A 57,671-nucleotide genomic window follows, 5' to 3' on the forward strand; every position below is an offset into this window, starting at 1 on the left:
TTCTGTCGGGAGGTTCCCCGGGGCCGTCCGCCGTCTCCGGCGTCCCGCATCCCCTTGGGGCACGAAGAAGATTAGGCAGGCGTGCGCCCCCCGTCAAATCGAGCCGTCCGGCTTGTCGTCCCCTGCCGCAAACCCCCTGGTCACCGCCCGTTCACCGGGGCGAGCCGCCGCCGGCGCCCCGTGCGTGTCAGTGCCATGTCAGCGCGGCCCGCCGCCGTGTCGGTGCCGTGTCAGCGGCCACGCCGAGGGTGGTCCCGCTGAACGAACGAACCATGACGACCGACCGGAAGGCGGGACATGACACGGGACTTGTCATACGTGATACGCGCCGAGGGGCTGCGCAAGAGATTCGGGGAGACGCAGGCCCTGGACGGCGTCGATCTCGAGGCGCGCCGGGGCACCGTCCTCGGGGTGCTCGGCCCGAACGGGGCGGGCAAGACCACGGCGGTGCGGGTGCTGGCGACCCTGCTCAAGCCCGATGCGGGACGCGCCGAGGTCTGCGGGTTCGACGTGGTGAAGGATGCCGCGCAGGTGCGCGCGACGATCGGGCTGACCGGCCAGTACGCCTCGGTGGACGAGGAGCTGACCGGGCTGGAGAACCTGGTGATGATCGGCCGGCTGCTGGACTTCGGGCGGGCCGAGGCGCGGGCCCGGGCGCGGGAGCTGCTCGCCGGGTTCCGGCTCGACGAGGCCGCCGGGCGCGCGGTCAAGACGTACTCGGGCGGGATGCGGCGCCGCCTGGACCTGGCGGCGAGCCTGGTCAACCGGCCCGAGGTGATCTACCTGGACGAGCCCACGACAGGGCTCGACCCGCGGGCCCGCAACGAGGTGTGGGACACCGTCCGCGCCCTGGTGAACGACGGCACCACCGTGCTGCTCACCACGCAGTACCTGGAGGAGGCGGACGAGCTGGCGGACCGGATCGTGGTGTTCGACCACGGACGGGTGATCGCCGACGGCACATCCGCCGAGCTGAAGGCGCGGGTCGGGCGGCAGACGCTGACGGTGCGGGCGGCGGAGCGGCACCGGGTGGGGCAGCTGGCCGCGATCGTCGGCGGGCTGGTCGGTGGCGAGCCGACGGCCGACGAGACGACGGGGCTGGTCACCGCGCCCGTCGCGGACCCGGACGTGCTGACGGCGCTGGTGCGGCGGCTGGACGAGGCGCGGATCGCGGTGGCCGAGCTGGCACTGCGGATGCCGAGCCTGGACGAGGTGTTCCTCACACTGACCGGTCACGTCGCCGGCGACGAGGCCGAGCGCGTCAAGGAAGGGAGCGCGGTATGACCGCGATGACGACGGTGGCCGGGGGCGTGCGCGGGGAGCCGCCCCGGCGGATCAGCCCGCGCCGGACGCTGCGGCACTCGCTGACGCTGGCCTGGCGCAACGTGGCCCAGTTGCGGCATTCGCCGGAGAAGCTGCTGGACTCGACGTTGACGCCGGTGGTGTTCCTGCTGCTGTTCCTGTACGTCTTCGGCGGGGCGGTGGCCGGTGACACGCACGCCTATCTGCAGCAACTGCTGCCGGGGCTGGTGGCGCAGATGGCGATGTTCGCCACTATGGGGCTGGGCACCGCGCTGAACGAGGACATCCACAAGGGCGTGTTCGACCGGTTCCGCAGTCTGCCGATCGCCCGGTCGGCGCCCCTGACGGGGGCCGTGATCGGGGAGACGGTGCGGTTCTGCAGCGTGATGGTGATGCTGGTGCTGTGCGGGACGCTGCTGGGGTTCCGGTTCGACAACGATCCGCTGTCGGTGCTCGCGGCGTTCGGGCTGGCGTACGTGTTCTACCTGGCGGTGTGCTGGATCTCGGTGCTGGTGGGGCTCATAGCGCCGTCGCCCGAGAGCGTGCAGGGGCTGTCGTTCATCTTCGTCATGCCGTTGACGTTCGGCAGCAGCATTCTCGTCCCCGACACCTCCACGATGCCGGGGTGGCTGGAGGCGTGGACGAAGGTGAACCCGGTGACGCATCTGGCGGACGCGGTGCGGGCGCTGACGCTGGGCGGTCCGGTCGGGAACTCGGTGTGGTACACGCTGGCGTGGGCGGCCGGAATCGTCGCGGTGACGTTCCCGCTGGCGATGCGGATGTACGCGCGTCGCGTGTGACCGGCCCGCCCGGTGGGGCCATGCCGCGCTGGGCGGCCCCGCTCCGGGCAGCACCGTTGGATGACTCCAGGGCCTCGCCCCCCAGGGCGAGGTCCTGGTCGTCCGCGTTCTCTTCGGAGCCGCGATCCCTAGGCCGACGAGATCGGCGGGTCAGGGGTCAGGGTCAGGGCGGCGTCGCGGGTGACGCGGCGGCCCTCCTCGTACGCCGAGGCGTACTCGGTCTCGCCGAGGGCGGCGGTGGCGGCGGCCTCGGTCTGGCGGACGTCGAAGCTCGCTTCGTCGTGGTAGCCGTGGAGCGTGCGCGCCGTGCCGAGCAGTTCGGCGGCGCGCCGGTGGTCGCCCCGCGCGGAGGCGAGGGCGGCCAGGCCTTCGACGAGCGTCGCGATCGGCTGGTTGCTCAGCCAGACGGCGTCGCGTGCCACGTCCATGGCCCGTCCGTGCCAGCGTTCCGCGGCCGGCAGGTCGCCCTCCTGCGCGGCCAGGCAGCCGAGTTTGCTGAACGTCAGGGCGGTCACCTGGACGAAGTCCGCGCGGGCCTGGCGCGGTTCGACCAGCGCGAGGGCCGCGTCCAGCATCGCCCGGGCCGTTGCCGCGTCGCCGGCGTGTCTGCTCAGCTCGCACGAGGCCAGGTAGCCGCCCGCCGCGTCGGCGTGTTCGCCGACCCTTTCCAGCGTGCGAGTCCCCCGCTCGATCTCTCGGCGGCCGCCTTCGAGGTCTCCCATCTGCGCGCGGATCCGGCCCAGAAGCAGACGGAACGAGGCTCCCTGGTCGGGGTTCACTCCCTGGAGGGTGTAGCCGAGGGCCTCCTCCACGAGCCGGAGGGCGGTTTCGGCCTGGCCGCGGGCGAGGGCGACCTGGGTCAGGCCGCCGAGTCCGATCTGCATGCCCAGGCGGTCGCCGATGGCGCGGAAACCCCGGTATCCGGCGGTCATGTCGGAGAAGGCGACGTCGATCTCCCCGGAGTACAGGCCCAGTTCGCCGCGCAGGATCAGTCCCATGGCGCGGCACCATGGGTCGGGGTGCCGTTCGATGTCGGCGAGGGACTCGCGGACGAGGTCCAACCGTCCCACAACGAAATGGGAGAGCGGTTCGGCCAGGTTGAGAAGGGGGTGCCTGGGGTTTGGCGGCACAAGGGGCAGAACCTGCTCGACGATGTTCCGCATGGCCTCCTGCGTGAAGCCCGGTCCGGTCTTGAGCTCGCTCACCAGGGCGGCGAGGAACGAGCAGGTGGCGTACTCCTCCCGCAGGTCGGACGGTACGGCGCCGCCCGCCATGTCGCGGATCGCGACCGACCAGCCGCCGACCTCCATCTCCATGTCGCGGACGAACCAGAACCAGGTCAGTGCGGCCACCAGCCGCAGTCCGGTGCGCACGTCGCGGGTCTCGACGACATGGCGCAGCGCGGCGGTGCAGTTGTCGTGCTCGGTGATGAGGCGGGCGATCCACGGCAACTGGTCGTGGCCGCGCAGTTCGGGTTCGGCGCGTTCGGCCAGTTCCACGAAGTGGGCGGCGTGCGCGTCGCGGACGCGGTCACCTTCGCCGGCCTCGGCGAGGCGTTCGGCCGCGTACACGCGGACGGTCTCCAGCAGCCGGTAGCGGACCTGCGCGGCACCGTCCGCCATGACCAGCGACTTCTCCACGAGGGAGGCGATCACGTCGAGCACGTCGGCGGCGGCGGGGCCGTCCGTGCCGCCGGGTGACGCGCACACGCGGACGGCGGCCTCGGGGACGGCGCCGCCCGCGAACACCGACAGCCGGCGCAGGACGGCGCGTTCGTCGTCGTCCAGCAGGTCCCAACTCCAGTCGACGACCGCGCGCAGGGTGCGGTGGCGGGGCAGGGCCGCGCGGCTGCCGGCGGTCAGCAGCCGGAAGCGGTCGCCGAGGCGGTCGGCGACCTGCGCGGGGGTCAGGGCGCGCATGCGGGCGGCGGCCAGTTCGATCGCCAGCGGGATGCCGTCGAGCGCGCGGCAGATCGCGACGACGGGTGCGGCGGTGGTGTCGTCGACGGTGAAGCCGGGACGGACGGCGGCGGCCCGGTCGGCGAGAAGGCGGACGGAGGCGTGCCGCATGGCCTCCTGGGCGTCGGCGTCGGGCGGCGGCAGAGGCAGGGACGGCACGGGGCACAGCGACTCGCCGATGATGCCGAGCGGCTCGCGGCTGGTGGCGAGGATCCGCGCGTCGGGGGCGGCGGCCAGGACCCGGTCCGCCAGCGCCGCCACCGCGTCGACGAGATGCTCGCAGTTGTCCAGGACCAGGACGGTGTCCCAGGTCGTCAGGGCGTCGGCGAGCCGGTCCAGGGCGCGTGCCGGGGACCGCGTCTCGTGGCTGGGACGGACGGGGTCGGCCAGGCCGAGGGCGGCGAGCACGGCGGGGCCCACGTCGGCGGCGTCGCTCACCGACGCCAGCGGGACGAACCAGACCCCGTCGGCCGTGGTGTCGACCAGCGGGGCCGCGGCCTCGCAGGCCAGCCGGGTCTTGCCCGCGCCGCCGGGGCCGATCAGCGTGACCAGCCGCGACTCGCGCAGCAGCTTGCCGACCTGCCGCGACTCCTCTTCGCGTCCGACGAAGCTGGTGAGCTGGGCGGGCAGGTTCGTGCGGCGCCGGTGCGGCGGCGTCGCCGTCTCCGCCGCGGAGTCCCCCGCCGGCCGGTCGGCGGCTTCGGGGCGGGAGGCGGATTCGGGGCTGGAGAGGGCGGGGTCGCGGCGCAGGACGGCCAGGTGCAGTTCCGCCAGTTCCGGTGACGGGTCGATGCCGAGCCGGTCGGCGAGGGTCCGGCGCGTCTCCTCGTACACGGTGAGGGCGTCGGCCTGCCGTCCCGTCGCGTAGAGCGCGCGCATCAGCTGCCCGCGCAGGCGTTCGCGAAGCGGGTGTGCGACGGTGAGCGCCTCAAGCTCCGGGACGAGGCCGGCCGGGTCGCCGGCGGCCAGGTCGGCCTCGATCCGGTCCTCGATCGCCGCCAGGCGCAGGCCCTCCAGGCGGGCGATGGGCGCGGCGGCGAAGTCGGCGTCGGCGACGTCGGCGAGCGCTGGGCCGCGCCACAGTTCAAGGGCGCTTCGCAGTGCTTCGGCGCGTGCGGCCGGGTCGGTGCGAGCGCGCGCGGCGGCGACGCGGCGTTCGAACTCGACCGTGTCGACATCGCCCGGGGCGACGGCCAGCCGGTAACCGGGCGGCCCGTGCTCGACGAGGTCGCGTCCGGCGGCGGCGCGCAGCCGGGACACCAGTGCCTGGAGCGCGCCCGCGCCTCCTGAGGGAGGGGCTCCGTCCCACAGGTCGTCCAGGAGCCGTTCGACCGGGACCCAACGGCCGGGGTCCACGGCCAGGCGGATCAGCAGGGCGCGCAACCGGGGGCCGTTCAGCGCCACGGGCCGTCCCGAGGCGTGGTCCCGCACGTCGAGCGGGCCGAGAATGCCGATGCGCACGCGGTCCCCCTTCCGGTCGCCATTGTCCCGGACGGACCGGTATCTGGAATTGTGCTGCCATGCGCCGCGAACCGCGAACCGTATCGTTCACCGCGGCTCGCGGCCAGTGCGCACGACAGCACCCGGGGGACCGCGCGACGCTTCGCGCAGTCGGTTACTCGTCCTCGATGCGCATGGCGCGTTCCTCGGCGGTATATCCGCCGGCGTCGTCGCCCGCGTCGTAGGCGACGGCGTCCTTCTCGGTGTCGGTGCGGGCCCCCTCGTCCTCCTCCACGATGCGCCCGGCGGGCCGGTAGGGCTCGTCCGGCACTTCGGGGATGTCGGGCTCCTCGCGGGCCAGCCGCATGTCGAGGGGTTCGCCCGCGCGCATCTCCTCCTCGGTCATCCCGAACTCGTCCAGCGCCATGGGGCGGTCGCCGGGGACGGGGGCCTCCTGCGGGTCCTGGGCCCGCTGCTGTCCGGGGGTGCCGTCCTGCAGGTCGGGGATGCCCTCGTCCTCGGGACCGGAGGTGTATCGCCGCTCCGGGTCTCCGCCCGGGATGTTCTCGGTCATGACGTCCCCCTTCGTCGGTGGTCGTCTCGTCGATCTCCCCGACCGTTACCCCGAGGGGCGTACATGATTCGTCCTCGGTGCACGGGTAAAGGGCGGTAGGTACGCGTTCGCCTCTCGATCGGACAGGGCGACGCGATCGCAGCCAACGACACGGAGGAGCGATGACCTCGGTCGTCGACACCGCACGCAAGCACAAGCGCGAGTACGCCGGGGACGCCGACCGGCCGCTGGGTTCCTACCTGGGGACGATGGCGGTGTACGCGGTCACCGCCGGGACGCTGGCGCTGCTGGCGCAGCGCCGTCGCAACCGCACCGGTGACGCGGCCCTGCCCTGGGTGCTGCGCGCCGTCCGCACGGCCGGACGCGCCGCGCGGGGCCGGCGGACGGGACGCACGGGTCACGTCATCGGGCTCGGCGACCTGGCGCTGATGACGATCACCACGCACAAGCTGTCCCGGCTGATCGCCAAGGATCCCGTGACCAGCCCGTTGCGCGCCCCGTTCACCCGGTACGAGGGCACGTCCGGGCCGTCGGAGCTGGCCGAGGAGGTGCGCGGCAGCGGCGTGCGGCATGCCGTGGGAGAGCTGATCACCTGCCCGTTCTGCACGGCGCAGTGGGTGGCCACCGGGTACGCGGCGGGGCTGATGCTGGCGCCTCGGGCGACCCGGGCGGTGGGCGCCACGATGACGGCGGTGGCCGGGTCGGACTGGCTGCAGCTGGCCTACGCCCGGCTCCAGCAGGCCGCCGAAGGCTGACGGCGGCGGGGGCGGCCCGGGGGGCGGCCCCTGCCACGTTGTCTTCCGATGGCCCCTTTTTACGTTTGACTTGGTCGTCACGGGTACGGCGGCCCCATGGATCTCACTTTCCTCAAACCGCTGTACCGCCGGTCGGGCCCGTACGCGTCCGTGTACGTGGACCTGACCCGCACCACCGAGGACGCGCCCAAGGCCGCCGAGCTGCGGTGGCGGGCGCTGCGCGCGGACCTGGAGGAGCAGGGGGCGCCGCACGGCACGCTGGGCGCCGTCGAGGAGGCCGTGCTGGCCGAACTGCGCGAGCGCCGCTCCACCGGGCTGGTGCTCTTCGCGGCGGACGGCGAGGTGGTGCACGCCGAGCGGCTGCCCGGCCCGCCGGCCGCCGCGCTGGCCCGGGTGGCGCCGCTGCCGCACGTCCTGCCCTACCTGGCCGCGCGCGGCGAGCCGCTGCCGTACGTGCGGGTGCTCGTGGACCGCCGCGGCGGGGAGATCTGCTGTGTGACCGCGGACGGGAAGCGCCGCGTGTTCGAGGTCGAGGGCGACGAGGAGTATCCGATCCGCAAGACCAAGGCGGGCGACTGGAACCAGTCGCGGTTCCAGCGCGCCGCCGAGATGGTGTGGAAGGCCAACGCCAAGAAGGTGGGCCGCGAGGTCGACCAGGCCGCCAAGCGGTGCGGCGCCGAGGCCGTCGTGGTCGCCGGGGACGTCCAGGCGCGCGGGGCGGTGCTGGAGGAGATCTCCGAGGGGCTGCGCGACCGCACCGTCGAGACCGACCGCGGTTCGCGCGCCGACGGCGCCGACGGGGCCGGGCTGGACGCCGAGATCGCCCGCATTCTCGAGATCAGGCGGACCGAGCGGGTCGGCGCGGTCGCCGAGCGGTTCGAACGCGAGCTGGCCAACGGCCAGCGCGCCGTGGCGGGCCTGCCCTCCACCGTGCAGGCGCTGCGCCGCGGCCAGGTGGAGAGCCTGCTGCTGGAGGACGACCCCGACTCCCCCGCCCGGCTGTGGGTGGGGCCGGAGCCCGGGGACGTGGCCCTGACCGCCGAGGAACTGCTCGAAGCCGGCGTCAAGGACCCCGTGGAGGAGCGCGCCGACGCCGCGCTGATCCGCGCCGCCGCGTGCTCCGACGGCGAGCTGTTCATCATGCCGTCGGACGACCCGTACGCGGGCCTCGGCGTGGGGGCGGTGCTGCGCTACACCATCGCCGCCTGACCGGTCGGGCTTCCCCGCGGGCACGAGTGATTCGGGCACGGAGGAGTCGCCTGGGCGTTCGGGCGGCGGATGAACGCCCAGGCGACGCTTGAATCGGCGCCGTGGGGGCGGGGTGTGCGCCCGCTCGGGGGCGGGCGCACACTCGGCCGGGCGCCCGTCTAGTTACGGCCGGCGGGCTGCGGCTCGCGCCGGTCCGGCGTGCCGGCGGTCTCGTCGCCGAGCAGCAGCCGCAGCTTCTCGCCCTCGACGTCGACGTCCGGCAGGATGCGGTCCAGCCAGGACGGCAGCCACCAGGCGGCGCGTCCGAGCAGCGCCATCACCGCCGGGACGATCATCATCCGGACCACGAAGGCGTCGAAGGCCACCCCGGCCGCCAGCGCGAAGCCCATCATCTTGATCATGGATTCGCCGGCCGTGACGAACCCGGCGAACACCGCGATCATGATGACGGCGGCCGCGGTGACGACCCGGGCGCCGTGCCGGAACCCGGTGACCACCGCCTCCTTGGGCGCGGCGCCGTGCACGTACTCCTCGCGCATCCGGGTGACCAGGAACACCTGGTAGTCCATGGCCAGCCCGAACACCACCCCGATCAGGAAGATCGGCATGATGCTGATGATCGGGCCGGTCTGGTCGACGCCCAGCACGTCGGCCAGCCAGCCCCACTGGAACACCGCCACCACGGCGCCGAACGTCGCCGCCACCGACAGCAGGAACCCCAGCGTGGCCTTCAGCGGCACCACGATCGAGCGGAACACCAGCATCAGCAGGACGAACGCCAGCCCGACGACGACCGCCAGGTAGGGCAGCAGCGCCGCCGACAGCTTGGCCGACACGTCGATGCCCATGGCGGTCGATCCGGTGACCAGGGCGTTCGCGCCGCCGATGGACGGCAGGTCGCGGATGCGTTCGACGAGGTCCTCGGTGGCCTTGTCACTCGGCCCGCTCTTGGGCACCACGGTCAGCACGGCGGTGTCACCGGCGGGGTTGACGGTCGGGGGCGTCACCGCGGCCACGTCGCCGAGGCCCTGGATGCGGCCGGCGAACCGCTGCGCGGCGGCCTGGGCGTTCCGGCCGTCCACCACGACCATGAGCGGCCCGTTGAACCCGGGCCCGAAGCCCTCGCTGAGCAGGTCGTAGGCCTTGCGCTGGGTGGTGTGCGACGGCTTGATCTCGTCGCCGGGCAGGCCGAGCCGCAGGTCCAGCGCCGGCGCGGCGACCACGCCCATGCCGACGACGGCGAGCAGCAGCACCGGCAGCGGACGCCGGACGACGAACCGCGCCCACCGCTCGCCCATGGGCCCCTTGGCGCCGCCGTCGCCGCCGCGCAGGCCGGGGATGCGGCCGCCCAGCACGCGGTTCCCGGCGAAGCCGAGCAGCGCGGGCAGCAGGCTGAGCGCGATGAGCACGGCCACCGCGACGGCGAATCCGGCGGCGACCCCCATCTCGGTGAGGATCGGGATGTTCACCACGGCCAGCCCGACGAGCGCGATGATGACGGTCAGCCCGGCGAACACCACCGCCGAGCCCGCGGTGCCCACGGCGCGGCCCGCGGCCTCCTCGCCGTCGCGTCCCTCCCGCAGCTCGTGCCGGTAGCGGGACACGATGAACAGGGCGTAGTCGATGGCCACGGCCAGGCCGAGCATCAGCGCGAGCGTGGGGGTGGTGGAGCTCATGTCGACCAGGCCGGTCGCGGCGGTGATGCCCGCCATGGCGATGCCGACGCCGAGGATCGCGTTCAGCAGCGGCAGCCCGGCCGCGATCAACGACCCGAACGTGATCACCAGGACCACGGCGGCGACGACCAGGCCGATGACCTCGGTGGCGCTCTGCTCGGGCATGCCCTCGGTGGCGGGGCCGCCCATCTCGACGGTCAGCCCGGCGGCGCGTCCCGGCTCGGCGGCCTCCTTGAGCGCGTCGCGCGCCTCCTCGGTGACGTCGATCGCGGTCACCCGGTAGGTGACCTGGGCGTAGGCGATCCTCCCGTCCGGGGAGACCGCCCTGGCCTGGTACGGGTCGACGACGTTCGCGACCTGCGGGGCGGTCTTCAGCTTGCCGATCACCTGCTGGACGGCGGCCCGGTTCGCGCCGCCGGTGAGCGTGCCGCCCTCGGGGGCGGCGAACACCACGCGCGCGTTCGCCGCGTCCGCCGACACCTGGGGCATCCGCTTCTCCAGGATGTCGATCGTCCGCTGCGACTCGGTCCCGGGCATCGAGAAGTCGCTGGTGGTCGGCCCGCTCAACGTGGCGGCGCCGACGCCGAACAGCACCAGCAGCCCCACCCAGAGCAGGGCGACGAGCCTTCGCCGCCGGTAGGAGAACCGGGCGAGCCGATACAGGAACGTGGCCATGCGAATCCCAATCGATGACGAATCGGTCACGATCAGCTGCCGGGGGAACGTCCCCTACGACGGCAGCGCACCACCTACGGGCGGGTGGCGAGATCGCCTGACGACGGGCTGGCTCGTCAGACGCGAACGGGGGGGAGGGTGGGATGCCGTCAGCAGACTTGCGGCGGCCGGCCTGACGGCGGGGCCGGCGCCGAGGGGTTCAGGGGGTCGCGAGCCCGGCGCGGAGCCGGGCGAAGGCGTCCTCGAACAGCGCGGTGATGTCCGTGTCGGTCTTTCCTTCCGTCCACAGATCGATTGCGGCGCGGAGCGCCAGGCCGACGGTCCCCGCCATCAGCCGGGGGTACAGGTCGCGTTCCGCGTCGGTTCCGGTGCGTTCCGCCACGGCCGCGCAGAGCTCCTCCTGCAGCTCCACGAAGCCGCGCATGTGCCAGGCGACCAGCGCGGGGTTGTCCTTGACGGCGTGCAGCAGCGCGACGGTCTCTTCCGGGTCGCCGACGGGTCCCAGCACTTCCAGGGCCGCCTGCCGCAGCGTCTCCCAGATCGGCTCGTCCGCCGGCCGGGCCCGCACCCCGTCGATCAGCGCCCGCACCCCGTCCACCAGCGGCGCGACGATCGCCTCTTCCTTGCCGGGGAAATAGTTGTGGAACGTCCGCGGTGAGACCCCCGCCTCGTCGGCGATCGCCTCGACCGTGACGCCCTCCACGCCCCGCGCCAGCACCAGCCGTACCGCCGCCCGGCTCAACGCCTCCCGGGTCGCGGCCTTCTTGCGCTCGCGCAGGCCCATTTCCACCGTCATGCCCCAACCGTACGACGAACTTGCACAACCCGCAAAACTTCACCTACTGCCAACTTGCGTGATCCGCATCACGCCATCCCCGCACCCGCCGCACCGCCCCCCGGACACTCAGCCCAGATAGCCACATTTGCCCTGTTCAACGGGCATTTGCCCCACAGTGCGGCAGGTTTCGCGCCCCCGCGCGCGGGCACTCCTGCGTCGGCGCCACCCGGTGACCCAGACGTCCTGCGCTGACCAAGGAGCGGAGATCATGCCCGACAACCGGAGAATCACACTGGCGGTGACGGGCGCCGGTGGCGTCGGCGCGTCCAAACGGCTGCTGGCCGCTCTCCAGCAGGACGAGCGGGTCGCCCATGTGGACCTCCTGGTGTCGGCCAACGGGCGCAAGCTGGCGGCCCTGGAGTTCGGCACCCAGGACGACCCCGACTCGGTCGCCCAGGCGCTGGAGGCCACCTCGGCCAAGGTGCGCATGCTGGATCCGGCCGATCTCGCCGGCCCGGTGACCAGCGGAAGCTACCCCTACGACGCGATGGTGATCCTGCCGTGCGCGGCCGGAGTGCTCGGCCGCATCGCCCAGGGGCTGGCACACGACCTGATCGAACGCGCCGCCGACGTCGCGCTGAAGGAACGCCGCCGGCTCGTGCTGTGCCTGCGCGAGACCCCGCTGAACCTCGTCCACCTGCGCAACATGGTCGCGGTGACCGAGGCCGGCGCGATCGTCTATCCGATGATCCCCACCTACTACAACGTCCCCGAGACCCTGGCCGAGCTGCAGGACGAACTGGTCGAGCGCGTGCTCCAGCTGCTGGGCCTGCCGCACACCGACCGGTACCGCTGGGACGGTGTCAGCACGCCCGCCCGGCGCGAGCACGCCGGGACGCCCTGACCGCACGCGCCCCGAGCCCGGATCCGCCATCGCGGGCGCGCACCGTGCCCGCGCCACTCGCCTTTGGGGGAGGTTCGCCGTGCGACTCGTCGTCGCCATGACGGGCGCCACCGGCGCGATCATCGGGGTGCGCCTGCTGACCGCCCTGCGCGAACTCGACGTGGAGACCCATCTGGTGGTGAGCCGCTGGGCGCGTGCCACCATCGCCGAGGAGACCCCGTACACCGTGCGCGAGGTGACCGGCCTGGCGAGCGTCAGCTACGCGCCGGACGACCAGGGCGCGGCGATCTCCAGCGGCTCGTTCCGCACGGACGGCATGGCGGTCGCGCCGTGCAGCATGAAGACCGTCGCCGGCATCCGGACCGGCTATGCCGACGACCTGATCGGCCGCGCGGCGGACGTCACGCTCAAGGAGGGCCGCCGTCTGGTCCTGCTGGCGCGGGAGGCGCCGCTGTCGACGATCCACCTGGAGAACCTGCTGGCGCTCTCCCGGATGGGCGCGACCGTGCTGCCGCCCGCACCCGCGTTCTACGACCGCCCGGCGACCGTCGCCGACATCGTCGAGCACATCGTCGGACGGACCCTGGACCAGTTCGGGCTCGACCTGCCGACGGCGCGCCGGTGGACCGGAATGCGGCAGGGCGCGCGCTCGCCGGCCGCCGCCCCCTCCCGCGACCAGCGTCCGGTGGCCGCCGCGGACCGGACCCCGGTGGACGACGACACCGTGGCCGCCACCGCCTGACCGACCCCTGCCGGGACAGCCCGCCGCTTCGTCCGGCGCCGGGCGGTTCGCCCGCGCAGCCCGGGTACGACCTGCGGAAAGCCCGTGGCCCGGAGCATCTCGCCGGGCCGTGAAGGGACACTCTCATGGCAGCCTACGACGACCTGCGCGGCTTCCTGGACACCCTGGACAAGGAAGGCCAGCTGCTGCGGATCACCGACGAGGTGATGCCGGAGCCGGACATCGCCGCGGCCGCGAACGCGGCGCCGCGGCTGGGCGACGCGGCGCCGGCGCTGTACTTCGACAACGTCACGGGCTTCACCGACGCCCGGATCGCCATGAACGTGCACGGCTCGTGGGCCAACCACGCGCTGGCGCTCGGCCTGCCGAAGGGGACCTCCATCAGGGAGCAGGTGGAGGAGTTCATCCGCCGCTGGGAGCGGTTCCCCGTCGCGCCGGAGTGGCGCGACGCGCCGCCGTGGGCGCAGAACACCATGGCGGGCGACGACGTCAACGTCTTCGACGTGCTCCCCCTGATCCGCCTCAACGACGGGGACGGTGGTTTCTACATCGACAAGGCCGCGGTCGTCTCCAAGGACCCCGACGACCCGGAGAACTCCGGCAAGCAGAACGTCGGCGTCTACCGCATCGAGGTCAAGGGCAGGCGCAGGCTCGCCCTGCAGCCCGTGCCCATGCACGACATCGCCCAGCATCTGCGCAAGGCCGAGGAGAAGGGCGAGGACCTGCCCGTCGCCATCACCCTCGGCAACGACCCGGTGATCTCCATCGTCGCCTCCACCCCGATGGAGTACGACCAGAACGAGTACGAGCTGGCCGGCGCGCTGCGCGGCGCGCCCGCCCCGGTCGCCAAGGCCCCCGTGACGGGCCTGCCGGTGCCGTGGGGCTCCGAGGTGGTGATCGAGGGAGTGATCGAGGGCCGCAAACGGGAGATCGAGGGCCCGTTCGGCGAGTTCACCGGGCACTACTCCGGCGGCCGCAACATGACCGTCATCCGCGTCGACGCGATCTCCCACCGCACCGACCCGATCTTCGAGCACCTCTACCTCGGCATGCCGTGGACGGAGATCGACTACCTGATCGCCGCGAGCACCTGCGTGCCGCTGCACCAGCAGCTCACGCGGGCGTTCCCCGAGGTCCGGGCGGTCAACGCCATGTACACCCACGGCCTGGTCGTCATCGTCTCGACGGGAAAGCGCTACGGCGGCTTCGCCAAGGCCGTCGGGATGCGGGTGCTGACCACCCCGCACGGGCTCGGCTACGCCGCCATCGTGATCGTGGTCGACGAGGACGTGGACCCCTTCAACCTGCCGCAGGTGATGTGGGCGCTGTCCACGAAGATGAACCCCGCGGGCGACCTGGTCGTCGTCCCGAACCTGTCCGTCCTGGAGCTGGCGCCCCAGGCCCAGACCCCGGGCGTGGTCGACAAGCTCATCATCGACGCCACCACCCCCGTCGAGCCCGACCGGCGCGGCAATTACGGCAACCAGGTCCGCGACCTGCCCGAGATGGGGGCCTGGCTGAGCAGGCTGCAGGCCCTCGCCGCCCGCTGACCCGTCACCCACCCGAGCGGAAGGACGCCCGACATGGCCGCGGAGACGACCATCTGCCCGCGCTGCGGGCACCAGACCATCGAGCAGCTGTACACGTCGCCGGTCCCCGGCGCCTGGGACGTGCTGCAGTGCGCCCTGTGCTTCTACACGTGGCGGACCAGCGAACCCGACCGCCGCACCCGGCGCGACGCCTATCCCGACGGCTTCAAGATGACGATCGAGGACATCGAGAACGCCCCCGAGGTCCCCACCGTCCCTCCGCTGCGCACACGACCCTGACCCCGCGCCCGCCCGCCTCGGAGACTCACATGAACACCAATCCGCCGGCCGACACCCTCATGTGGGAGGCGCGTGCCCGGCCGGGCCGCCAAGAAGAGCTGCTCGACTGGGTGGAGCAGACCGCGGTCCCCGCCCTGCTCGCCGCTGGGGCCTGCCTCGGTGTCAGCACCTACACCGGAGGGCAGGACAGGGTGGTCGTCATCGTCCACGGAACGGGCGCCCCGCCGCGTCTGCCCGACCCACCGGACGACCTGCTGCTGCGCCCGGTGCACCAATGGCCCTTCCGCCGGCACGCCACCCACCACGGCCCGGCGCCCGTCACCCCGGGCGGGTGACCGGCCGCTGGGGGCTCGGTCAGGCCTCGTCGTCGCGGTCGGGCATCGCGTCCAGATGCCGTTCGAGCGCGTCCAGCCGGTCCGACCACATCCGCCGGTAGGGCTCCAGCCAGGCGTCGATCTCCATCAGCGGCTCGGGCCGCAGCCGGTACCAGCGACGCTGGGCGTCCTGGCGGACCTCCACCAGCCCCGCCTCCCGCAGCACCTTCAGGTGCTTGGACACGGCCGGCTGGGGCAGCGGCAGCCGCTCCACCAGGTCCCCGACCATGCGCTCACCCCCGCGCAGCAGGTCGAGGATCTGCCTGCGCCGCGGTTCCGCGAGCACCTCGAACGTCGTCGCCACCCCACGAATATAACCGCGACGGAATATAGGGGCAATCCCTCCGCCCCGGCGTCAGTGCGGCCGGCCGTCGGGAGCGCCGACGGACTGCAGGGGGCGGGCGGCGCGGCCGATGAGAGCGTCGAGGGCGGCCTGGGACGCCGGGTCGGCGGCGCGGTAGATCACCAGCCGGTGGTGCGGTTCCTGCAGCGGGGACAGCACCTCGAACTCGATGGTGAGCGGGCCCGCGTCCGGATGCGCCAGGCGCTTGTGGCCGCGTCCGTTCACCTTGACGTCGCGCTGCGCCCACAGCCGGGCGAACTCCTCGCTGCCCGCGGTCAGCGAGGCGACCAGGCCGGTCAGCGCGGTGTCGTCGGGGTGGGCGGCGCAGGCGGCCCGCAGGTCGGCGATGCCCTCACGGAGCACCAGGTCGCGGTCGCGGAAGAAACCCCGCAACGCCGGATGCATCACGCACAGCCACATCGCGTTGCGGTGCTCGTCGGGCAGTTCACCGAAGTCGAGCATCAGCGCGGACATCTCGCGGTTCCAGGCGATGATGTCGAAGCGATGGTCCAGCAGCATCGCGGGCAGCGGCGACAGGTCGTCCACCAGCCGCGCCAGCGAGGCCGGGGGCCGGACGAGGCGCGGCGGCCGGACGGACGGGCGCTGCCCCGCCAGGTCGAACAGGTAGGAGCGTTCGTCGTCGCTCAGCCGCAGGGCGCGGGCGAGGGCGTCCAGCACGCTCGCCGACGGCCGCAGGCCCCGGCCCTGCTCCAGGCGGACCACGTAGTCGACGCTGACGCCGGCCAGCTCGGCGACCTCCTCGCGGCGCAGACCGGGGGTGCGCCGGGGCCGCCGCGACTCCGGAAGCCCGACGTCGGACGGAGCCAGACGCTCACGGCGCGTCCGCAGGAACGCCGCCAGTTCCCGGGTGGTGTCCATCGCCCTGATCCTACGTCCGGGTGGGAAGACCTTTCCCAGGAAGAGGTCTCCCTGGCCGTCCCCTCACCGGCGCCGCAGTCTGGACGCTGCATACGACACGAGGGGAATGCACGTGGAACTGGACACCTACCGTTTGCTGGGCCGTTCGGGGCTGCGCGTCTCGCCGATCTCGCTGGGCACGATGACGTTCGGCACCGACTGGGGATGGGGCGCGGACGAGGCCGAGTCCCGCCGGATCTTCGACGCCTACGTCGACCGGGGCGGCAACTTCGTCGACACCGCCAGCCAGTACACCGGCGGCACCTCCGAACGGCTGGTCGGCAGGTTCGCCAAGGACCGGCGGGACCGCCTGGTGCTGGCCACCAAGTACTCGATGGCCTCGCGTCCGGGCGACCCGAACTCCGGCGGCAACCACCGCAAGAGCATGGTCAACTCGGTCGAGCAGAGCCTGCGCCGTCTGGACACCGACTACATCGACCTGCTGTACCTGCACGCCTGGGACTTCACCACCCCCGTCGAGGAGGTGCTGCGCGGCCTGGACGACCTCGTCCGGTCGGGCAAGGTGCTGTACGTGGGGATCTCCGACACCCCCGCCTGGCAGGTCTCCCGCATGCAGGCGATCGCCGACCTGCGCGGCTGGGCCCCGCTGGTCGCGCTGCAGGTGGAGTACAGCCTGGCGCAGCGCACCACCGAACGCGACCTGATCCCGATGGCGCGGGAGATGGGCCTGGGCGTCGTCCCGTGGTCGCCGCTGGCCAGCGGCGTGCTGACCGGCAAGTACACCCGCGCCGACCTCGACCACGGCGGCGGCGAGGGAGAGGTCACGGGCACCCGCAAGAACGTCGCGGCCGCCAACGGGGCGCTGACCGAACACGCCCTGGACATCGCCGACACGGTACGGGACGTCGCCGCCGAGATGGGCCGGACGCCGTCGCAGGTCGCGATCGCCTGGACGCTGCTCAACCCGGGCGTCACCGCGCCGATCACCGGCGCCCGCACCCTCGCCCAACTGGAGGACAACCTCGGGGCCTTGGAGGTGACCTTCACCGACGACCAGCGGGCCGCCCTGGAGAAGGTCAGCGAGATCGAGCTGGGCTTCCCGCACGACTTCCTGAACCTCCCCATGCCCCGCGGCGTCATCTTCGGCGGCGCCCGCATCGAACCCCGCGCCTGACCGACCGCGCCACGCTCCCCCGGCCGCGCCTCGACCACATGACCAGCGCGGCCGGGGTCCGGCGTCACGCCGCCGCTGTCGTCCGGAATCCGCTGAGAAATTTCTCCTGAGCCATGTAGAGACCTCCCCCGCCGCTCCGACCCCCTGTGAAACGACACCACCCCACAGGGAGGCGAAGAGATGAGCAAGGTCACCAGTGACATGGCGATGTCGATCGACGGGTACGTGGCGGGCCTGCACCAGAGCCTGGACGACCCGTTCGGCGAAGGCGTCGGCGAGCGTCTGCACCGCTGGATGTTCGACGAGCCCGAGGCGCACAAGGCGGTGCTGGACGGCATCGTCGCGGCGGGCGCGTTCGTCATGGGACGCAACATGTTCAGCCCCGGCCGCGGCGAGTGGGACCTGGACTGGACCGGCTGGTGGGGCGAGGAACCCCCGTACCACGCGCCGGTGTTCGTCCTGACCCACCACCCCCGCGAGCCGCTGACCATGAAGGGCGGCACGACGTTCGTCTTCGTCACCGACGGCATCGAGGCCGCCCTGGCCGCGGCGCGCGAGGCCGCCGGCGACCGCGACGTCGCGATCGCGGGCGGCGCGCAGACGGTCAACCAGTACCTGGCGGCCGGACTGATCGACGAACTGCGCCTGCACGTCGCCCCGGTGATCCTCGGCCGGGGCGAGCGGCTGTTCGACGGCGTCGGCGACACGAACCTCGAACCGGTCGGCACCCCGACCGGCACCGCCCTCGTCACCCACCTGACGTACCGGGTGGTGCGGTAGCGTCCTGGCGCGTCATGCCGGCGCCAGACGAACGATGCTCAGCCCTTCAGTGCCTTGGTGACGGCGCCGACCACGGCGGAAGGCTGTTCCATGTGCACCATGTGACCGGCGTCGTCGACGTAGGTGATTTGGGCGCGGCCGGTCAGCGTCCCGGCGTTGTCGACGGGCAGCACCTGATCGGCCCGGCCCCACACCACCCGCACCGGAGCGCCGATCCTGTCGAGCAGGCCGTCCACGTCGATGCCGGGCCGGTCGCCGTCGAGCAGGGTGCCGAGCAGTGTGTCGAGCGCCTGTGGCACGCCGTCGAGCCGCTTGTACTTCATCAGGTCATCGGCCAGTTGCCGGGTGACCTGCGAGGGGTCGGCGAACAGTTTGGTCAGGTGCGGTTTCAGCTCGCGGCGGGACGAGGCGCCGGCGAATCCGCGCAGGTATCCGGCGTCGATGGCGGTGCCGTAACCGGCGGGCGCCACGAGTGTCAGCGACGCGACCTTGCCCGGTTCGCGGGCGGCGGCCGCGGTGACCACGGCGCCGCCGAGCGAGTGGCCGACCAGGTGGACCCGGGTGACGCCCCGCTGCTCAAGGAAGCCGAGCACGGCGCCCGCGAGCGTGTCCAGGGAGCCGTCGCCGACGTCCTTGGTGGACTCGCCGTGACCGGGCAGGTCGATCGCGTGCACCGTGGCCTCGGCGGACAGCGGTTCCTGCACGAACAGCCAGGAGTTCTTGTCGCCGCCGTAGCCGTGCACGAGCAGCACGGTCTCCTCCCCCTCGCCGAGGGTGGCGTAGGAGATGCTCCGCCCGTCCACGGTCACCGTGCCGGTGATCGGCCCGGCGACCTCCGCGACCGCGCCGGAGTCCAGTTCCTCCCGGGCGGCGCGGGCGACCTGGTCGATCAGCTCGTCCGGCACGTCGGCGGGCGCGATGAGCGCGATGGTGGCGCCGACCGGGATGTCCTCGTTCACCTCGGCGATGAGCCGCCGTACGACACCCGACCCGGTGGCCTCCAGAGCGCCCGTGATCTTGTCGGTGTCGATGTCGGCCAGCTCGTCGCCGTCGGTCACCTCGTCACCCTCGGCCACGATCCAGCCGGTGACCTTGCCGCTGGTCATCGACAGGCCCCATTTGGGCATGGTGACCTTCGTGATGGTGTCTTCGGTACTCACGGCTTTCGTCACTTCTTCCAATCCATGGTCTTCTTGACGGCGTTGGTCACCTTCTGCGCGTCCGGGATGTAGAGCGACTCGAGAGACTGCGCGAACGGGACGGGCGTGTGCGGCGCGGTCACCATCGCGATGGGCGCCCGCAGCGCACCGAAGGCCTCCTGGGCCACCAGGCCGGAGATGTCGGAGGCCATGCCGCAGCGCGGGTTCGCCTCGTCGACGATCACGAGGCGGCCGGTGTTCTCGACGCTCTCCAGGATCGTCTCGGTGTCGAGCGGGCTGGTGGTGCGCGGGTCGATGATCTCCGCCTCGATGCCCTGGCCGGCCAGTTCCGCGGCCGCCTGCTCGGCCATCGCCACCATGCGGCCCAGTGCCACGATCGTGACGTCGTCGCCGTCACGGACCACGTTGGCCTCGCCGAACGGGATCGTGTAGCTGTCCTCGGGTACCTCGCCGGTGACGTCGTACATGGCCTTGTGCTCGCAGAAGATCACCGGATCGTTGTCCCGGATGGACTGGATGAGCAGGCCCTTGGCCTCGTACGGGCTGGAGGGCAGCACGACCTTCAGGCCGGGGATGTGCGTGAAGACCGGGTACAGGCACTGGGAGTGCTGCGCGGCGGCGTTGAGGCCCGCGCCGTACATGGTGCGCACCACCACGGGGGTTTCGGCCTTGCCGCCGAACATGTAGCGGAATTTGGCGGCCTGGTTGAAGATCTGGTCGAAGCAGACGCCCATGAAGTCGATGAACATCAGTTCCGCGACCGGGCGCAGGCCACGCGTGGCGGCGCCGACCGCGGCGCCGATGAACGCGGACTCGCTGATCGGGGTGTCCAGTACCCGGCCGGGGAAGCGGTGGTAAAGCCCTTTGGTGACGCCGAGAACGCCGCCCCACGCGTCGTCGTCGCCGGGGCTGCCGGCGCCGCCCGCGTTGTCCTCGCCGATGACGATGACCGAGGGGTCCCGTTCCATCTCCTGCGCGAGCGCCTCGTTGATCGCTTCGCGGTAGCTGATCGTCCGTGCCATGACTCGCTCCTGGAAGTCCTTCGGGTCAGTAGGTGACGTAGACGTCGGTGGTCAGGTCGGCGGCGGTCGGCTTCGGCGCCAGCTTCGCCTCGGCGACCGCGGCGTCGATGAGGTCGGCGACCTGGGCGTCGATCCCGTCCAGGGCCGACGCGTCCAGTTGGCCGCTCTCGGTGACGCGGGCGCGGAAGCGCTTGAGGCAGTCCAGCGTCTCGCGGGCACGGGCGACCTCGTCGGCGCGGTAGGTCTGCTGGTCGCCCTCGAAGTGGCCGAAGTAGCGGGTGAACTTGATCTCGATCAGCGTCGGGCCACCACCCTCGCGGGCCCGCTGGACGGCCTCCCCCGCCGCCTCGTACACGGCGAAGAAGTCGAACCCGTCCACGATCACGCCCGGCATGCCGAACCCGGCGGCGCGGTCGGCGATGTTGTCCGCGGCCACCGACCACGTGCTCGACGTCGCCTCGGCATAGCCGTTGTTCTCCGCCACGAAGATCGCCGGCAGGTTCCACACCGACGCCAGGTTCATCGCCTCCAGCGTCGTCCCCTGGTTGCTCGCGCCGTCGCCGAAGAACGCGACTCCGACCCCGCCCGTGCCCTGCAGCTTGGCGGCCAGCGCGGTGCCGCAGATCAGCGGCGGGCCGCCACCGACGATGCCGTTGGCGCCGAGCATGCCCTTGGACAGATCGGCGATGTGCATCGAGCCGCCCTTGCCGTGACACGACCCCGTCTTGCGGCCGTAGATCTCGGCCATCATCGACTTGACGTCCACGCCCTTGGCGATGCAGTGGCCATGGCCTCGGTGGGTGCTGGCGATCGAGTCCCGCTCGTCGAGGTGCGCGCAGACCCCGGTCGCGGAGGCTTCCTCACCCGCGTAGAGGTGCACGAACCCGGGGATCTCGCCGGTGGCGAACTCCTCGTGCAGCCGTTCCTCGAAGTCACGGATGGTGCGCATCGTCCGGTAGGCGTCGAGCAACGCCTTCTCGTCGAGCCCCAGTGAGATCCGGTCCGGCTGGGTGGTCGTCATCGTGACCGTCCTTTCTGGATGAACGTCGCTTCATTGACGGGGAGAAAGCTCGTGCCGGAGCAGGCCCGCCCTGGCCGCGTGGGTCATGGCGGCCGTGATGTCGACACAGCGGGGACCGTCCGCCCGGAGCCGCACGGCCGCCGCGCCGCCGTGCAGTTCGATCTCACGCTCGCCGTCGACCGCGACCACCCCCTGGCGGGTGGTCACCTCGATCCGCTCGCCGACGCGCAGAGGACGCCAGTCGGCCACCCCGACGGGCAGCACCAGTCCCGGAGCGATCGGTGCGTGAACGACGGTGGTCGCCCGCTCGACCGGGCACAGCCGCAGGACGACGCCGTCAGGCTCGTCCCGCGGACTCGGGCAGAGCAGGCCCGGGATCGAGGACAGGCCGATCGCGTCCGGCTCGGCGAAGGTGCAGTAGAGCTCGGTCAGCGCGTCGGGGTGCCACAGGGCCCTGGAGCCCACATAGCGTGCGGTGGACACGCCGACGTCGACCAAGGCCAGTTCACTGCGATCCCCGCTGGTCACCTCAAGGACGGTCGCCCTGTTCGTGGCCAGGGAGATGTCGACGGCGCCGGTGGCGACCAGGCCCGCCGCCAGACCCGCGACGGTCGCCTCCCGCAGTTCGGGAAAGGCGTTGTTGGTCCCCGTGGACAGCGACAGCAGCGGTATGTCGTGGCCGGGGCCCGCGAGCATCGCGGCCGTGGCCACGCGGGCCGTCCCGTCACCGCCGAGGCAGATGATCACCTGGGCTCCGGCGGCGACCATGCGGCGCACCGCGTTGGTGGTGTCCTCGGCGCCGTTGGTGATGGCGTCGTCGTCGACGAAGCGGACCTCGGGCCACGGCGTGGCGGTCTTGGGCCGGTTGCGGACGGCGCGCAGCACGTTGGCGGAGATCCCGCCCAGGTCGACGGAGACGAACACCTTCTCGACACCCACCACGCCCAGAGCGGTGAACATGCGCTGCACCATGTTGGCCTTCTCGGCCGTGGGGAAGACCGACGCACTGGCCACCAGCCGCCGGATGTCCCGGCCCGATGCGGGATTGGCCACGATGCCCACCGCGGTCATGCTGCAAAACCCCTTTCACCGGCCGATGCGGCCACCGTCCTGGCGACCGCCGCGGTCATGGAACTACGGAAACCGGCCGGGCCGACAGGGTTGCCAGGAGTTGCAAACCTCGCCGACGCCGCCCCCTGCGCACCCCTGTTGCGGCGCCGCTTGACGCACACATTGCGACCGTCACCGCCGGCCTCGACGTCGCGGACCGGCCGGAAGCGCGGATGAAACGGCGGGTCAGCGCATCACGAGGCCTCCGTCGATCATCACGGACTGTCCGGTCATGTAGTCGGAGTCCGGGCCGGCCAGATAGGACACGAAGGCGGCGACGTCCTCGGGGGTCTGCACGCGGCCGAGCGGGATACCGGCGGCGTACCGTTCGAGCGCCTGTCCCTTGCCCAAGCCGAGGTGTGCGCCGAGCTTGCCGTCGATCAGATCCCACATGTCGGTGCCGACGATGCCGGGGCAGTAGGAGTTGACGGTGATGCCGTGTGGCGCGAGTTCCTTGGCCGCGGCCTGGGTCAGGCCCACGACGCCGAACTTCGTCGCCGAATACGCGCCGAGGTAGTCGAACCCGGAGTGCCCGGCGATCGAGGCGGCGTTGATGATCTTCCCGCCGGTGCCCTGCGCGCGCATCCGGGCCGCGGCGGCCTGCAGACAGTAGATGACGCCGAACACGTTGACCCGGAACAGGGTCTCCAGTTCGTCCGGTGTCACCTCGGTGAGCGGCTTGACCTGTGCGATACCCGCGTTGGACACCATCACGTCAAGCCGCCCCAGCGCGTCGACCGTCGTGTCGACGAGGCCGAAGACGGCGTCCCGATCGCTCACGTCGGCCGGCAGCGCCACCGCTCGACGCCCGAGCGCTTCGATCTCCTCGGCCACCGCCTGGGCGCTTTCGGCGCGCACGTCGTTGACGGCGATGTCCGCGCCGTCCGCGGCGAGACGCAGGGCGATCGCCCGGCCGATGCCGCGGCCGGCGCCCGTCACGACGGCCACTTTGCCTTCGATGCTCATTCGGGTCTCCTTACGAGGGTTGATCGGTTTCAGGTTGAGGGAGGCCGTGGCCGTTCAGGCAGAGCACGTAGAACAGCGTCCACAGCACCATCCAGCCCAGCGCGCTGCCGTGCATCGCGCCTGCCACGACCGGTTCGTGGAGCACCGGCCGGGCGACAGGAACGTCGCGATGCCGACCACGAACGTCACGGCGATGCGCCCCAGGTAGTCGACGGCGGCGTTCGGCCCTTTCGGCCGGTTGCCGAACGCGTTGGCCCCGCCGTGTTGGAGGCGTACCAGGGCAGTGCACGCCGCGCCTCGGCACGGCGAATGGGCGTGGTCGTCGTCATGGCGGGAACTCCTTCGGCTCGCCGAGTCGGCAGCGGTGGCGGATCACCTGGGCACCGTGATACGCGCCACAGGCTGGGCGGCCAACGGTTGCAGCGGAGTTGCAGTCAGCCCGCGGCGGTGCACAGCGGGCGCGGTGGAGCCGGGCAGCAGGTCGCCAGGATGCGCGGGCCGCTGCACGTCACCTCGACGCGATCGTGGAACCGGTACGGACGGTGCCGAAGGACGCTGCCCAAATGCCGCCGCACCCGCGACATCTCGGCGCGGACGGTCACCGTCCTCCCCGCGTCGCCGAAGATGGCGCACGCCATGGGACGCATCTCGGACCAGCGCTTCCCGCAGGTCATACGGACGGTGCCCAGTGCCGTCCAAGAGTTGCACGGGCGTTGCGTCGCCGGATGGGTGCGGGGGCGACATGCGTATCGAGATCCCGTCGATGCCGTACCGCATCGAGCACCGGCATTCGGCCTCCGTTGCAACAGCGCGCAACCCTTGGCCGGCACGCCCGGAGCGCAGACAGTGGCCCGATGACCGCAGTACGACCACAGGGCCGGAAGCTGCTGCGCCTCGAGGTGCGCAACAGCCGCACGCCGATCGAGCAGAAACCGCCGTGGATCAAGGCGAGGGTCCGGCTCGGTCCGCAGTTCACCGAGCTGCAGCGCCTCGTGCGCTCCGAGGGGCTGCACACGGTGTGCCAGGAAGCGGCCTGCCCCAACATCTTCGAGTGCTGGGAAGACCGCGAGGCCACCTTTCTCATCGGGGGCGAGGTGTGCACCCGGCGCTGCGACTTCTGCGACATCGGCACCGGCAAGCCGTCCGCCGTGGACGCCGACGAGCCCCGCCGGGTCGCCGAGTCGGTGCGCGCCATGGGGCTGCGGTACGCCACCGTCACCGGCGTCGCGCGCGACGACCTCCCCGACGAGGGAGCCCGCCTGTACGCCGAGACCGTGCGGCAGATCCACGAGCTCAACCCGGGAACCGGCGTCGAACTGCTGATCCCCGACTTCAGCGGCGACACCGCGCTGCTGGACGAGGTTTTCACCGCGCGGCCCGAGGTGCTGGCGCACAACATCGAGACGGTCCCCCGGGTGTTCCGGCGCATCCGGCCCGGCTTCGACTACCTGCGCTCCCTCGACGTGCTCGCCCAGGCCCACGCGGCGGGCCTGGTGACCAAGTCGAACCTCATCCTCGGGCTGGGCGAGACCTCCGGCGAGGTGATCGAGTCGCTGCGCGACCTGCGCGCCGCCGGCTGTGACCTGGTCACCATCACCCAGTACCTGCGGCCGTCCCCACGGCATCATCCCGTGGCGCGGTGGGTGCGCCCCGAGGAGTTCGTGCGGCTGCGCGAGACCGCGCTCGAGATGGGATTCGCGGGTGCGATGTCCGGGCCGCTGGTGCGGTCGTCCTATCGCGCCGGACGGCTCTACGCGGAGGCCCAGGCGCGCCGGACGGGTACACGACGACGAGGAGAGCGGACATGACGGATCTGGTGATCCTGGGCGGCGGATCGGGGGGCTACGCCGCGGCGTTCCGCGCGGCCGAACTCGGTCTGTCCGTGACGCTGATCGAGAAGGACAAGCTGGGCGGCACCTGCCTGCACCGCGGCTGCATTCCCACCAAGGCGCTCCTGCACGCGGCGGAGGTCGCCGACACCGCCCGCGAGGGCGAGCACTTCGGCGTCAAGACCACCCTCGCGGGCATCGACATGGCGGGCGTGCACAAGTACAAGGACGGCATCGTCACGCGCCTGTACAAGGGGCTGCAAGGGCTGGCCAAGGCCCACCGGATCACCCTGGTCGAAGGGGCCGGAACGTTTCTGGGGGACAACACCGTCGAGGTGGACGGCGTCCGCCACACCGGCAGGCACACGATCCTGGCGACCGGCTCCTTCCCCCGCGCTCTGCCCGGTCTTGAGCTCGGCGGGCGCATCATCACCAGCGACCAGGCGCTGACCCTGGACCACGTGCCGGAGCGCGTGGTCGTGTTGGGGGGCGGGGTGATCGGGGTGGAGTTCGCCTCCGTGTGGGCCTCCTTCGGCGCGCACGTCACCATCGTCGAGGCCCTGCCGCGCCTGCTGCCCACCGAGGACGAGTTCGCCTCGAAACTTCTCGAGCGGGCCTTCCGCCGCCGCAAGATCGCGTGCAGGACCGGGGTGAAGGTCATCGGCGCCGCCCAGACCGCCACGGGCGTGTCGGTCGCCCTGGAGACCGGGAACGACCTCGACGCCGACCTCGTGCTGGTCGCCGTGGGACGCGGCCCGAACACCGCCGGGCACGGCTTCGACGAAGCCGGGGTCGCGATGGAACGCGGATTCGTGACCGTCGACGAGCGGCTGCGCACCAACCTGCCGGGCACCTACGCCGTCGGCGACATCGTCGCCGGGCCGCAACTGGCGCACCGCGGCTTCGCCCAGGGCATCTTCGTCGCCGAAGACATCGCCGGGCTCGCCCCCCGCCCGATCGACGACACCGGGATCCCGCGCGTCACGTACTCACACCCCGAAGTCGCCTCCGTCGGCCTCACGGAAGAGCAAGCCGAACGGAAATACGGAACGCGGGTCACCACCCTCACCTACGACCTCGGCGGCAACGGCAGGAGCCAGATCCTCAAGACGTCCGGCGCCATCAAGCTCGTCCGCGTGTCCGACGGCCCCGTGGTCGGTCTGCACATGGTCGGCGACCGTGTGGGTGAACTCATCGGCGAAGCCCAGTTGATCCACCACTGGCAGGCCGAACCGGACGAGGTGGCCTCCCTGATCCACGCGCATCCGACCCAGAACGAGGCTCTCGGCGAGGCCATGCTCGCCCTGGCCGGAAAACCACTCCACACACACGCGTGAGCGGAACACCCGGAAACGGGGACACGGCACCCCGACCGGCACCGCCCTGGTCACCCATCTCACCTACCGCGTGGCCCGGTAGTCCGGCACAGGACGGAGGCGGTGGAAGGCCCGTCAGCGGGTTGCGCAGAGCGCGTGGTCGACCAGCGTGGAGGCCGCCGCGTCCTGGCGCAGCAGGCTGTCCATCGAGTCCTGCAGCTCGGTGGACAGCGACAGCACCACCCCGCGCCGGCCGTCGTCGGTGAAGCCGTTCCTCGTCATGTAGCCGGTGATGTCTCCGCTGTGGCCCCAGTACCTGCCGCCGCACGACAGCGGACGGGAGAACAGCCCGAGCCCGTACCGGGCACCGGGCCAGATCTTCTGGTACTCATCGCTGACCGGGACGGTCCGCTTCATCTGCGCCAGCTGAGCCGGACGCAACAGCTCGCCTTCGAACAACGCCCGGAAGAACCTCGCCAGGTCGCCGGTGGTGGAGACGATGCCGCCGCCGGAGGCCGCGGTGTAGCCCTCGCGGTTGCGCGTCACGTCCACAAGCTCGCCGCCGGCATAACGGGCGTAGCCGTGGGCGTGCGGACGCGGCAGGTCAGGTGAAAGCCCCGGGAAGCCGGTGTGCCGCAGACCGAGCGGCCGGACGATGCGCCGGTCGACCTCCGCGTCCCAGGGACGCCCGGTCACCCGCTCGATGACCATGCCGAGCAGGATGTACCCGGTGTTGGAGTAGTTCCATCCGGTACCGGGCGCGAAGTCGGGCCGGTGGCGCATGGCCCGCGTCACGAGCTGCTGCGGCGGATTGACGTCGAACCGGTGCCGGTAGAAGTCGGCGGGAGTTTCCCAGCCCGGCCAGTCGTCGTGGATGCCGCTGGTGTGCTGCAGCAGATGCCGAAGGGTGATCTTCCTGCCGTCGTTGCCGTTGCCGCGCACCACACCCGGCAGCCGGCGTTCCACCGTGTCGTCCAGCGACAGCCTGCCCTCCCCGGCGAGCTGCAGCACCACGGTCGCGGTGAAGGTCTTGGTCGCGCTGCCGATCCGGAACCGCCCGTCCGGCGGCACGGGACGCCCCGTGACGACGTCACCCACCCCGCCCGTGGCGACGACGTCGCGGCCGCCACGCGACACGCGCGCCTGGACGCCTGTGACGCCCAGCGCGGTGATGGCTTCGATGTCATGCCGCAGCCGCCCCGCGTCATGGGACCGGGTGGCCGCGGACGCCGTGGCCGCCCCGCACACGGTCAGGGCGAACACGGTCGGCAGTACGAGGAGCCGCAATGACAACGAGCCGGGCAGAACCTGCGAAGTGGTGGTCATGCCCGGACGATAAGCCGGACGGTCTCCCGCAGACGATGACGCCCACCGGTGAAGAAAAACTATGGCCCGCCGTAGTGCGAACCGAGCCGACGGCACCTTCCAGAAAAAGCCACGCCCCCGTCCCAACCGAGACGAGGGCGTTTCCGCTACGGGGTGGAGCTATGGGGATTCGAACCCCAGACCTCCTCCATGCCATGGAGGCGCGCTACCAACTGCGCCATAGCCCCGGACGCCGGTCCAACCGACCAACGAAAAGCTTAGTGCACCCGAGACACCACTCGCGCCACCCACACCCACCCCGCGAGCAAAACCGACGCACCGCCACCGCAGACGTGGCACCTCACCCTACGAGCCGCCATGCCCGTCGGCGATGCCGCTTTGCGAAGCTCACCGAGCAAGCCAAGCCGGGGGCGGCGAGCGTTCAACGCGAGCCGCAGCCGGGGGGCTCCGGGGGGTCGCCCCTCGGGAGAAACGACGAGAGCCGATGGGGAAGCAGCGAGCTGCGACCACACCGGCCCTCGGATCGAGTGGAGCTATGGGGATTCGAACCCCAGACCTCCTCCATGCCATGGAGGCGCGCTACCAACTGCGCCATAGCCCCGCCGCTGCGTGGACGTTCATCCCGCAGCGCTCCGCCAGTGTATAGGAACAGGGGCCGTGGACTCGAATCGAATATCGGGCGGTGGGTCAGGCACCGTTGTCGGTGCGGTCGTCGCTGAGGACGGGTTCGGGGAGGGTGCCGGCGTTGTGCTCGGCCAGGCGCCAGCCACCGTTGCGCCGTTCGGCGAGGACGGACCAGCAGCAGTTGGACAGGCTGCCGATGTTGTCCCAGACGTCTTCGGGGAGGCCGAGCATCTGGGACATGCCGAGGCGGATCGCGGCGCCGTGGGAGGCGACGACGAGCAGGCCGTCGGGGGGCAGGTCGTCCATGGCGCGTTCGAGGGCGGCGCTGACGCGCTTGCCGACCTGGGCGGCGGTCTCGCCGCCGGGGGGCTGCCAGGCGGCGCGCTCGGCCGGGTAGCGTTCGCGGATCTCCTTGCCGGTGAGGCCCTCCCAGGCGCCGCCGTCGCGTTCGACCAGGTCGGGGTCGTGCCGGACGGGCAGGCCGGTGACGGCGGCCAGGGCGTCGGCGGTGCGGGCGGCCCGCTGCAGGGGCGAGGCCAGGATCGCGGTGGGGCGCAGCGCCGCCAGCAGCCGGGCCGCGCGTTCGGCCTGCCGGACGCCGGTCTCGTCGAGCGGGACGTCGGTCCGGCCCTGGAAGCGGTTCTCGACGTTCCAGAGGGTCTGGCCGTGGCGCCAGAGGACGAGGGTGCGTTTGCCGGGGGTCCTGCGGGGCTCAGTCACGCGGGCTCCCCACGGCGCGGGGGCGCTGGGCGGCGTGGGCGTTGATGCTGTCGGGCAGCTCGATGAGGGGGCAGTCCTTCCACAGCCGCTCCAGGCTGTAGTAGCCGCGTTCCTCCTCGTGCTGGATGTGCACGATGACGTCGACGTAGTCGAGCAGCACCCAGCGGCCCTCGCGTTCGCCCTCGCGGCGGACGGGCTTGGCGCCGGCGTCCTCGCGCAGGCGCTTCTCGACCTCGTCGACGATGGCGCGGACCTGCCGGTCGTTGGGCGCCGAGCACAGCACGAAGGCGTCGGTGATCACCAGCTGCTCGCTGACGTCGTAGGCAAGGATGTCGTCGGCCAGCTTGTCGCTCGCCGCCTCGGCGGCGAGCCGGACCAGCTGCACGGCCCTGTCGGATGCGGTCACGATGCGCTCGCGATCCTCCCTGTCGGGGACGGTTCCCGGATACACCCTCTCACGGGCGCTGGGAACGGGCCCCGTTCGTTGTCGTGTCCCGGTGCGGCCAGGTCCTCCGGCACCGGGCGGTCCCTTTCCAGGGTATGGCCCGCGCCGCGTCGCGGGGAAACCAATATCAGGTGATGTCCGGGCAGGTCAGGGCGATGACACCCTAGTGACCCCCCGGTCAGGCGGCCTGGTCGTGATACAGGGCCCGCTTGTTGATGTACTGGACGATCCCCTCCGGCACCAGGTACCAGATCGGCTCGCCCGCGCGGACCCGGTCCCGGCACTCGGTGGAGGAGATCGCCAGGGCGGGCACCTCCATCAGGCTGACCCGGCCGTTGGGCAGCCCCGGGTCGGCCAGCTTGTGGCCGGGGCGGGTGCAGCCGATGAAGTGCGCCAGCTCGAACAGTTCCTCGGCGTCGTGCCAGGTGAGCATCTTGGCCAGGGCGTCGGCGCCGGTGATGAAGAACAGTTCGGTGTCGGGGCCGTGCAGGCGGCGCATGTCGCGCAGGGTGTCGACGGTGTAGGTGGGGCCGGGCCGGTCGATGTCGATCCGGCTGACCGAGAACCGGGGGTTGGACGCGGTGGCGATCACGGCCATGAGGTAGCGGTCCTCGGCGGGGGTGATCAGGCGGCCCTCCTTGTGCGCGGAGCGGCCGGTGGGCACGAACACCACCTCGTCCAGCGAGAAGACGTGGGCGACCTCGCTGGCGGCCACCAGGTGGCCGTGGTGGATGGGGTCGAACGTGCCGCCCATGATCCCCAGTCGCCGCTTTTGCGTCATGGCGACGAGAATAGCCAGCGGCGGGCGTGATCGAACCCACCGGGGGTCGATCGGGTGCCGTCAGGTGGCCGCCAGGGGCCGGTCCAGGCCCGGGATGGGCGGTTCGCCGGACTCCCACGTCACGACCCGCACCGCCTTGCCGATCTCCACGCGCGGGACGGCGCCCGCGGGCAGGGCGCGCACCTCGGCGGCCAGGCCGATCTCGGCGCGCAGCAGCCGGGCCAGCTCGGCGGACACCTCCCGGCCCTCGTGCGGCTCGCAGGCCACGATCAGCCGGCTGCGGGGCTCGCGACGGTCGACGACGAGCTGGTAGTGCGGTCCGACCAGGCCGGACGCCAGCAGCACCCGTTCCACCTCGCTGGGGTAGACGTTGACGCCGCGGATCACCAGCATGTCGTCGACGCGGCCGGTGACCTTGCTCATCCGCACCAGCGTCCGGCCGCAGTCGCACGCGCCGTGGGTGAGGGAGGCGATGTCGCCGGTGCGGTAGCGCAGCAGCGGAAGCGCCTGCTTGGTGGGGGTGGTGAACACCAGTTCGCCGAGCCGCCCCTCGGCGCACGGCTCGCCCGTCTCGGGGTCGATCGTCTCGACGATGAAGTGGTCCTCGTTGACGTGCAGGCCGTTCTGCTCCAGGCACTCGGTGGCCACGCCCGGCCCGATGATCTCCGACAGCCCGTAGATGTCCACGGCCTTGATCGGCAGGACGGCCTCGATGGCGGCGCGCATCTCCGCCGACCACGGCTCGGCGCCGAACACCCCGGCGCGCAGCGACGACACGTCCGCGCCCGCCTCGGCGGCCGCCTCGCCCAGCCGCAGCGCGTACGCGGGCGTGCAGGTCAGGATGTCGGGACGCAGGTCGGCGATCATGCGGACCTGCCGTTCGGTCATCCCGCCCGACATGGGCACCACGGTGGCGCCGAGCGCCACCGCGCCCTGGTGGATGCCGATGCCGCCGGTGAACAGGCCGTATCCGTAGGCGTTGTGGACGACGCTGCCGGGCCCGGCGCCCGCGCACGCCAGCGACCGGGCGCACATCGCCGCCCACAGCTCCAGGTCGGCGCGCGTGTAGGCGACGAGGGTGGGCCGTCCGCGGGTGCCGCTGGACCCGTGCACGGCCGCGATCTGGTCTTGCGGCACGGCCACCATGCCGAACGGGTAGGCGTCCCACAGGTCCTGTTTGGTGGTGTACGGCAGCCGCGGCAGATCGGTCAGGGTGACGTCGGCGCCGCGTTCGATCCCGGCCTCTCGGAGCCGTTCGCCCTGCACGCCCCCGGACGCCAGCAGCCGGTCGATCAGGCCCCACAGACGGTGCCGCTGCAGCGCGGCCCGCTCGTCCCGGGACATGGCCTCGGCCTTCGGATCGAACATCGCGCCTCCTCGCGCCACGCCGCTGCTGATCCGCATTCCAGCCCCAAGCCCGCCGGGAGCGCAACCCCCCGGCGTGATCACGCCGCCCTGATCCCGCATGCCAGGCCGTACGCACCCCGCCCGCGCCGGAGTTCGGTCGGGCCCGGACTCGGGCGCGGGCACGCGGACGCCGGCCACGCGGGAAAAGTTCGCGGCCGCTGCCGGACGCGGCCGACCGGCGATCTTGCGGGGAACCCGGGGGCCGCGGCGTTCGTCGGACATACCATGCCGGATATGACGACGAATACACCGGACCGAGCGCGCACACGCTTTCCCGGGATCAGTTCCCGTGCCTACGAACACCCGGCGGACCGTTCGGCGCTGGTGGCGCTGCGCTCGCTGACCGGGTTCGACGTCGTCCTGCGACGGCTGTCGGGGCTGTTCAATGAGCGGGCGATCCGCCTGGCCTTCCTCGGCGGGGCGGTGCGGGCGGGCGACAACCAGTTCCGCAACCTGCACGACATGGTGCGCGACGCCGCCTACATCCTGGACCTTCCGGAGGTCCCCGAGGTCTACGTCCAGCAGTCGCCGCAGCCCAACGCCATGGCGATCGGGTCCGACCACCCGTTCATCGTGGTCAACACCGGGCTGCTGGACCTGCACGACGACGAGGAGCTGCGGTTCATCATCGCGCACGAGGTCGGGCACATCCTGTCCGGCCACGCGGTCTACCAGACGATGATGATGATCCTGACCCGGCTGGGCGCGCGGCTGGCGTGGCTGCCGCTGGGCAACATCGGCATCGCGGCGATCATCATGGGGCTGCAGGAGTGGTTCCGCAAGGCCGAGCTGTCGGCCGACCGGGCGGGGCTGCTGGCCGGGCAGGACCTCGACGCGGCCAAGCGCACCATGATGAAGATGGCCGGCGGCACCCGCCTGTCGGAGATGAACACCGAGGCGTTCCTGGCGCAGGCCCGCGAGTACGACGCCGCCGGGGACGTCCGCGACGGGTTCCTGAAGTTCCTCAACCTGCTGAACCTCACCCACCCGTACCCGGTCATCCGGTTCGCCGAGATCGACAGGTGGGCGACGAGCGGCGAGTACGAGCGGATCCTGGGCGGCGACTACCCGCGCCGCGAGGACGACGCCAACGCCTCGATCTCCGAGGAGATCCGCAACGCGGCCAACGCCTACCGCGAGTCGTGGTCGCAGAGCGCCGACCCGTTCATCGGCAAGGTCCGCGACATCGCCGAGGGCGCCGCGTCCGCCGCGGGCGGCCTGTTCGACCGCGTCACCCGCCGGACCAACGGCGGCGCCTGACCGCACCGCGCCACGACGGCCCGCGCGTCCCCGCCGGGACGCCCGGGCCGTCGCGCGTCTCCGCCGCACACGCCAGGATGGGCGCGTGTTGCTCGACGCGCTGAAGAAGAACCGCTCCCTCCAGGACGGGCCGCTCGCGGGTGTGATGGCCACCGCCGCGGTCACCTACGTACTGGTGCATCCCGGCCACCGGCCGCTGGACGCGGTGGGCGTGCTGCTGCTGGGCGGCGCGTACACGGTGCTGACGTGGCGGCGCAGATGCCCGGCGGTGGTGATGGTCGCCGTGGTCGTGCTGCTGGTGCCCTACAACCTGCTGGAGTACCGCAACGAGGCGGGCATCCCGGCCGGGCTGCTGGCCCTGTTCACCCTGTCCGCGCTGGGCGGGCGGCGGCAGGCGGTGCTGTCCGGCCTGGGGGTCCTGGCGGTCGTGCTCACCGGCATGACCGTGGTGAAGTCGGGCGTGCACTTCGGCGCGCCGCAGCTCGGCGCGATCGGGTGGACCGCCGACGCGGTGATCGCGGGCCAGGCGTGGCGGAGCCACCGGGCGTACGTGGCGGCGATCATCGACCGGGCCGAGCGCGCCGAGCGGACCCGCGAGGAGGAGGTCCGGCGGCGCGTGGCCGAGGAGCGGCTGCGCATCGCCCGCGACCTGCACGACCTGCTCTCGCACAGCATCACGGTGATCGGGGTGCGGGCCGGGGCGGCGGCGCACCTGGTGGGGGGCGACCGGCCGATCGACCGCGCCGAGCTGGCCGAGGCCCTCGGCGACATCGCGGGCACCTGCCGGACCGCCCGCAAGGAGCTGCGCGCCACCCTGGCGGTGCTGCGCGCCGCCGACGGCGGCGCCGGCGAGCCCCTGCCCGAGCTGGACCGGGTGGGCGAGCTGGCGGACGTGGCGCGGGCCGCGGGCCTGGAGGTCACGCTGGACGAGCGCGGCGACACCGAGATCTCCGCCGAGGTCGGCGTGGCGGCGTACCGCATCGTCCAGGAGGCCCTCACCAACGTGATCAAACACGCCGACGCGCGGTCGGTGCGGATCTCGCTGTGCCGGGCGGACGACCGGCTGCTGGTGACCGTCGAGGACGACGGCCGCGGACCGGCGGCGGGCGACGGCCCGCGGGGGTTCGGGCTGGTCGGCATGACCGAACGGGCGCGCAGCGTCGGCGGGACGCTGCGCGCCGGTCGCGGGCCGCGCGGCGGCTTCGTCGTCGGCGCCGAGCTGCCGCTCGACGCCGGGCACGGCGGCTGAGCGGCGCCCTCAGGAGGCGGGCGGGGTCTGGCCCTTCAGGTGGCCCTCGCCCGTCACCACGTACTTGGTGGACGTCAGCTCCGGCAGCCCCATGGGGCCGCGGGCGTGCAGCTTCTGGGTCGAGATGCCGATCTCGGCGCCGAAGCCGAACTCCTCCCCGTCGGTGAAGCGGGTGGAGGCGTTGACCATGACCGCGGCCGAGTCCACCGTCGCCACGAACCGGCGGGCCTCCTGCTGGGAGGAGGTGACGATCGCCTCGGTGTGCCCGGAGCCGTACGTGCGGATGTGCGCGACCGCCTCGTCCAGGGAGTCGACGACGCGGACGGCGATGTCCAGGGACAGGTACTCGGCGTACCAGTCCTCCTCGGTGGCCGGGACGACGTCGTCGTGGCCGTTCCGGGCCGCGAGGGCGCGGACCCGCTCGTCGCCGTGCACGGTCACGCCCTTGGCGCGCAGCGCCTCCAGCACCCGCGGCAGGAACGCCTCGGCGATGCCCGCGTGCACCAGCAGCGTCTCGGCGGCGTTGCACACCGACGGCCGCTGGGTCTTGGCGTTGACGACGATGTCGACGGCCATGTCCAGGTCGGCCCAGGCGTCCACGTACACCGCGCAGTTGCCGACCCCCGTCTCGATCACCGGGACGGTCGACTCCTCCACCACCGAGTTGATCAGGGACGCGCCGCCGCGCGGGATCAGCACGTCCACCAGGCCGCGCGCCCGCATCAGGTGCTTGACCGACTCGCGGCTGGTGCCGGGCACGAGCTGGACCGCCTCCTGCGGCACCGCCGTGCCGGCCAACGCGTCCTGCATCACCCGCACCAGCACCGTGTTGGACTCGATCGCCGACGACGAGCCGCGCAGCATCGCCACGTTGCCGCTCTTGAGGCACAGCGCGGCGGCGTCCACGGTGACGTTGGGACGGCCCTCGTAGATGATCCCGACCACGCCCAGCGGCACCCGGATCTGCCGCAGCTCCAGCCCGTTGGGAAGTACGTTCCCGCGCACCGTCTCGCCGACCGGGTCGGGCAGCGCGGCGACCTTGCGGACCGCCTCGGCGATCGCGGCGATCCGCTCGGTCGACAGGCTCAGCCGGTCGATCATGTACTCGGAGATGCCCGCCTCCCGGGCCCGCGCCACGTCGCCCGCGTTGGCCTTGACGATCTCGGGCGCGGCGGCCGTCAGCCCGTCGGCGATCGCGTGCAGGGCCGCGTCCTTGGCCGCCCGCGGCAGCGGCGCCAGCGTCGCCGTGGCGTCCTTGGCCAGCCGCGCCACGCGCAGGAACTCCTCGCGCTCCCGGTCCCGCTCACCCATCACCGGCTCCTTACTGTCCAGGTCCAGTCAGACGTCCAGGATCACGAGATCGTCGCGGTGGATGATCTCGCGTTCGTACTCGGGCCCCAGCTCGCGGGCCAGCCACCGGGTGGAGCGGCCCATCAGGTCGGGGATCTCCCCCGCGTCGTAGTTCACCAGCCCGCGCGCCACCACGCGGCCGTCCGCGCCGCACAGGTCCACCGGGTCGCCCGCGGCGAAGTCGCCCTCCACGCCGGTCACCCCGGCGGGCAGCAGCGACTTGCGGCGCTTGACCACGGCCTCGACCGCGCCCGCGTCGAGGACGATGCGGCCCTGCCCGGTGGTGGCGTGCGCCAGCCACAGGTGCCGGGTCGACATGCGGCTCTCCCGGGACGGGTGGAAGTACGTCCCGACGGGCTCCCCCGCCAGGGCGGGCGCGGCGGACGCGGCGTTGGTCAGCACCACCGGCACGCCCGCGATCCGCGCCGCCTCGATCTTGGTGATCATGCCGCCGGTGCCGACCTTGCGCGCCTGGTTCGGCCCGCCGATGCGGATGCCCGCCAGGTCGGCGGGCTCGCGGACCTGCTCGACGCGGCGGGCGCCGGGCCGGCGCGGGTCGCCGGTGTAGAGGGCGTCCACGTCCGACAGCAGCAGCAGGGCGTCCGCCCGGGTCAGATGCGCGACCAGCGCGGCCAGCCGGTCGTTGTCGCCGAACCGGATCTCGTCGGTGGCGACCGTGTCGTTCTCGTTGACGATCGGCACGATGCCCAGGGCGAGCAGCTGGTCCAGGGTGCGCTGGGCGTTGCGGTGGTGGGCCCGGCGGATCATGTCGTTGGACGTCAGCAGCACCTGCCCGACCGTCAGCCCGTAGCGGGCGAAGGAGGACGTGTAGCGGGCGATCAGCAGGCCCTGCCCCACGCTGGCCGCGGCCTGCTGCAACGCCAGGTCGGACGGCCGGCGCGCCAGGCCCAGCGGCCCGAGGCCGGCGGCGATCGCGCCGGACGAGACGAACACGATCTCCTTGCCCGCGGCGCGCCGGGCGGCCAGCACGTCGACCAGCGCGTCCACCCGGTCGGCGTCGATGGTGCCGAGCGGGGTGGTCAGCGAGGACGACCCCGCCTTCACCACGATCCGCCGGGCCCCGGCGAACACCTCACGCGCCCGCGCGAGCTCGTCGCCGGCCGTCATCACGGCGCTGCGCTCGCTGCTCATGCTCTCCCTCGCCGATGGAGCCGATGGATGGGTCTGGTTCAGCGGCCGTCGAGGCGGCTGTCGGTGCCGCGCGGGCCGTGCCCGGGACCGCCGCCGGCGGGCACGTCCGGCTCCCAGTCGAAGACCACCGAGTCGTCCGGCGTGCCGATCAGCACGGTGGCGCCCGCGGCCGCGCCCGCCTCGGCCAGCGCCTCCTCCACGCCCAGACGGGCCAGCCGGTCGGCCAGGTAGCCCACCGCCTCGTCGTTGGTGAAGTCGGTCTGGCGCAGCCAGCGCACCGGCTTCTCACCGGTGATCAGGTAGGTGTTGTCGCCCATGTCCTTGATCTCGAAGTCGGCGCCGCCGACCGGACGCGGCCGGATCACCAGGCGGGTCGGCTCGGCCGGGGGCAGCGCCGCCCGGTATGCCTCCACCATCTCCGCCAGCGCGAACGTCAGCTCCCGCAGCCCCTCGCGGCTGGCCGCCGACACCTCGAACACCTTCATGCCGCGCTTCTCGAACTCGGGCCGCACCAGCTCGGCCAGATCGCGGGCGTCCGGCACGTCCACCTTGTTCAGCACGACCAGGCGGGGCCGGTCCGACAGCGGGCGGTCGCCCAGCTCGCGGTCGTAGGCGGCCAGCTCCCGCTCGATCACCTCGAAGTCGCTGACCGGGTCGCGGCCCGGCTCGGGCGTGGCGCAGTCCAGCACGTGCGCCAGGGTGGAGCAGCGCTCGATGTGCCGCAGGAACGCGTGGCCCAGGCCGCGGCCCTCGCTGGCGCCCTCGATCAGCCCGGGCACGTCGGCGACGGTGAACGTGGTGTCACCCGCCTCGACCACGCCCAGGTTCGGCACCAGCGTGGTGAACGGATAGTCGGCGATCTTGGGGCGGGCCGCGGACATCGCCGCGATCAGCGACGACTTGCCCGCGCTGGGGAAGCCGACCAGCGCCACGTCCGCGACGCTCTTGAGTTCGAGCACCACCTCGCGCTCGTCGCCGGGCTCGCCCAGCAGCGCGAACCCGGGCGCCTTGCGCTTGGCCGAGGCCAGCGCCGCGTTGCCGAGGCCGCCGTGCCCGCCCTGCGCGATGACGAAGCGGGTGCCCTCCCCCACCAGGTCGGCCAGCACGTTGCCGTCGCGGTCCTTGACGACCGTGCCGTCCGGCACGCTGAGCTCCACGTCGTCGCCGTTGGCGCCGGTGCGGTGCCCGCCCTGCCCGGGACGCCCGTTGGGCGCCTTGCGGTAGGGGCGGCGGTGGTACTCCAGCAGGCTGGCGGTGCCGGTGTCCACGCGCAGGACCACGTTGCCGCCGCGGCCGCCGTTGCCGCCGTCGGGGCCGCCGAGCGGCTTGAACTTCTCCCGGTGGATCGAGGCGCAGCCGTGGCCGCCGTGACCCGCGACGACATGCAGCACCACACGGTCGACGAACTGCGCGCCCTGCTGGGTGGCTGCGGCCATGGTCTTCTCCTACGGCTGGACGGCTGAGGCTGGACGGTTCGGTGCCCGGTAACGAGACGAAGGGGCGGACCGGGTTCGGTCCGCCCCTTCACCAACGTCGCTGTGCGGCGGATTACTCCGCCGGCGGGACGATGCTCACCGCGTTGCGGCCGCGGTAGCGCCGGAACTCCACGGTGCCCGCGACCAGCGCGAACAGCGTGTCGTCACCACCGCGCCCGACGCCGGGCCCGGGGTGGAAGTGGGTGCCGCGCTGGCGGACCAGGATCTCGCCGGCGTTCACCAGCTGGCCGCCGAAGCGCTTGACACCCAGGCGCTTGGAGGTCGAGTCGCGACCGTTGCGGCTGGACGACGCGCCCTTCTTGTGTGCCATGTGACCGCTCCTTACTTCCCGGCCTTGATACCGGTGATCTTGACCTGGGTGTACGGCTGGCGGTGGCCCATCCGCCGCTTGTACCCGGTCTTGTTCCGGTAGTGCATGATGTTGATCTTGGGGCCCTTGACCGCGCCGAGAATCTCGCCGGTCACCTCGTAGTTGGCAAGGTCGGCCTTGGAGCTGACGACGTCGTCGCCGTCGACCACCAGCACGGCCGGGAACGTGACCGTCGAGCCGACCTCACCGGCCAGCTTGTCGACGGTGAGCACGTCGCCCGTGGCCACCTTCTCCTGCCTGCCGCCTGCGCGGACAATCGCGTACACCGCGGAAACCCTTCGTTAGCGCGCGCTTCCGGAATCAACCGGTCCCACACGTGGTCTTCCACCAGCCCTCGGATGAGGGCCTACCCCCGGCCGGAACCGGAGGCGGCACACCGGGGTCTGGACCCGGTGCTCTGTGCTTGGACCCCGCCGGACGAGCGGGGGACGCACGTCCCGATCCCTCGGGCTCGGGGTGCGAAGCCGAACGACGCGCTCGCACGCGCCGAAGTCCAAGGGTACCGGATGCCCGGACCGGAGCGCGAACCACGCGGTCCGGTCCGGGCGCCCGGCTCATCGGCCCTATTCGGCGTCGGCCTGCCCGACGTCGGCCGCGCCGACCTCCGCCTTCGCGCGGGTCCGGCGGGTGCGGCGGCGACGGCCGTTGGCCGCGGTCGGCGCCTCCTCGCCGTCCTCGGCCGCGGCGGGCTGCTCGCCGTCGTCGGCGGGCTCCACGGCCTCCAGCGTGCCCGGGACGGCCTCGGCCGCCTCGGCCGCGGCTTCGGCGGCCTCCACGGCCGCCTCCGCCGGCGACTCCTCCTCGTCGCTCGCGGCCTCGGCCGCCGGCGCGGCCTCCGACGCGGCCTCCGCCTCGGCCTTGGCCGCCGCGCTCTTGCTCCGGCTGGAACGGCGCCGCCGGGCGGGACGCTCGGCGGTCTCGGCGGCCTGCGCGGCCGCCGGCTCCTCGGCGGGCGCCTCCTCGGCGTCCGCCTTCGCCGCCTCGGCCTTGACGGACTCGTGCTGCGCCAGCTTCTCCTCGACGGCCTTCTCGACCTCGCCCTTGCGCTTGCGGCGGCGGCCGCCGCCGGTGCCGGCCGACTTGTCCGGCTTGGGCTCCACGGGCGTGAGCTGGACGTGGATACCGCGGCCGTTGCAGCACTCGCAGGTCTCCGAGAACGCCTCCAGCAGGCCCTGCCCGACCCGCTTGCGAGTCATCTGCACCAGGCCCAGCGACGTGACCTCGGCGACCTGGTGCTTGGTACGGTCCCGCGACAGGCACTCCACCAGGCGGCGCAGCACCAGGTCGCGGTTGCTCTCCAGCACCATGTCGATGAAGTCGATCACCACGATGCCGCCGATGTCGCGCAGCCGCAGCTGGCGCACGATCTCCTCGGCCGCCTCCAGGTTGTTGCGGGTGACCGTCTCCTCCAGGTTGCCGCCCTGGCCGGTGAACTTGCCGGTGTTGACGTCGATCACGGTCATCGCCTCGGTGCGGTCGATGACCAGCGAACCGCCGCTGGGCAGCCACACCTTGCGGTCCAGCGCCTTGGCGATCTGCTCGTCGATGCGGAACACCGACACCACGTCGGGGCCGCCGTTCCAGCGCTCCACCCGGTCGGCCAGGTGCGGCGCCACGTACCGCACGTACTCCGAGACGGTGTCCCACGCCTCGTCGCCGGAGACGACCAGCTTGCTGAAGTCCTCGTTGAAGATGTCGCGGACGACCCGGATGGTCAGGTCCGGCTCCCCGTACAGCAGCGACGGCGCCGAGGCCGACTTGACCTGCTTCTGGATGTTCTCCCACTGGGCCGCCAGGCGCGACACGTCGCGCGCCAGCTCCTCCTCGGTGGCGCCCTCGGCGGCGGTACGGACGATCACCCCGGCGTTGTCCGGCATGATCTTCTTGAGGATCTGCTTGAGGCGGCTGCGCTCCTTGTCGGGGAGCTTGCGGCTGATGCCGGTCATCGAGCCGTCCGGCACGTACACCAGGTAGCGGCCGGGCAGCGAGATCTGGCTGGTCAGCCGGGCGCCCTTGTGGCCCACCGGGTCCTTGGTGACCTGCACCAGCACCGACTGGCCGGACTTGAGCGCCGACTCGATGCGGCGCGGCTGGCCCTCCAGGCCCGCCACGTCCCAGTTGACCTCGCCGGCGTACAGCACCGCGTTGCGGCCCTTGCCGATGTCGACGAACGCCGCCTCCATCGACGGCAGCACGTTCTGCACCTTGCCGAGGTAGACGTTGCCCACGTACGACTGGTGCGTGGCGCGGTTGACGTAGTGCTCGACCAGGACGTTGTCCTCGAGGATGGCGATCTGGGTGCGCTCGCCCTCCTGGCGGATCACCATGACCCGCTCCACCGACTCGCGGCGGGCCAGGAACTCGGCCTCGGTGATCACCGGCGGGCGGCGGCGGCCCTGCTCGCGGCCCTCGCGGCGGCGCTGCTTCTTGGCCTCCAGCCGGGTCGAGCCGCGCACCGCCTGCACCTCGTCCTCGGCGGCCGCGCGGGCCTCGGCGGCGGGCCGCGACTCGCGCACGTGCACCACGGTGTTGGGCGGGTCGTCGGGCGCCACCGCCGGTTCGCCGTCCCCGGTCCCGGAGCGGCGACGGCGGCGCCGCCTGCGGCGGCTGGTGCCGGACGCGCCGGACTCGGCGCCGTCCTCGTCGTCGCCGTCGGCCTCGTCCTGCTCGTCGGCGGGGGCCTTGGCGTCCTTGGCCCTGGCGTCCTTGGCCTTGGAGTCCTTGGCCTTGGCGTCCTTGGCCTCGTCGTCCTTGGCCTTGGGCTGCTGCTCGGGGGCCTCGGCGTCGTCCTCGGCGGTGGTGTCGTCCTCGCCGGCGTCCTTGCCGCGTCCACGGCCGCGTCCGCCCCGGCGGCGGCGCCGCCGCGAGGGACGGTCGGAGTCGTCGTCCTCGTCGTGGTCGGAGGGCCCGGTGTCCTCGTCCTGCGCGGTGTCGGCGTCGCCGGCCGTCTCGGCGGGCGCGGGGGCGGGCGCCACCGGCTGCGGCGGCTGGAAGACGACCATGGGCGGCTGGAAGGTCACCGAGGGAATGCCGAACGCGGCGACGGGCTCGGTCTCGGCGCCCTCCTCGGGCCCCTGCACGGCCGGCACCTCGGGCACCTGCGGGACGACCGGAACGGCCGGGGCCTGCGCGGCCTGCCGCGTCTCGGGCCGGGTCTCCGGCTCGGGCTCCGGCTGCGGTTCGGTCTGGGGCGGGGCCGCGGCCGCGGTGCGGCGGCGCGTACGGCGCGGGGCCGCCTCCTCGTCGCCGGTCTTGGCGCGCGAGCGCGTGGCCCGCTTGCGGGGGGCGGGCTCCTCGGCGGCCGGCTCGACGGCCTGCTCCGCGCTCGGCTCGGCGCTCGGCTCGGCGCTCGTCTCGGCGGCCGGCTCAGTGGTCGGCTCTGTCGTCGGCTCGGTCGTCTGTGCCGTCTCGTCGGACGCCTCGCCGGTCGTCTCACCGGAGGTCTCGGCGGGCGGTGCGGCGGGCGCGGCGGCCTCGGCGGCCGCCCGCGGGGGCTCCTGCCCGTCGCGCGTCGCGGGGCCGGACGCCTCGGACGACACCGTGATCACGGCGGGGGCCTCGTCCACCTCGGGGGGCGGGCCGGCGGGGCGGCTGGCGGCCCGGCGGCGCGGGCGCCGTGGGGCGCTTGCGGCGGGGTCCGCGGAAGTGATCTCGTTATCTGTGCCTTCGGCAGTGGCCGGATCGGCTTCGTTCTCCAACATGCGGGCAACTCCCGTCAGGCTCCCGGGCGCGACCACGCGCTCCGCCCCGGGGGCGGTGCGGTGCGGTGCGCCGCACGGGAGCTCTCTCCGTCAGTCAATCGGCGCCGTCACGTCCGGACCGCGATCCGGCAGCGACGACGAAGTCGTCGGGGGCGCGCCCGCCGTTCCCTGGAGACCGGTTCCGTGCGTCCGGCACGGCTTCGGCCCTTACGGACGGGCGCTGACGGCATCCACGCTCGCGGGCTCCGCGCTCTGCGTGCGCGCAGGGCCATGGCCCGCCGCGGCGTCGTCGCCGGACGGGGCCACGGTCTCCCGGTCGGGATCCAGCGGATCCGCGAGCTCACCGGTGCCTGCGTCCACGGGCCCCTGCGCCAGCCTGGTCACCAGCGGCGGCGACGGCGGCGCGAGGTCGGCGACCTGACGCAGTCCGGCGAGGATGTCGTCGGGTCGTACGGCGGGTGTGGTATGCCGAACAACCATTCGAAGTATCGCACAAGGGGCATCCGCCGCCGCCGAGGCGCGCCGGTCCAGCTCACAGGCGGACACGGCGGCGCGCACGTCGAACCGGCGCCGTCCCTTCTTGGTGAGGCGTTCCACCTCGATCCGGTCGGCGGCGACGAAGGCGTCGACGGCCCTCGCGGCGGCCTCGGCGTCCACGCCGTCCAGCCGCACCTGCCACAGCGACGCCTCCAGCCGGTCGGCCAGCGCCGCGGGCCGTGCGGCCTGCGCCTCCCCCGCGCGGGCCGGCGGCCGGGCCTCCACCACGTCGAGGACGTCCAGGCCGGCGGGCAGGGCGGCGTCAAGATCGCCGCGGACCCGCGCAGGGTCGCGGGTCTCGGTCAGCCCGAGTTCGAGGTATTCGGCCTCGCTGGCGACCCCGGTCGCCGCCGCGCCCGTGTACGAGATCTTCGGGTGCGGGGTGAATCCCGCGCTGAACGCGACAGGGATCCCGGCGCGCCGCACGGCGCGTTCCACGGCCCGGGAGATGTCGCGGTGGCTGGTGAACCGCATCCTGCCGCGCTTGGCGTACCGCACGCGCAGGCGCTGGATCACGGGGGCCGGCGCGGGACCCTCCGGCTGGGGTGCCAGGGCTCCAGTCCTTCCTACTCGCATCGAGTCGAAAACGTCTCCCTATAGAGTACGGGCCCCCGGCCCCCCTTTCGCCCACGCCCGGCCCCAGACACCCCCGCATCGGCCGGGACGGGCCGTGCTCCGCCCCGTGTGAACGGCGGGCGGAACAGGCTCCGGACGCCCGTGCCCACGCCGTCGGGCGCGCGGGCACAGGCGGTCAAGGCCAGGTCAGACGACCGAAAGGGGAAGGAGTTTGCGGCCGGTGGGACCGATCTGGATCTCGGTGCCCATGGTCGGGCAGACGCCGCAGTCGTAGCAGGGCGTCCAGCGGCAGTCCTCGACCTCGGTCTCGTCGACGGCGTCCTGCCAGTCCTGCCAGAGCCACTCGCGGTCGAGACCGGCGTCCAGGTGGTCCCAGGGCAGCACCTCGACCTCGTCGCGCTCGCGCGTGGTGTACCAGTCCAGGTCGACCGGCTCGTCGGCCAGGGCCTTGTCGGCGCAGGCCACCCAGCGGTCGTAGGAGAAGTGCTCGCTCCAGCCGTCGAAGCGGCCGCCGTCCTCCCACACCGCGCGGATGATCGCGCCGACCCGGCGGTCGCCGCGCGACAGCAGGCCCTCGATGATCGACGGCTTGCCCTCGTGGTAGCGCAGGCCGATGGCGCGGCCGTACTCCTTGTCCCTGCGCAGCGTGTCGCGCAGGGCGCGCAGCCGCCGGTCGACGGTCTCGTGGTCGCACTGCGCGGCCCACTGGAACGGGGTGTGCGGCTTGGGCACGAACCCGCCGATGGACACGGTGCAGCGGATGTCGCGGCGGCCGGTGGCCTCCCGGCCCGCCTGGATCACCCGGCGGGCCATGTCGGCGATGGCCAGGACGTCCTCGTCCTCCTCGGTGGGCAGCCCGCACATGAAGTACAGCTTGACCTGCCGCCAGCCGTTCTCGTAGGCGGTGGTCACGGTGCGGATCAGGTCGTCCTCGGTGACCATCTTGTTGATCACCTTGCGCATCCGCTCGGAGCCGCCCTCGGGCGCGAACGTCAGCCCGGACCGGCGGCCGTTGCGCGACAGCTCGTTGGCCAGCGTGATGTTGAAGGCGTCCACGCGGGTGGACGGCAGCGACAGCGAGGTGTTGGTGCCCTCGTACCGGTCGGCCAGCCCCTTGGCGATGTCGCCGATCTCGCTGTGGTCGGCGCTGGACAGGCTGAGCAGTCCCACCTCGGGGAAGCCGCTCTCCCGGACGCCGGTCTCCACCATGTCGCCGATGGTGGTGATCGACCGCTCGCGCACCGGACGGGTGATCATCCCGGCCTGGCAGAAGCGGCAGCCGCGGGTGCAGCCCCGGAAGATCTCCACGCTGTAGCGCTCGTGCACGGTCTCGGCGAGCGGCACCAGCGGCTTGCGCGGGTACGGCCACTCGTCCAGGTCCATGACGGTGTGCTTGGCGATCCGCCACGGCACGCCCGGGCGGTTGGGCGCGACCCGCTGGATGCGGCCGTCCGGCAGGTACGTCACGTCGTAGAACTTCGGCACGTACACCCCGCCGGAGGAGGCCAGCCGCAGCAGCAGCTCGTCGCGGCCGCCGGGACGGCCCTCGGCCTTCCACTCCCGGACCACCTCGGTGATCGCCAGCGCGATCTCCTCGCCGTCGCCGAGCACCGCCGCGTCCAGAAACTCGGCGATCGGCTCGGGGTTGAACGCGGCGTGCCCGCCGGCGAGCACGATCGGGTGCTCGTCGCCGCGTTCGGCCGCAGCCAGCGGGATGCCCGCCAGGTCCAGCGCGGTCAGCAGGTTGGTGTAGCCCAGCTCGGTCGCGAAGCTCACGCCCAGCAGGTCGAACGCGGCGACCGGGCGGTGCGCGTCGACGGTGAACTGCGGGACGCCGTGCTCGCGCATCAGCTTCTCGAGGTCCGGCCACACCGAGTAGGTGCGCTCGGCCAGCACGCCCTCGCGCTCGTTGAGGATCTCGTAGAGGATCTGGACGCCCTGGTTGGGCAGCCCCACCTCGTAGGCGTCCGGGTACATCAGCGCCCAGCGCACCTCTGCCTCGTCCCAGTCCTTGACCTGGGAGTTCAGTTCGCCGCCCACGTACTGAATCGGCTTCTGCACGCGCGGGAGCAGCGGCTCCAGACGCGGGAAGATCGACTCGACCGGCATGACGGTGCCTCCGATGATGTGGACGCGGGATGCAAAGCTCACTCAGGGCTTTTCAGCCTACCGGCGCCCACGACCGCGCGCGGATCCGTCGAGTCGCCGGGGTGGACGTCCCGCCGGTCGAACCCCCCGTGGGAACGACCCACCGGTCGGGTCCCCCGGTCAGTCGAAGGGATTGCGTCTCAGGTGGACGGCCTGCAGCAGGCCGAGGGCGATCATGTTGGCGAACGTGGCCGAGCCGCCGTAGGACACGAACGGCAGCGGCAGTCCCGTGATCGGCATGATGCCCAGCGTCATGCCGATGTTCTCGAACGACTGGAACGCCAGCCAGCACACCACGCCGCTGGCCACCAGCGTGCCGAACAGGTCGGCGGCCTGGGTGGCGATGCGCAGGCCCCGCCACAGCACCACGCCGAGCAGCACCACGATCGCGGCCGCCCCGATGAAGCCGAGCTCCTCGCCGGCGACGGTGAAGATGAAGTCGGTCTGCTGCTCGGGGACGAAGTGGCCGCCGGTCTGCTCGCCGTGGAACAGGCCCTTGCCGAACACGCCCCCCGACCCCACGGCGATCTTGGCCTGCTGGGCGTTGTAGCCGGCGCCGCGCGGGTCGTGCGAGGGGTCGAGGAACGCGGTGAACCGGGCGATCTGGTACGGCTTGAGCAACCCGAAGAAGAACACCAGGAACCCGGCCAGCAGGCCGCCGCCGACCAGCCCGGCCAGCCAGCGCTTGCGCACCCCGCAGATCGTCAGCATGCCCAGCACCACCGCGCCGAACACCAGCGTCGTGCCCAGGTCGGGCTGGCCCATGACCAGCGCCGCGGGCAGTCCGGCCAGCGCCAGCGCCCACAGGATGTCCTTGCTGCTCGGGCCGACCTCGCCATCGCGCGGCTCGCCGAGCAGCATCGCCAGCAGCACCACCAGCCCGACCTTGGCGAACTCCGACGGCTGCACCTGGAACCCGCCGCCGAGCACGATCCACGAGTGCGACCCGTTGATCGTCTCGCCGAGCGGGGACAGCACCGCCACCAGGCCCACGCAGGCCAGCCCGTACAGGATCGGCGCGTACGCGCGCAGCAGCCGGTAGTCCAGCAGCGCCACCACGGTGCCCAGCACGAACCCGATGACCAGGTTCAGCAGGTGCCGCTGGACGAAGGTCTCGGGGTCCCTGCCCTGCTCGGTCAGCAGCGGCACCGTGGCCGAGCGCACCAGCAGGGTGCCCACCACCGACAGCGCCAACGCGGCCAGCACCAGCGTCCAGTCCAGGCGGCGCATGCCCGCCAGGCGGCGCCGCCACACGGTCCGGTCGCCGTAGCCGCCGACCGCTCCCACGCCCGCCCCGGCGCCGCCGGAGCCCAGCCCGCCGCCGATCACCGTGCCGTCCTCGGCGTCGTGCCGGGCTCCTGGCGCGGCGCGGTGCTCGGCGGCAGGCCCGGCCCGTCGGTCAGCACGGTGTTCGGCGCGCCGCCCGGCGAGTCGTCCGGCGACGCCCCCGGGGACACGCCCGCGGACGCGCCCGGCGACGCGCTCGGGGAGGCGCTCGGCGTCGTGTCGGAACTCGTGCCGATCACCCCGCCCGATCCGGCCGGGGGCTTGGGCAGGTCCTTGGGCAGCTCGCCGTTCTCCAGCGCGGGCTTGGCGTCCTTCTTCAGCCCGTAGATCGCCTCGTAGATCTCGCGGACGGCGGGCGCGGCGGCCGAGGCGCCCGTGCCGCCCTGCGCGATCATCGCCACCACCGCGAACCTCGGCTTGTCCGCCGGGGCGAACGAGGCGAACCAGGAGGTGTCGGCCTTGCCGTAGACCTCGGCGGTACCGGTCTTGCCCGCCACGTGCACCTTCTTGAGGTCGAAGCCGCCGAACGCCCCGGCCGCGGTGCCCTCCTTGGTGACGTCGGCGAGCGCGTCGCGCATGTAGTCCAGGACCTTGCGGTCGACGTCCAGCTTCTTGGCCGGGGGCGGCGGGACGCGGCGCACCACCGAGCCGTCCGAGCGGACCACGGCCACGCCCAGGTGCGGGGTGACCAGCCGCCCCCCGTTGGCCACCGCGGCGTACGCGCGGGCCAGCTGCAGCGGCGTCACCAGCACGTCGCCCTGCCCGACGGAGAAGTTCGCGGCGTCACCGGCCCGCCACACGTAGCCCTCGGCGCAGTTCTCGGCGGCGATCGCCTTCAGGTACGCGGCGCGTCCGGGGTCGGTGCGCTCCAGGTTGGGGTAGCCCTGCTTGGCCGCCTTGCAGTCGGCGGCGCGGGTGGCCTCCCAGTAGCGGCGCTTCCACCCCCGGTCGGGGATGCGCCCGGTGCTCTCGCCGGGCAGGTCGATGCCGGTACGGCTGCCGAAGCCCCACTTGCGGGCCATCGCCACCATCGGGTCCTTGGGGTTGGCGCGCGGTTTCGTGCCGCCGTCGCGCAGCCACTCCTCGTAGGCGAACTTGTAGTAGATCGTGTCGCAGGACACCACCAGCGCCCTGTGCAGGTTCATGTCCCCGTGCCCCTGGCCCTCGAAGTTGCGGAAGGCGCGGCTGCCCACGTTGTAGGAGCCGGGGCAGGGATAGATGCCGTTGAGCGAGTAGCCGTCGGCCACCGCCGCGGCCGTCGAGGAGATCTTGAACGTGGAGCCCGGCGCGAACTGGCCCTGGGTGGCGCGGGAGATCAGCGGCTCGCCCTGCTTCTTGCCGAGCAGCGCGTCGTACTTCTCCTGGGAGATGCCGCCGGTCCACACCGACGGGTCGTAGGTGGGCATGCTCGCCAGCGCCACGACCTTGCCGGTCTGCACGTCCAGCACCACGGCGGCCGCCGCGTCGGCCGGGTGGCCCTGCGAGCGGGCGCTCTTCATCGCGTTGCGCAGCGCCTGCTCGGCCGCGCCCTGCACCTTCGCGTCGATGCTGGTGACCAGGTGACCGCCGGGCAGGGCGGCCTGCTCGGACGCGGTGCCGGTGACACGGCCCTGGCTGTCGACCAGCACCCGCCGCACCCCCGGACGGCCGCGCAGGTCGGCGTCGTAGGCGGCCTCCAGCCCGTCGCGGCCGACCAGGTCGACGCCGCTGTACCCGGTGACCCGGATGCCCTTGCGCTTGTCCAGCTCGTCCTGGGTGATGGGCTGCAGGTAGCCGAGCGCCTGCGCGGCGTTGGCGCCCTCGGGCTCGGGGTACTCCCGGACGGCCTGGAACTGCGCCGTCACGCCGGGGAACTCCTCCTGCCGCTCCATGATCTGCAGCGCGCGCTTGGGGTCGACGCGGTCGTCGACCGGGATCGGCTGGAACGGCGAACCCGGCCAGCACGGACGCTGGATGCCGGGCGCGCACAGCCGGATGCGCTTCTGCAGCTCGTCGTAGCCGATGCCGAGCACCCCGGCCAGGCGCCTGAGCACGGCCTCGCCCCGGTCCTTCTGCCGCATCAAGGTCGTGCGGTCCACCGACACGACCAGCGCGGTGCGGTTGCGCACCAGCGGACGGCCCTTGTCGTCCAGGATCATGCCGCGGATGGCGGGCACCACGATGTCGCGGGTGCGGTTCTGCGCGGCGACCTGCCGGTAGTGCTCGCCGTCGAGCACCTGCATCGTCCACAGGCGGCCCATCAGCACCAACAGCAGGGCGCCGACCAGCACGTACAGGACCACCAGCCGGAAGTGCGTGCGCGCGTTCACAGCCCGCCGCCCCGCCCGGACATCGCGCGGTAGCGGGCCGCGGGCACCGCGAACCGGTCGCGGCCCTTGTCGCCCCGGTCGTAGCGGCGGGTCACCCGCAGCACCGCCCACACCACGAACGGACTGGCCAGCACGTCGTAGAGCACCTGCAGCGGCACCATCCGCGACACCACGTCCCAGCTCGCGCGCGGGTCGGCCAGCAGCATGCCGGTCATCGCGTACAGCACCGTCCCGGCCAGCGCGCCGACGGCCACCGCCATGAACGGCACGAAGGTCTGCCGGTCCAGCTCCGCGGCGGCCATCCCGCACGCGTAACCGATCAGGCAGTACACCAGGGCGTAGCGGCCGAGGGTGTGGTCGGCGGGCGGGATGATGTCGGCGGCCAGCCCGGCGCAGAACCCGGTGACCACACCGGTCAGCGAGCCGTTGACCAGCGCCAGCGCCACCACCGCCAGCAGCACCAGGTCCGGTGTGACGTCACCGGGCAGCGGCAGCCGGTTGGCCACCGACACCTGCAGGATCAGCGCCACCGCGATCACCAGGGCGGCGGTCAGGCCCCGCCCGGCCGTCGACGGTTCCGGCGGGTTGGTCATGGGCGCGCGCAGCACGTCAGCCCTCCGAGGTCGGCGTGGTGGACGTGCCCGTGGACGGCTCACGCCCGCCGCGGTCGCCGCGGTCGCCGCGTCCGCCGGTGGTCTCGCTTTCCAGCGGCGTGGCGCCCGGTGAGCTCAGCGGGGACGACGGCGTGCCCTCGGGAGCCCCGCCGCGCGTGGCGAACGGTGTCACGCTGGACGACGCGGACGGCGTGGGCGTCGGTGTCGGCGTCGGCGTGGGCTTCGGCTTGGGCGGCAGCACCGCGTCGCGCGGGTCGCTCTTGGGCGGCGCGACCACCACCGCGACCACGTCCAGGCTGCTGAACCGCACGAACGGCCGCAGGTAGGCGGTGCGGGTGAGGCCGCCCTCGGGCTTCTCGATGCGTTCGACCGCCCCGATCGGCACGCCCGGCACGTAGGGGCGCTCGCCCTGCGACCCGAGCGTCACCAGCCGCTGGCCCGGCCGCAGCGGGGCGTTGGCGTTGAGCATCTGGAACTTCAGCGGCGCGTCGTTGCCCGCGCTCAGACCGCGGCGGCCCCGCCCCTGGACGATGCCGATCTCGCGGGAGTCCTCCAGGCGCGCGCCGACCGAGGACGCCACGTCGGTGGCCAGCAGCACCGTGGCGGTCGCCGGGCCGACCCGGGTGACCCGCCCGACCAGGCCGTCGGCGTTCATCACCGTCATGTCGCGGCGCACGCCGCTGCGGCTGCCGACGTCGATGGTGACGGTCTCCTCGAAGCCCTGCCCGGCCGAGATCACCTGCGCCGCCACGATCTTGTAGCCGCCGATGCCGGCCGAGCCCAGCAGCCGGTGCAGCTGCTGGTTGCGGGAGGCGTCGATGCGGCCGGCGCGCAGTTGCTCGCGCAGCCGCTGGTTCTCCCGTTCCAGCCGGTCGGCGCGGCGGCGCTCACCGGGCGCGTCGGTGATCGCGTCGACGGTGTTGCCGACCGGCCGCACCACCGACGCCGAGGCCCGCTCGACCGGGCCGAACACGGCCGCGCCCAGACCGCGCAGGCCCGAAAGCGGGGAGTGCTGCCCGCCGCGGTAGTCCACCGTGATCATGGTCAGCGCCACCGCAAGCAGCACGCCGAGGACCCAACGGGTCCGCCGGGTGTCCTTCACCCACCGACCTCCCGTTTCCGTCTCGCGGGGGGCGTGGGGGGTCGTCCCCCCACAAGAAGAGAAACTCGCGCGCCCGGCTCAGTGACGCGGTTCGGGGACCAGCACCTGGCGCAGCGACTCGAAGTCCTCCACGCACTTGCCGGTGCCCAGCACCACCGAGTCGAGCGGGTTGTCCACCAGGTGGATGGGCATCCCGGTCTCCTCGCGCAGCCGCTCGTCGAGCTGCTTGAGCAGGGCGCCGCCGCCGGTGAGGGCGATGCCGCGGTCCATGATGTCGCCCGACAGCTCGGGCGGGCACTTGTCCAGGGTGGTCTTGACCGCGTCGACGATGGCGTTGACCGGCTCCTCGATGGCCCGCCGCACCTCCTCCGCGGAGATCACCACGGTCTTGGGCAGCCCGCTGACCAGGTCGCGGCCGCGGATCTCGGCGTGCGGCTCGTCCTCGCCGCCCGGATGCGCCGACCCGATCGCCATCTTGATCTCCTCGGCGGTGCGCTCGCCGAGCATCAGCGAGTACTCCTTCTTGGAGAAGGAGATGATCGCCTGGTCGAGTTCGTCGCCGCCGACCCGGACCGACTGGCTGGTCACGATGCCGCCCAGCGAGATGATCGCGACCTCGGTGGTGCCGCCGCCGATGTCGACCACCATGTTGCCGGTCGGCTCGTACACCGGCAGGCCCGCGCCGATCGCCGCGGCCATCGGCTCCTCGATGATGTAGACCCGGCGGGCACCGGCCTGGTAGCCGGCCTCCTTCACGGCGCGCTGCTCCACCCCGGTGATGCCGCTCGGCACCGCCACCACGATGCGCGGCTTGGCGAAGTGCCGGCGCTTGTGCACCTTCTGGATGAAGTAGCGCAGCATCCGCTCGGTCACGTCGAAGTCGGCGATCACGCCGTCCTTCAGCGGGCGTACCGCGACGATGTTGCCCGGGGTACGGCCGATCATCCGCTTCGCCTCGATGCCCACCGCGACGATCTTGCCGGTATTGGTGTTGATCGCGACGACGGACGGTTCGTTCAGAACGATGCCGCGCCCGCGCACGTAAACCAGCGTGTTGGCGGTTCCGAGGTCGACCGCCATGTCACGGCCGAGAAACGACAGCTTGTTACCCATGAAGAAAGGGAGCCCTTCGATGTCGGCGGGCGTCTAGAGCGGCGTCCCCATCGTAACGCGACGAAGCGGGGCCAGGCAGGCACCCCGGCTCCGCGAGTCGATCAAAAAACCGGCGTCGAGCAGGCAGTTCTCGTTAAAGCGCACGCGGGCCGGATGACCCGGCCCGCGTGTGTCGGCGTTGCCTCGATCGCCCCCTCCCGGGGGTGCTCAGCCCAGGTCGGGGAAGAACAGCTTGATCTCCCGCTCGGCCGAGTAGGTCGAGTCGGAGCCGTGCACGATGTTCTCGCCGATCTCCAGGGCGAAGTCGCCGCGGATGGTGCCGGGGGTGGCGCTCACCGGGTCGGTGGCGCCGGCCAGGGCGCGGAACGCCTCGACGGCGCGCGGGCCCTCGACCACCATCGCCACCAGCGGCCCGCCGGTGATGAACTCCACCAGCTCGCCGAAGAACGGCTTCTCGGCGTGCTCCTCGTAGTGCGCCTCGGCGGTCTCCCGCGGCAGCGTGCGCAGGTCCAGCGCCACGATCTTCAGGCCCTTGCGCTCGATGCGCGAGATGACCTCGCCGATGACGCCGCGGCGGACGCCGTCGGGCTTGACCAGGACAAGAGTGCGCTCGGACACGGGTGGTTCACTCCTCATGCGTGCGGATTGGAGGTGGGGACGCGCCGGTCGCGGGCGCCCACGGCGAAGGGGGCCGGGCCCTGAAGGGCCTGCACACCACTGCCTCTCGCGCGAAGCTTACCGTTCCCCGCCGCCTGAAACCGCCTCGCTCGTCCGTCCTGACGGCGCCCGTCGGCCGGCCGCGGCGGCCAGGGCGACGGCGAGGACGCCCGCGGTGATGAGCCAGACGCGGTAGCCGGCGCTCAGCGCGTAGAACTGCTGCGCCGCGGACTCCGGACGGGCCCGCTGCCACTGCCCCGCCTGCAGCGACAGCACGATGAGCTGCCCGGTGAGGATCGCGGGCGGGCACAGCGACAGCCCGTACAGGGCCGCGCCGGCGCTCGTCCCGCGCAGGGACGCGGCCAGCGCCGTGCCCAGGCCCGCGCCCAGCGGGACCAGGCACGCCGTGAGCGTCCAGCGGCCCGCCGTACCGTCCACGGCGAGGGTGAGCAGGACGGCGACCACCACCAGGCCGAAGCCGCCGTGGACCGCTCCCCGCGCGCCTTCCGGCGGCAGGCGGACGGTGGCGAGCGCCCCGGCCACGGCGGCGCAGGCTGCCGCCGCGAACGGGACCGGCGACACGCCGCCGCCCTCCCCCGCCGCGGCCTGCACCAGCCCGGCCAGCGGGCCGGTCACCGGAAACGCCAGCAGCCCCACGGCGACCATGACGACCGCGCAGGCCCGGGAGTCGGGCGTCGTCCGCGCGTTGGCGGCGATGTCGTCGCGGCCGCCGGTCAGGGCGAGACCGAGCAGCGTCACCACCCCGACGCCCGCGACGACCAGCCGCGCCCCGGGCGACCACCCGTAGGTGGTGACCACCGCCAGGAAGCCGAGCCCGGCGGCGGGGGCGGCGGGGAGCAGCAGTTGCCCGCGCTCGGCGCTGCGCGCGGCGCCGCGGGCGGCGGGCGGCGCATCCGCCGGCGCGGTGTCCCGCAGCAGCAGGCACAGCAGCGCGGCGCCCAGCGCCACGGCGGCGACCTGCGGGTACGGGGCGAGGGCCAGGCGCCAGTCGACGGCGCCGGTGGCGGGGTCGGGACGCGGCGCGGCGCGCAGCGCCACCGGCATGGCGGCCAGCAGCACCGCCGCCAGCGTCCCCGCCCACAGCGCGACCGGCAGGGCGCGGCGGCGTTCCAGCGCCAGGACGAGCGCGGCGGGCAGCGCGATGCCCGCACCGAGGCCCTGCGCCGCCCTGGCGGCGGCGAGGAACGGGACCGAGCCGGCGTACCGGACGGCGACCAGCCCGCCCAGCAGGCAGAGCAGCCCGGCCGCCAGCACGGGCCGCGCGGGCAGGCGGCGGACGGTCACGGCGGCCAGCGGCACGGCGACCAGCAGGGCGGGCAGCGTGGCGCCGGTGGCGCGCACCAGGTCGGCGGCGCCTGCGTCGTTCAGGCGCAGCTCGTCGCGCGCGGCGTCGAGGGCGCCGTGGCCGCCGCCCGGCAGCGTGAGCGCCACGGCGGGCAGCACGGTGACGGTCACCGCGATGACGGCCAGCGTCCGCGCGCGGCTGCCGTCCCCGCGGTCGTGCTCGTGTTCGTGCTCGTGTTCGTGTTCGGGCGGGGGCTGCCGGGCGGGCGCGGCGCCGTTCTGGACGGGTGCGGGCGCGCCGAACTCCACGGTCCGGGTCGGGTCGGCGAGACGATCGCGTGACTGGTCGCGTGACGGGTCGGAGGACACGGCCTTGCTCCTTTGGGAGATGGTCGTCCGCCGACGCCTTTCCCCGCGGCCGGGTGCCCGAATTGCGCGTTAAATCGAAATGGCGGAATTTCGGCGGACGATTGACGTGCCGTCGTCTCCGAATTTAACGCGCCCCGGCGTTCTCCGCCTTGCGTCCGAGCCAAATGGCGGTGACCCACAACGCGCCGAACAGCGCGCCGAGGAAGAACATGGTCGGCACCATGAATCCGGTGGCGATGATGAGTATCTGCAGCACGGCGCCCGCGGGCACCGCCCAGCCGAAGCGCAGCAGCCCGGCCAGCACCACGCACAGCACGGCCAGCCCGCCGCACACCGCCCCGGCCACCGCCCCGTCCACGCCCAGCACCGTGACGGCCACCGGGATCGCCAGCGCGATCACGATCGCCTCGCACCCCAGCACCGTCGCCAGCAGCCGTCTCATCGCCTCGCTCCGCTCGTCACCGCGTCGTCCCCGCCCTCACTTCGCCGGTGCCCTCACTCCGCCGCCGGGGCGCCGACGCGCAGCAGGGTGCGGGCCTCGCCGACGGTGACCACCGACCCGGTGATCAGCACGCCGGCGCCCGCGTACTCGCCCGTCTCCTCGGCCAGGCCGATGGCGCGGTCGATGGCGTCGTCCAGGCGCGGCACCAGGTGCACCCGCTCGGCGCCGAACACGCCCTCGGCCAGCTCCGCCAGCTCCTCGGCGCGCATGGAGCGCGGCGAGGGGTTGCGGGTGACGACGACCTCGGCCAGCACCGGCTCCAGCTGGTCCAGCAGGCCGGGCACGTCCTTGTCGGCGGCCACGGCGACGACCCCGACCAGGCGGCTGAACCCGAACGACTCGTGGACCGCCTCCACCGTCGCGGCCATGCCCGCCGGGTTGTGCGCCGCGTCCAGCAGGACGGTCGGGCCGGTGCGCGCCACCTCCAGGCGGCCGGGCGAGGTGGCCTTGGCGAACCCGCTGCGCACTAGCGCCGGGTCGAGCTGCCCCTCCTCGCCGCCCGCGTAGTCGTCCCCGGCGGCGATCCGGGTGGCCGCCTCCAGGCTCGGCTGGCCGCGGGTGGGCGCTCCGGACGCGAACGCCTCGACGGCGGCCAGCGCGACGGCCGCGTTCGCCGCCTGGTGGTGGCCGAACAGCGGCAGGAAGATGTCGTCGTAGGTGCCGTGCAGGCCGCGCAGGCTGAGCTGCTGGCCGCCGACCGCCACGTCCCGGTGCAGCACGCCGAACTCGATGCCCTCGCGGGCGGCCACCGCGCCGGTCTCGGCCACGCGGCGCAGCAGCACCTCGGCGGCGGGCAGCGGCTGCTGGGCCAGCACCGCCACCGCGCCCGGCTTGATGATCCCCGCCTTCTCCGTGGCGATCTTCTCGATCGTGTCGCCGAGGTGGCGGGTGTGGTCGAGCCCGATGGGGGTGACGACGGCCACGTCCCCGTCGGCGACGTTGGTGGCGTCCCACGCGCCGCCCATGCCGACCTCGACCACGGCAACGTCCACCGGCGCGTCGGCGAACGCCGCGTACGCCATCGCGGTCAGCACCTCGAAGAACGACACCCGCACGCCGTGCTTGTCGTCCACCAGCCGCACGTAGGGCAGGATGTCGCGCAGCACCTCCACGAAGCGGCGCTCGCCGATCGGCTCGCCGTCCACGGCGATCCGCTCGTGCAGGGCGGTCAGCTCCGGGCTGGTGTACAGGCCGGTGCGCAGGCCGCGTTCACGCAGCAGCGTCTCGATCATCCGGGCGGTGCTGGACTTGCCGTTGGTGCCGGTGATGTGGATCACCGGGTAGGTGCGCTGCGGTTCGCCCAGCACGTCCACCAGGTCGCGGATGCGGTCGAGGGACGGTTCGATCTCCCACTCGACCCCGCGGCTCATGATCTCCCGGACGGCGGCGGGGTAGTCCGACGGCTCTTCCACGTGGTTCACGATGCTCCATGCTGCGTCGACCGACCTCTGCAGCCTATCGCCGCCCGTCCGCGCATCGGCCGGGACTCCCGGCCTGCGAGCATGGATCGTCGGGGCACGGCCGGGGTGTGATCGGGGGGTGTGATGGACGCCGACGAGGTGTTCTTCCGCGAGTGGCATGCCCGGCGTCGCGGCCAGACGCGCGACCTGGGGCGGGCGCGCCGCGTCGCCGGCCTGCTGGGCGTGGGGGACCTGCGGGTCCCGGTGCTGACGGTGGTGGGTTCCAAGGGCAAGGGCACGGCGGCCACGTTCGCGTCCGCCTGCCTGGCCGCGGCCGGGTGGCGGGTCTGCACGGTGACCAGCCCCGGGCTGCGCGGCAACACCGACCGGATCCGGGTGGACGGCCGCGCCATCGGCGAGGACGCCCTGCGCGCGCTGGGCGGCCGGATCGAGGACGCGCTGCGCCGGATGCCGCCTCCCGGGCCCGGCTACCTGTCGCCCGCCGGGCTGTTCACCGTCGCGGGGGCGGCGCACGGGGCCGGCGTCGGCGCGGACGCGCTGGTGCTGGAGGCGGGCATGGGCGGACGGTCGGACGAGGTGTCGCTGTTCGCCCCGGCCGTCGTCGCCATCACGCCGATCTTCGGTGAGCATCTGGGCGTGCTCGGCGACACCGTCGTGGCGATCGCCGCGGAGAAGGCGGGGGTGGCGGCCCGGGGCACGCGGGCGGTGGTGTCGGCTCCGCAGGACCCGGCGGTCGCCGAGATGCTGGACGGCGTGGTCGCCGCCCGCACCGGCGGCGCCGCCACCGTCGAGTACGTGGCGGGCGACGGCGGCGAGGTGCCCGCCGGGGCGCTGCCGCAAGGGCTGGGGCGCGTCAGCGCCGTGGTGGGCGTCACCGCCGGGCTGCGGCTGCTGCGGGCGCGTGGGGTGCCGAGGCCGACGGTGTCGCGGCTGCGGTCCGTCCTGGAGTCGGTGCGGCTGCCGGGCCGCCTGTCGTGGCACCGGCTGCCCGGCACGGCGACCCAGGTCATGGCGGACTCGGCGATCGACGGCACCGGCGTCACCGCGGCCCTGGACGCCGCGCACGCCCGCTGGGGCGCCGTCGACCACGCCCTGGTCTGCCTGCCCGACCACAAGGACCTGGACGGCGCCGTGGCCGCGCTGGGGGCGCTGCCGGTCACGTTCGTACGACTGCCGTACCGGCACCTGCGCTTCACCCGGCCGCTGCCGCCGCACTGGACGGTGATCGACGCGT

At 72.9% G+C, this 57,671-nt stretch carries 50 protein-coding genes and 2 tRNA genes (1 of these 52 running past the window's edge); 16 read left to right on the forward strand and 36 right to left on the reverse strand.

All coding sequences use genetic code 11. The features are described from left to right. Positions 1-309: 309 nt before the first annotated feature. Both ABD811_RS22500 and ABD811_RS22505 read left to right on the forward strand, forming a co-directional pair. Positions 310-1,284, forward strand: coding sequence for an ATP-binding cassette domain-containing protein (locus ABD811_RS22500; RefSeq protein WP_344951168.1), 975 nt, complete (start codon positions 310-312; stop codon positions 1,282-1,284). Next, positions 1,281-2,102 (forward strand): ABC transporter permease, encoded by an 822-nt coding sequence (locus ABD811_RS22505; protein ID WP_344951024.1) that lies wholly within the window; start codon positions 1,281-1,283, stop codon positions 2,100-2,102. The genes ABD811_RS22500 and ABD811_RS22505 overlap by 4 nt, the downstream gene beginning before the upstream one ends. A 128-nt stretch (positions 2,103-2,230) precedes the next feature. Here the strand turns inward: ABD811_RS22505 and ABD811_RS22510 are convergent, their stop codons facing one another. Then, on the reverse strand, positions 2,231-5,521 hold the full coding sequence (locus tag ABD811_RS22510; RefSeq protein ID WP_344951027.1) for an AfsR/SARP family transcriptional regulator: 3,291 nt from the start codon (positions 5,519-5,521) through the stop codon (positions 2,231-2,233). Positions 5,522-5,675: 154 nt separating this feature from the next. Further along, positions 5,676-6,074 carry a DUF5709 domain-containing protein gene (locus tag ABD811_RS22515; protein ID WP_344951030.1) on the reverse strand — a complete coding sequence of 133 codons (399 nt, stop codon included), beginning with the start codon at positions 6,072-6,074 and terminating at the stop codon, positions 5,676-5,678. A 161-nt stretch (positions 6,075-6,235) separates the two neighbouring features. Between ABD811_RS22515 and ABD811_RS22520 the strand changes: the two genes are divergently transcribed. Together ABD811_RS22520 and ABD811_RS22525 are read left to right on the forward strand one after the other, a co-directional pair. Further along, positions 6,236-6,829: a DUF1360 domain-containing protein gene (locus ABD811_RS22520; RefSeq protein WP_344951032.1), complete on the forward strand. Its 594-nt coding sequence runs from the start codon at positions 6,236-6,238 to the stop codon at positions 6,827-6,829. A gap of 96 nt (positions 6,830-6,925) precedes the next feature. Further along, entirely contained in the window at positions 6,926-8,038 is a 1,113-nt protein-coding gene (locus tag ABD811_RS22525; RefSeq protein ID WP_344951035.1) for a baeRF2 domain-containing protein, read from the forward strand. A 158-nt stretch (positions 8,039-8,196) separates the two neighbouring features. Here ABD811_RS22525 and ABD811_RS22530 read toward each other — a convergent pair whose 3' ends face one another. Beyond that, complete coding sequence (locus ABD811_RS22530) at positions 8,197-10,389, reverse strand: MMPL family transporter (protein ID WP_344951038.1); 2,193 nt, start codon at positions 10,387-10,389, stop codon at positions 8,197-8,199. A 199-nt stretch (positions 10,390-10,588) separates the two neighbouring features. Beyond that, positions 10,589-11,185, reverse strand: a complete 597-nt coding sequence (locus ABD811_RS22535; protein ID WP_344951041.1) for an acyl-CoA-like ligand-binding transcription factor — start codon at positions 11,183-11,185, stop codon at positions 10,589-10,591. 250 nt (positions 11,186-11,435) lie between these two features. Here ABD811_RS22535 and ABD811_RS22540 point away from each other — a divergent pair, with 250 nt between their 5' ends. The 5 genes from ABD811_RS22540 to ABD811_RS22560 all read left to right on the forward strand — a co-directional run bounded on the left by ABD811_RS22540 (position 11,436) and on the right by ABD811_RS22560 (position 14,977). Then, positions 11,436-12,071 carry a UbiX family flavin prenyltransferase gene (locus ABD811_RS22540; protein ID WP_344951044.1) on the forward strand — a complete coding sequence of 212 codons (636 nt, stop codon included), beginning with the start codon at positions 11,436-11,438 and terminating at the stop codon, positions 12,069-12,071. 79 nt (positions 12,072-12,150) lie between these two features. Then, a complete protein-coding gene (locus tag ABD811_RS22545) occupies positions 12,151-12,813 on the forward strand; it encodes a UbiX family flavin prenyltransferase (RefSeq protein ID WP_344951047.1) in 663 nt (220 codons plus the stop codon). Positions 12,814-12,938: 125 nt separating this feature from the next. Next, on the forward strand, positions 12,939-14,363 hold the full coding sequence (locus ABD811_RS22550; protein WP_344951050.1) for a non-oxidative hydroxyarylic acid decarboxylases subunit C: 1,425 nt from the start codon (positions 12,939-12,941) through the stop codon (positions 14,361-14,363). A 33-nt stretch (positions 14,364-14,396) separates the two neighbouring features. Continuing rightward, on the forward strand, positions 14,397-14,642 hold the full coding sequence (locus tag ABD811_RS22555; RefSeq protein ID WP_344951053.1) for a non-oxidative hydroxyarylic acid decarboxylases subunit D: 246 nt from the start codon (positions 14,397-14,399) through the stop codon (positions 14,640-14,642). Between the two features lie 29 nt (positions 14,643-14,671). After that, positions 14,672-14,977 carry a hypothetical protein gene (locus tag ABD811_RS22560; RefSeq protein ID WP_344951056.1) on the forward strand — a complete coding sequence of 102 codons (306 nt, stop codon included), beginning with the start codon at positions 14,672-14,674 and terminating at the stop codon, positions 14,975-14,977. 19 nt (positions 14,978-14,996) lie between these two features. On the opposite strand, the gene ABD811_RS22565 is transcribed toward ABD811_RS22560, so the two are convergent. Beyond that, positions 14,997-15,320 (reverse strand): ArsR/SmtB family transcription factor, encoded by a 324-nt coding sequence (locus ABD811_RS22565; protein WP_344951059.1) that lies wholly within the window; start codon positions 15,318-15,320, stop codon positions 14,997-14,999. A 51-nt stretch (positions 15,321-15,371) separates the two neighbouring features. After that, positions 15,372-16,238, reverse strand: coding sequence for a helix-turn-helix transcriptional regulator (locus tag ABD811_RS22570; protein ID WP_344951062.1), 867 nt, complete (start codon positions 16,236-16,238; stop codon positions 15,372-15,374). Between the two features lie 106 nt (positions 16,239-16,344). On the opposite strand from ABD811_RS22570, the gene ABD811_RS22575 reads away from it, so the two are divergent. Both ABD811_RS22575 and ABD811_RS22580 read left to right on the forward strand, forming a co-directional pair. Next, positions 16,345-17,412: an aldo/keto reductase gene (locus ABD811_RS22575; protein ID WP_425549445.1), complete on the forward strand. Its 1,068-nt coding sequence runs from the start codon at positions 16,345-16,347 to the stop codon at positions 17,410-17,412. 180 nt (positions 17,413-17,592) lie between these two features. Beyond that, positions 17,593-18,192 carry a dihydrofolate reductase family protein gene (locus tag ABD811_RS22580; protein WP_344951068.1) on the forward strand — a complete coding sequence of 200 codons (600 nt, stop codon included), beginning with the start codon at positions 17,593-17,595 and terminating at the stop codon, positions 18,190-18,192. Positions 18,193-18,230: 38 nt separating this feature from the next. Here ABD811_RS22580 and ABD811_RS22585 read toward each other — a convergent pair whose 3' ends face one another. From ABD811_RS22585 to ABD811_RS22610, 6 genes are all read right to left on the reverse strand, one after another. Continuing rightward, a complete protein-coding gene (locus ABD811_RS22585; protein WP_344951070.1) occupies positions 18,231-19,352 on the reverse strand; it encodes an acetoin dehydrogenase dihydrolipoyllysine-residue acetyltransferase subunit in 1,122 nt (373 codons plus the stop codon). Between the two features lie 8 nt (positions 19,353-19,360). After that, the gene (locus ABD811_RS22590) at positions 19,361-20,374 is read right to left on the reverse strand and encodes an alpha-ketoacid dehydrogenase subunit beta (protein ID WP_344951073.1); all 1,014 of its coding nucleotides are present in this window, start codon (positions 20,372-20,374) and stop codon (positions 19,361-19,363) included. A 25-nt stretch (positions 20,375-20,399) separates the two neighbouring features. Beyond that, entirely contained in the window at positions 20,400-21,395 is a 996-nt protein-coding gene (locus ABD811_RS22595; protein WP_344951075.1) for a thiamine pyrophosphate-dependent dehydrogenase E1 component subunit alpha, read from the reverse strand. Between the two features lie 30 nt (positions 21,396-21,425). Continuing rightward, entirely contained in the window at positions 21,426-22,466 is a 1,041-nt protein-coding gene (locus tag ABD811_RS22600; RefSeq protein WP_344951077.1) for an ATP-NAD kinase family protein, read from the reverse strand. A 225-nt stretch (positions 22,467-22,691) separates the two neighbouring features. Next, positions 22,692-23,471 (reverse strand): acetoin reductase, encoded by a 780-nt coding sequence (locus tag ABD811_RS22605; protein WP_344951080.1) that lies wholly within the window; start codon positions 23,469-23,471, stop codon positions 22,692-22,694. Positions 23,472-23,905: 434 nt separating this feature from the next. After that, entirely contained in the window at positions 23,906-24,145 is a 240-nt protein-coding gene (locus ABD811_RS22610; protein WP_344951082.1) for a hypothetical protein, read from the reverse strand. 180 nt (positions 24,146-24,325) lie between these two features. Between ABD811_RS22610 and lipA the strand changes: the two genes are divergently transcribed. Both lipA and lpdA read left to right on the forward strand, forming a co-directional pair. Beyond that, positions 24,326-25,279 (forward strand): lipoyl synthase, encoded by a 954-nt coding sequence (gene lipA / locus ABD811_RS22615; RefSeq protein WP_344951085.1) that lies wholly within the window; start codon positions 24,326-24,328, stop codon positions 25,277-25,279. Beyond that, positions 25,276-26,637, forward strand: a complete 1,362-nt coding sequence (lpdA, locus tag ABD811_RS22620) for a dihydrolipoyl dehydrogenase (protein WP_344951088.1) — start codon at positions 25,276-25,278, stop codon at positions 26,635-26,637. The genes lipA and lpdA overlap by 4 nt, the downstream gene beginning before the upstream one ends. Before the next feature lie 114 nt (positions 26,638-26,751). On the opposite strand, the gene ABD811_RS22625 is transcribed toward lpdA, so the two are convergent. The 7 genes from ABD811_RS22625 to ABD811_RS22655 form a co-directional block, all read right to left on the reverse strand. Then, on the reverse strand, positions 26,752-27,942 hold the full coding sequence (locus ABD811_RS22625; RefSeq protein ID WP_344951089.1) for a serine hydrolase domain-containing protein: 1,191 nt from the start codon (positions 27,940-27,942) through the stop codon (positions 26,752-26,754). Between the two features lie 154 nt (positions 27,943-28,096). Continuing rightward, positions 28,097-28,169, reverse strand: a tRNA-Ala gene (locus ABD811_RS22630). A 301-nt stretch (positions 28,170-28,470) separates the two neighbouring features. After that, positions 28,471-28,543: transfer RNA gene (locus ABD811_RS22635), tRNA-Ala, on the reverse strand. Positions 28,544-28,629: 86 nt separating this feature from the next. Beyond that, on the reverse strand, positions 28,630-29,286 hold the full coding sequence (locus ABD811_RS22640; protein WP_344951092.1) for a histidine phosphatase family protein: 657 nt from the start codon (positions 29,284-29,286) through the stop codon (positions 28,630-28,632). Beyond that, a complete protein-coding gene (rsfS, locus tag ABD811_RS22645) occupies positions 29,279-29,692 on the reverse strand; it encodes a ribosome silencing factor (RefSeq protein WP_344951095.1) in 414 nt (137 codons plus the stop codon). The genes ABD811_RS22640 and rsfS overlap by 8 nt, the downstream gene beginning before the upstream one ends. Before the next feature lie 217 nt (positions 29,693-29,909). Next, the gene (gene nadD / locus ABD811_RS22650) at positions 29,910-30,512 is read right to left on the reverse strand and encodes a nicotinate-nucleotide adenylyltransferase (protein ID WP_344951098.1); all 603 of its coding nucleotides are present in this window, start codon (positions 30,510-30,512) and stop codon (positions 29,910-29,912) included. Between the two features lie 60 nt (positions 30,513-30,572). Continuing rightward, a complete protein-coding gene (locus tag ABD811_RS22655) occupies positions 30,573-31,880 on the reverse strand; it encodes a phenylacetate--CoA ligase family protein (protein ID WP_344951101.1) in 1,308 nt (435 codons plus the stop codon). A gap of 273 nt (positions 31,881-32,153) precedes the next feature. Between ABD811_RS22655 and ABD811_RS22660 the strand changes: the two genes are divergently transcribed. Together ABD811_RS22660 and ABD811_RS22665 are read left to right on the forward strand one after the other, a co-directional pair. Further along, positions 32,154-33,179 (forward strand): M48 family metallopeptidase, encoded by a 1,026-nt coding sequence (locus tag ABD811_RS22660; RefSeq protein WP_344951103.1) that lies wholly within the window; start codon positions 32,154-32,156, stop codon positions 33,177-33,179. Between the two features lie 85 nt (positions 33,180-33,264). Further along, positions 33,265-34,428, forward strand: a complete 1,164-nt coding sequence (locus ABD811_RS22665; protein ID WP_344951106.1) for a sensor histidine kinase — start codon at positions 33,265-33,267, stop codon at positions 34,426-34,428. A 9-nt stretch (positions 34,429-34,437) separates the two neighbouring features. On the opposite strand, the gene ABD811_RS22670 is transcribed toward ABD811_RS22665, so the two are convergent. The 17 genes from ABD811_RS22670 to ABD811_RS22750 form a co-directional block, all read right to left on the reverse strand. Continuing rightward, a complete protein-coding gene (locus tag ABD811_RS22670) occupies positions 34,438-35,739 on the reverse strand; it encodes a glutamate-5-semialdehyde dehydrogenase (protein WP_344951109.1) in 1,302 nt (433 codons plus the stop codon). A gap of 27 nt (positions 35,740-35,766) precedes the next feature. Continuing rightward, positions 35,767-36,906, reverse strand: coding sequence for a glutamate 5-kinase (proB, locus tag ABD811_RS22675; RefSeq protein ID WP_344951172.1), 1,140 nt, complete (start codon positions 36,904-36,906; stop codon positions 35,767-35,769). A gap of 62 nt (positions 36,907-36,968) precedes the next feature. Next, positions 36,969-38,366, reverse strand: coding sequence for a GTPase ObgE (obgE, locus tag ABD811_RS22680; RefSeq protein WP_344951112.1), 1,398 nt, complete (start codon positions 38,364-38,366; stop codon positions 36,969-36,971). Positions 38,367-38,478: 112 nt separating this feature from the next. After that, positions 38,479-38,736 carry a 50S ribosomal protein L27 gene (gene rpmA / locus ABD811_RS22685; RefSeq protein ID WP_344951115.1) on the reverse strand — a complete coding sequence of 86 codons (258 nt, stop codon included), beginning with the start codon at positions 38,734-38,736 and terminating at the stop codon, positions 38,479-38,481. Between the two features lie 11 nt (positions 38,737-38,747). Next, the gene (gene rplU, locus ABD811_RS22690; RefSeq protein WP_344951118.1) at positions 38,748-39,062 is read right to left on the reverse strand and encodes a 50S ribosomal protein L21; all 315 of its coding nucleotides are present in this window, start codon (positions 39,060-39,062) and stop codon (positions 38,748-38,750) included. Positions 39,063-39,359: 297 nt separating this feature from the next. Then, entirely contained in the window at positions 39,360-42,344 is a 2,985-nt protein-coding gene (locus ABD811_RS22695) for an Rne/Rng family ribonuclease (RefSeq protein ID WP_425549446.1), read from the reverse strand. 360 nt (positions 42,345-42,704) lie between these two features. Beyond that, positions 42,705-43,508, reverse strand: a complete 804-nt coding sequence (locus ABD811_RS22700; RefSeq protein ID WP_344951175.1) for a TIGR03936 family radical SAM-associated protein — start codon at positions 43,506-43,508, stop codon at positions 42,705-42,707. Between the two features lie 288 nt (positions 43,509-43,796). Further along, positions 43,797-45,719: a TIGR03960 family B12-binding radical SAM protein gene (locus tag ABD811_RS22705; protein WP_344951178.1), complete on the reverse strand. Its 1,923-nt coding sequence runs from the start codon at positions 45,717-45,719 to the stop codon at positions 43,797-43,799. Between the two features lie 159 nt (positions 45,720-45,878). Next, the gene (gene rodA / locus ABD811_RS22710) at positions 45,879-46,988 is read right to left on the reverse strand and encodes a rod shape-determining protein RodA (protein WP_425549447.1); all 1,110 of its coding nucleotides are present in this window, start codon (positions 46,986-46,988) and stop codon (positions 45,879-45,881) included. A 95-nt stretch (positions 46,989-47,083) separates the two neighbouring features. Continuing rightward, positions 47,084-49,354, reverse strand: a complete 2,271-nt coding sequence (mrdA, locus tag ABD811_RS22715; protein ID WP_344951125.1) for a penicillin-binding protein 2 — start codon at positions 49,352-49,354, stop codon at positions 47,084-47,086. Beyond that, entirely contained in the window at positions 49,351-49,962 is a 612-nt protein-coding gene (gene mreD, locus ABD811_RS22720) for a rod shape-determining protein MreD (RefSeq protein WP_344951127.1), read from the reverse strand. Before mreD ends, mrdA begins: the two co-directional genes overlap by 4 nt. Position 49,963: 1 nt before the next feature. Then, on the reverse strand, positions 49,964-51,070 hold the full coding sequence (gene mreC, locus ABD811_RS22725; protein ID WP_344951129.1) for a rod shape-determining protein MreC: 1,107 nt from the start codon (positions 51,068-51,070) through the stop codon (positions 49,964-49,966). Positions 51,071-51,148: 78 nt separating this feature from the next. Then, on the reverse strand, positions 51,149-52,183 hold the full coding sequence (locus tag ABD811_RS22730) for a rod shape-determining protein (protein WP_285497226.1): 1,035 nt from the start codon (positions 52,181-52,183) through the stop codon (positions 51,149-51,151). 207 nt (positions 52,184-52,390) lie between these two features. Beyond that, complete coding sequence (ndk, locus tag ABD811_RS22735) at positions 52,391-52,801, reverse strand: nucleoside-diphosphate kinase (protein ID WP_344951132.1); 411 nt, start codon at positions 52,799-52,801, stop codon at positions 52,391-52,393. Positions 52,802-52,918: 117 nt separating this feature from the next. Next, the gene (locus ABD811_RS22740) at positions 52,919-54,514 is read right to left on the reverse strand and encodes a hypothetical protein (RefSeq protein ID WP_344951135.1); all 1,596 of its coding nucleotides are present in this window, start codon (positions 54,512-54,514) and stop codon (positions 52,919-52,921) included. A gap of 124 nt (positions 54,515-54,638) precedes the next feature. Next, positions 54,639-54,956, reverse strand: coding sequence for a DUF4233 domain-containing protein (locus ABD811_RS22745; protein WP_344951138.1), 318 nt, complete (start codon positions 54,954-54,956; stop codon positions 54,639-54,641). Positions 54,957-55,009: 53 nt separating this feature from the next. Continuing rightward, positions 55,010-56,386 (reverse strand): bifunctional folylpolyglutamate synthase/dihydrofolate synthase, encoded by a 1,377-nt coding sequence (locus ABD811_RS22750; protein ID WP_344951182.1) that lies wholly within the window; start codon positions 56,384-56,386, stop codon positions 55,010-55,012. A gap of 174 nt (positions 56,387-56,560) precedes the next feature. Here ABD811_RS22750 and ABD811_RS22755 point away from each other — a divergent pair, with 174 nt between their 5' ends. Then, on the forward strand, positions 56,561-57,671 hold the 5' portion of the coding sequence (locus tag ABD811_RS22755; protein WP_344951141.1) for a folylpolyglutamate synthase/dihydrofolate synthase family protein. Its footprint extends 125 nt past the window's final position; 1,111 of the gene's 1,236 nt are visible here — the first part of the coding sequence; the start codon lies at positions 56,561-56,563; its stop codon lies off the right edge, out of view.

The sequence above is a fragment of the Actinomadura miaoliensis genome, assembly GCF_039536785.1.
Lineage (GTDB): Bacteria > Actinomycetota > Actinomycetes > Streptosporangiales > Streptosporangiaceae > Spirillospora > Spirillospora miaoliensis.

Bases quoted from the DNA above. Each gene is read 5' to 3' on its own strand.
- ABD811_RS22505 (WP_344951024.1), top strand. From the start codon at position 1,281: ATGACCGCGATGACGACGGTGGCCGGGGGCGTGCGCGGGGAGCCGCCC.
- ABD811_RS22515 (WP_344951030.1), bottom strand. From the start codon at position 6,074: ATGACCGAGAACATCCCGGGCGGAGACCCGGAGCGGCGATACACCTCC.
- ABD811_RS22520 (WP_344951032.1), top strand. From the start codon at position 6,236: ATGACCTCGGTCGTCGACACCGCACGCAAGCACAAGCGCGAGTACGCC.
- ABD811_RS22525 (WP_344951035.1), top strand. From the start codon at position 6,926: ATGGATCTCACTTTCCTCAAACCGCTGTACCGCCGGTCGGGCCCGTAC.
- ABD811_RS22530 (WP_344951038.1), bottom strand. From the start codon at position 10,389: ATGGCCACGTTCCTGTATCGGCTCGCCCGGTTCTCCTACCGGCGGCGA.
- ABD811_RS22535 (WP_344951041.1), bottom strand. From the start codon at position 11,185: ATGACGGTGGAAATGGGCCTGCGCGAGCGCAAGAAGGCCGCGACCCGG.
- ABD811_RS22540 (WP_344951044.1), top strand. From the start codon at position 11,436: ATGCCCGACAACCGGAGAATCACACTGGCGGTGACGGGCGCCGGTGGC.
- ABD811_RS22550 (WP_344951050.1), top strand. From the start codon at position 12,939: ATGGCAGCCTACGACGACCTGCGCGGCTTCCTGGACACCCTGGACAAG.
- ABD811_RS22555 (WP_344951053.1), top strand. From the start codon at position 14,397: ATGGCCGCGGAGACGACCATCTGCCCGCGCTGCGGGCACCAGACCATC.
- ABD811_RS22560 (WP_344951056.1), top strand. From the start codon at position 14,672: ATGAACACCAATCCGCCGGCCGACACCCTCATGTGGGAGGCGCGTGCC.
- ABD811_RS22570 (WP_344951062.1), bottom strand. From the start codon at position 16,238: ATGGACACCACCCGGGAACTGGCGGCGTTCCTGCGGACGCGCCGTGAG.
- ABD811_RS22575 (WP_425549445.1), top strand. From the start codon at position 16,345: ATGCACGTGGAACTGGACACCTACCGTTTGCTGGGCCGTTCGGGGCTG.
- ABD811_RS22580 (WP_344951068.1), top strand. From the start codon at position 17,593: ATGAGCAAGGTCACCAGTGACATGGCGATGTCGATCGACGGGTACGTG.
- ABD811_RS22590 (WP_344951073.1), bottom strand. From the start codon at position 20,374: ATGGCACGGACGATCAGCTACCGCGAAGCGATCAACGAGGCGCTCGCG.
- ABD811_RS22595 (WP_344951075.1), bottom strand. From the start codon at position 21,395: ATGACGACCACCCAGCCGGACCGGATCTCACTGGGGCTCGACGAGAAG.
- ABD811_RS22600 (WP_344951077.1), bottom strand. From the start codon at position 22,466: ATGACCGCGGTGGGCATCGTGGCCAATCCCGCATCGGGCCGGGACATC.
- ABD811_RS22605 (WP_344951080.1), bottom strand. From the start codon at position 23,471: ATGAGCATCGAAGGCAAAGTGGCCGTCGTGACGGGCGCCGGCCGCGGC.
- ABD811_RS22610 (WP_344951082.1), bottom strand. From the start codon at position 24,145: ATGACCTGCGGGAAGCGCTGGTCCGAGATGCGTCCCATGGCGTGCGCC.
- lipA (WP_344951085.1), top strand. From the start codon at position 24,326: ATGACCGCAGTACGACCACAGGGCCGGAAGCTGCTGCGCCTCGAGGTG.
- lpdA (WP_344951088.1), top strand. From the start codon at position 25,276: ATGACGGATCTGGTGATCCTGGGCGGCGGATCGGGGGGCTACGCCGCG.
- ABD811_RS22625 (WP_344951089.1), bottom strand. From the start codon at position 27,942: ATGACCACCACTTCGCAGGTTCTGCCCGGCTCGTTGTCATTGCGGCTC.
- nadD (WP_344951098.1), bottom strand. From the start codon at position 30,512: ATGACGCAAAAGCGGCGACTGGGGATCATGGGCGGCACGTTCGACCCC.
- ABD811_RS22655 (WP_344951101.1), bottom strand. From the start codon at position 31,880: ATGTTCGATCCGAAGGCCGAGGCCATGTCCCGGGACGAGCGGGCCGCG.
- ABD811_RS22660 (WP_344951103.1), top strand. From the start codon at position 32,154: ATGACGACGAATACACCGGACCGAGCGCGCACACGCTTTCCCGGGATC.
- ABD811_RS22670 (WP_344951109.1), bottom strand. From the start codon at position 35,739: ATGGGTGAGCGGGACCGGGAGCGCGAGGAGTTCCTGCGCGTGGCGCGG.
- proB (WP_344951172.1), bottom strand. From the start codon at position 36,906: ATGACGGCCGGCGACGAGCTCGCGCGGGCGCGTGAGGTGTTCGCCGGG.
- obgE (WP_344951112.1), bottom strand. From the start codon at position 38,366: ATGGCCGCAGCCACCCAGCAGGGCGCGCAGTTCGTCGACCGTGTGGTG.
- rpmA (WP_344951115.1), bottom strand. From the start codon at position 38,736: ATGGCACACAAGAAGGGCGCGTCGTCCAGCCGCAACGGTCGCGACTCG.
- ABD811_RS22700 (WP_344951175.1), bottom strand. From the start codon at position 43,508: ATGCGGTTCACCAGCCACCGCGACATCTCCCGGGCCGTGGAACGCGCC.
- ABD811_RS22705 (WP_344951178.1), bottom strand. From the start codon at position 45,719: ATGCCGGTCGAGTCGATCTTCCCGCGTCTGGAGCCGCTGCTCCCGCGC.
- rodA (WP_425549447.1), bottom strand. From the start codon at position 46,988: ATGCGCCGCCTGGACTGGACGCTGGTGCTGGCCGCGTTGGCGCTGTCG.
- ABD811_RS22730 (WP_285497226.1), bottom strand. From the start codon at position 52,183: ATGGGTAACAAGCTGTCGTTTCTCGGCCGTGACATGGCGGTCGACCTC.
- ABD811_RS22745 (WP_344951138.1), bottom strand. From the start codon at position 54,956: ATGAGACGGCTGCTGGCGACGGTGCTGGGGTGCGAGGCGATCGTGATC.
- ABD811_RS22750 (WP_344951182.1), bottom strand. From the start codon at position 56,386: ATGAGCCGCGGGGTCGAGTGGGAGATCGAACCGTCCCTCGACCGCATC.